Here is a 57671-nt window from a genome sequence, read left to right as displayed (position 1 = left end):
ATGGATTGCGCCTTTTTACCGTTTACCGCGTCTTCGATCTTGATCCCGGGGAAGTAGTTACGCAGGCACTTCTTCACCAAGTCGCGGATAAACGAGGCGTCGTCCACCACCAATACACTGACTTTACTCATCGACCCTTCATCCTATAGAAACTTCGGCACGCAAAACGCCTGACTGATAGCATTTTGCCAAAACTCGCAGGTCACAGAAGGACTTTATTGCTCCTGCTGTGCAAGAAAAATTGTAGCCACAAACAAAAACGCCCGACCAAAGGCCGGGCGTTAATTTCTCGGGCAACCTTATTTATCGTCAGGTTCGCCGGGAACATTAGGGTTTTGGTCAACGGTCCCTTCAACTTCGGCTTTCATGCGCTTGAGGCCCATGTGCCGCACGTCGGTGCCGCGAACCAGGTAAATCACCAGTTCCGAGATATTGCGCGCGTGGTCGCCGATACGCTCCAGGGAGCGTAGCACCCAAATGATGTTCAAGACCCGCGAGATAGAGCGTGGATCTTCCATCATGTAAGTGGCCAGCTCGCGCAGCGCCGTCTTGTACTCGCGGTCGATGACCTTGTCGTACTGGGCCACCGACAACGCCAACTCGGCATCGAAGCGGGCAAACGCGTCGAGCGCATCGCGCACCATGTTGCGCACCTGGTCGCCGATATGGCGCACTTCCACGTAACCGCGCGGCGCTTCGCCTTCTTCACACAATTGAATGGCGCGACGGGCGATCTTGGTGGATTCGTCTCCGATGCGCTCCAGGTCAATCACTGACTTGGAAATGCTGATGATCAAACGCAGGTCGGATGCCGCCGGCTGGCGACGCGCCAGGATCCGCAGGCATTCTTCGTCGATATTGCGTTCCATCTGGTTGATCTGTTCATCGATCTCGCGCACTTGCTGGGCCAGGCCCGAGTCGGCCTCGATCAGCGCGGTGACGGCGTCGTTGACTTGCTTCTCCACCAACCCGCCCATCGCCAGGAGGTGGCTGCGCACTTCCTCAAGCTCGGCGTTGAACTGCGCGGAGATGTGATGGGTAAGACCTTCTTTGCTAATCATGTTGGCGTCCTTGGAACGTCCGGTAAGGTGCGGAGAGCCGCAGCATTCAGTGCAATCGAAACCACCGGATACTAGCCGTAGCGACCGGTGATGTAGTCTTCGGTCTGCTTCTTCGCCGGATTGGTGAACAGCGTATCGGTGTCGCCGAATTCCACCAGCTTGCCCATGTACATGAACGCGGTGTAGTCGGAAACCCGCGCCGCCTGTTGCATGTTGTGAGTCACGATAACGATGGTGAACTTGGACTTGAGCTCGTAGATCAGCTCTTCGACCTTCAAGGTCGAGATCGGGTCGAGCGCCGAGCAAGGTTCGTCGAGCAGCAACACTTCCGGCTCCACGGCGATGGTACGGGCGATCACCAGACGCTGCTGCTGGCCGCCGGACAGGCCGAGTGCCGAGTCGTGCAGGCGGTCTTTGACCTCATCCCACAGCGCAGCGCCTTTCAAGGCCCACTCCACCGCTTCGTCGAGGATGCGTTTTTTGTTGATGCCCTGAATGCGCAGGCCGTAGACCACGTTTTCGTAGATGGTCTTGGGGAACGGGTTCGGCTTCTGGAACACCATGCCCACGCGGCGACGCAACTCGGCCACATCTTCGCCCTTACGATAGATGTTGCTGCCGTAAAGGTTGATGGCGCCGTCCACACGGCAACCGTCCACCAGGTCGTTCATGCGGTTGAACGTACGCAGCAGCGTGGACTTGCCGCAGCCGGACGGGCCGATAAAGGCCGTCACGCGTTGCTTGGGGATGTTCATGCTGACGTCGAACAGCGCCTGTTTCTCGCCGTAGTACAGGCTCAGGCCCGGCACTTCGATGGCCACGGTTTCCTGGGCCAGGCTCAGGCTCTGCTTGTCGCGACCCAGGGCCGACATGTTGATGCCGTGGGTGTGGGTTTCGTGTTGCATGGGATGCTCCCTGTGCTACCAATTCGTTGTGTGGAAGCGGCTTGCTCGCTCCCACATTGAGTCCGCGTCAATTCGGATCAGCTATCCAGTGCTTTGTATTTTTCGCGCAGGTGGTTACGAATCCACACTGCCGACAGGTTGAGCGTGGCGATCACCAGCACCAGCAGCAGGGCCGTGGCGTACACCAGTGGCCGTGCGGCCTCGACGTTGGGGCTCTGGAAGCCGACGTCATAGATATGGAAGCCCAGGTGCATGATCTTCTGGTCCAAGTGCAGGTACGGGTAGTTGCCGTCCAGCGGCAGCGACGGTGCCAGTTTCACCACACCCACCAGCATCAGCGGAGCCACCTCACCAGCGGCACGGGCCACGGCGAGAATCATGCCGGTCATCATCGCCGGGCTGGCCATCGGCAGCACGATCTTCCACAGCGTTTCCGCCTTGGTCGCGCCCAGTGCCAGGGAACCTTCACGCACGGTGCGGGGGATCCGCGCCAAGCCTTCTTCGGTGGCTACGATCACCACCGGCACGGCCAGCAGCGCCAGGGTCAGCGAGGCCCACAGCAGGCCCGGCGTACCGAAGGTCGGGGCCGGCAGGGCTTCGGCGAAGAACAGACGGTCGACCGAGCCACCCAGGACGTACACAAAGAAACCGAGACCGAACACGCCGTAAACGATGGCCGGGACGCCCGCCAGGTTGTTCACGGCGATGCGGATCACGCGAGTCAGGGTGTTCTGCTTGGCGTACTCACGCAGGTAAACCGCGGCCAGTACACCGAACGGCGTCACGATCATCGCCATGATCAGGGTCATCATCACGGTGCCGAAGATCGCCGGGAAAATCCCGCCTTCGGTGTTGGCTTCCCGTGGGTCGTCGCTGAGGAATTCCCAGACCTTGCTGAAGTAGAAACCGATCTTGGTCAGGGTACCCATGGCGTTCGGCTGGTAGGCGTGTACCACTTTACCAATGCCGATTTCCACTTCCTTGCCGTTGGCGTCGCGAGCCGTCAGGCTGTCGCGGTTGAACTGGGTGTGCAGGTCTGCCAGGCGTGCTTCGACCTCTTTATAGCGATTATTCAGCTCGGCACGGCCCGCTTCCATATCGGCCTGGGCCGTGGCGTCGAGCTTGCCTTCCAGCTCCAGCTTGCGACCGTGCAGGCGGATGCGCTCCAACCCGGCGTTGATCGCGCCGATATCGGATTTCTCCAGGGTCTTGAGCTGGGCAGCCAGCTTGTTGACGCGCTCGACACGGGCTTGCAGCTCAGGCCACGCAGCCTCGCCTTCGGCGACAACCTTGCCATCCTGTTTGACGTTGATCAGGGTGCCGTAGAAGTTGCCCCACTCACGACGCTCGATGGCCATCAGCTCGACCGGTTTGGTCTGGTCTTTCAACCACTCGCCGACGATCCAGGTGAAATCGTTGCCGTTCAGGTCACGGTTGCCGACCTTGATCAGCTCGCGGGTCATGAATTCCGGGCCCTGGTCAGGCACCGGCAAGCCGGCGCTTTTCAGGCGCTCGCGGGGCACTTCTTCCTTCTGCACCACTTCGCCGATGACGATGTGGTTTTCCTGGCCGGGCACGCTGTAGTTGGCCTGGATCAGGTCAGCCGGCCAGAAATGACCCAGGCCGCGCACCGCAATCACGGCCAGCAAGCCAATGGTCATGATGACCGCGATGGACACCGCGCCACCGCTGATCCAGACGCCGGGGGCGCCGCTCTTGAACCATCCATTCAGGGAGTTCTGTTTCACAGACTTCTACCTTTCTTAAAGCGACGAGTATTTCTTGCGCAGACGCTGACGGATCAGCTCGGCGAGGGTGTTCATGATGAAGGTGAACAGCAGTAGCACCAGCGCCGAGAGGAACAGCACGCGGTAGTGGCTGCCGCCCACTTCCGATTCCGGCATTTCCACCGCGACGTTGGCTGCCAGGGTGCGCAGGCCTTCGAACAGGTTCATTTCCATCACCGGAGTGTTACCAGTGGCCATCAGTACGATCATGGTCTCGCCGACGGCACGGCCCATGCCGATCATCAGCGCCGAGAAGATACCCGGGCTTGCGGTCAGGATGACCACGCGGGTCATGGTCTGCCACGGTGTGGCGCCCAGGGCCAGTGAGCCCAGGGTCAGGCCGCGCGGCACGCTGAACACGGCGTCTTCGGCGATGGAGTAGATGTTCGGGATCACTGCAAAACCCATGGCCAGGCCGACGACCAGGGCGTTGCGCTGGTCATAGGTGATGCCCAGGTCGTGGGAGATCCACATGCGCATGTCGCCGCCGAAGAACCAGGTTTCCAGGTACGGGCTCATATACAGCGAGAGCCAGCCCACGAACAGGATCACCGGGATCAGGATCGCGCTTTCCCAGCCATCCGGCACCCGCAGGCGCAGCGACTCAGGCAAGCGGCTGAAGATGAAACCGGCAACCAGGATGCCAATCGGCAGCAGCATCAGCAGGCTGAAAATCCCCGGCAGATGCCCTTCGACATACGGTGCCAGGAACAGGCCGGCGAAGAAGCCGAGGATCACCGTCGGCATCGCTTCCATCAATTCGATCACCGGCTTGACCTTGCGGCGCAGGCTCGGGGCCATGAAGTAAGCGGTGTAGATCGCTGCGGCAACCGCCAGGGGTGCGGCCAGCAACATGGCGTAGAACGCGGCTTTCAGCGTGCCGAACGTCAACGGAGCCAGGCTCATCTTGGGTTCGAAGTCGGTGTTGGCGGCGGTCGATTGCCAGACGTATTTAGGCTCGTCGTAGTTTTCGTACCAGACTTTGCTCCACAACGCGCTCCACGACACTTCCGGGTGCGGGTTGTCCAGCAACAGCGGCTGCAGCTTGCCGCCAGCTTCGACGATCACTTGATTGGCGCGCGGCGACAGGCCGAACAGGCCTTGCCCATCCACCACCGGGTCCACCAGCAGGGTGCGGTGCGCGGTGCTGTGGAACACGCCGAACTTGCCGGAGGCGTCGAGGGCGGTGAAGCCTTTGCGACGCTCTTCAGCAGTGATTTCCACGATCGGCGCAGTGCCCATCTGGAAGGTGCGGATCTGTTTCAGGCGCTGTTCGCCATCCGGGTCGCGGGCCATGAACCACTGGGCCAGGCCGCCCTTCGAGTCACCGACGATCAGCGAGATGCCACCGACCAATTGCGTGCTGGCGGTGATTTCGGCGGTGCCGTCTTCGAGCAGCTTATAGCGCCCATTGAGGCTCTTGTCGCGCAGGCTGAACACGTCGGCCAGGGCACGACCGTTGACCACATACAACCATTGCTGGCGCGGGTCGATGAAGATCGCCTTCACCGGCTCAGTCATTTGCGGCAGCTCGATGCGCTTCTGCTCGCTGGTCACTTCGCCGGTCATCATGTTTTCTTCGCGGCTCAGGCCCAGCACGTTCAAATACGAACCGGCGGAACCGGCCACCACCAGCGAAGAGTCGGTAGCGTTGAGAGCGACGTGCTCCAGCGGGCGGCCTTGATCGTCGAGGACAATCGGCGTTTCACCGTAGGGGTATTCCACGGCTGGGTTGATAGTTTTCTTGCCGTCCGGGTAAGACACCTTATAGGTGTGGCGGAAGACCAGGGCCTGGCCATTGGACAAGCCGAGGATCACCAACGGGCTGCCTGGCTGGTCTCGACCGATAGACACCACTTGGCTGCCGGCCGGCAGCGGCAGGTCGATACGCTTGAGCTCGGCGCCGGTCTGTACATCAAAGAACAGCGCCTGGCCCTTGTCGGAAACCCGCATGGCGACTTGGTTCTGTTCTTCGATGGCGATCATCAGCGGCTTGCCGGCGTCCTGCATCCATGCAGGCGTCAACGCATCTTCCTTGGTCAGCGAAGCCCCTTGGAACAGCGGCGCGACAACGTAGGCAAGGAAGAAGAAAATCAGGGTAATGGCGCCGAGGACGGCGAGGCCGCCGACCAGTACGTACCAACGGGTCAGGCGATCCTTGAGCGCGCGAAGGCGGCGCTTGCGTTGCAGTTCAGGCGTATTGAAATCAATGCGCTTGGGGGGAGAAGTCGTCGTCATGGTGGAATTGGCCAGATCATTCATGCGCACACCCTAGCGATCCTGTATGACAGAAAGATGACAATGCAGTGACGCAAGAAATCCGCCGCTAGCAGGGCTTGCAGCGGATCAGAAATTAAGAGGCGAGGTCCAGGTCTTACCGACCCCGCCTGGGCCTTGAACCGTGGAGCGAACCCGGTTCAAGGCGGCTTTACCGAAGGCTTACTTGGCGCCTTCTTTCAGGCCCAGGTCAGCCAGGGCCTTGGCGGCAACTTTGGCTGGCAGTGGGATGTAGCCATCCTTGACGACAACTTCCTGGCCTTGCTTGGACAACACAAGCTTCACGAACTCAGCTTCCAGCGGTGCCAGAGGCTTGTTCGGGGCTTTGTTGACGTAGACGTAGAGGAAGCGCGACAGCGGGTATTTGCCGTTCAGGGCGTTTTCTTCGCTGTCTTCGATGAAGTCGGTGCTGCCTTTCTTGGCCAGGGCAACAGTCTTCACGCTTGCAGTCTTGTAGCCGATGCCCGAGTAACCGATGCCGTTCAGCGAGGAGCTGATCGACTGCACGACCGAAGCCGAGCCTGGTTGTTCGTTCACGTTCGGCTTGTAGTCGCCTTTGCACAGCGCTTCTTCTTTGAAGTAGCCGTAAGTGCCGGATACCGAGTTACGACCGAACAGCTGGACTGGCTTGTTGGCCAGGTCGCCGGTCACGCCCAGGTCACCCCAGGTTTTCACGTCGGCTTTAGCGCCGCACAGACGAGTCGAGGAGAAGATCGCGTCGACTTGTTCCATGGTCAGGTGCTGGATCGGGTTGTCCTTGTGTACGAAGACCGCCAGGGCATCCACGGCAACCGGGATAGCGGTTGGCTTGTAGCCGTACTTCTGCTCGAAGGCAGCCAGTTCGGTGTCCTTCATCTTGCGGCTCATCGGGCCCAGGTTGGAGGTGCCTTCAGTCAGCGCAGGTGGCGCGGTGGCGGAGCCGGCGGCTTGAATCTGGATGTTGACGTTCGGGTATTCCTTTTTGTAACCCTCGGCCCACAGGGTCATCAGGTTGGCCAAGGTATCGGAACCGACGCTGGACAAGTTGCCCGACACACCAGTGGTCTTGACGTACGCCGGAATTGCCGGATCAACACCAGCGGCCACCGCGTTGGCGGTCGCAACGCCAGCAGCGACAAAAGTCATTGCCGCCATCAAACGTTTCAGTTTCATGCCTTGCTCCTAGCAGATAGGGATAGTTGGATCGGGGCCAAGTATCAGTAGGCCGTGTGAACACTCTATGTCTGCAATATGACAATTAGATGAAAGGCCAGCATTCATGAAAAATCTGACAGAAAGGAGAAACTCAACAAATACGGGGTTTGCGAGGCGGCCTGAAGCGTTTGGGGAGTTGTTTCAGAAACACTCTGTAATCGTTGCTCGTACACCGGTGGCGAGCGAGCCTGCCCGCCACCGGCTCAGCGATGGCTCAGCGCCCGCGCTTCCACAGATATCCGCCTACGGCCATTCCCATCACACACAGGACAGCAACGTAATAGGCCGGGCCCATCGGGCTTTCCTTCATCAGCAGCGACACCGCCAACGGTGTCAGGCCACCGAATACGGCATAGGCGACGTTGTAGGAAAATGACAAACCACTAAAGCGCACCACTGGCGGGAAGGCTTTCACCATCACGTAAGGCACCACGCCGATGGTGCCGACAAACAGACCAGTCAAGGCATACAGCGGGAACAACCAGTCGGGATGGGCAAGCAGGCTGTGATACAGCGTCCATGAGGTCGCCAGCAGCAGTGCGCAGCCGCTGACCAACACGCGGCCGGCGCCGAAGCGGTCGGCCAGGGCGCCGGAGGCGATGCAACCCAGGCTCAGGGTGACGATGGCCAGGCTGTTGGCTTGCAGGGCCACGGTCGGGCTGAAGTGATAGAGGGTTTGCAGCACGGTCGGGGTCATCAGGATCACCACGACAACGCCGGCCGACAACAACCAGGTCAACAGCATCGACAGCACGATGGCGCCACGGTGGTCGCGCAATACTGCGCGTAATGGCAACTCGGCGGCCAGGGCCTTGCGCTGCTGCATCTCGGCGAAGATCGGCGTTTCATGCAGCCAACGACGCAGGTATACCGACAGCAGCCCGAACACACCACCGAGCAGGAACGGGATGCGCCAGGCGTAATCGGCGACCTGCTCCGGGCTGTAGATCGTGTTGATGGCCGTGGCCACCAGCGAGCCCAGCAGGATACCGGCGGTGAGGCCGCTGGTCAGGGTGCCGCAGGCGTAGCCGATATGCCGGGACGGAACGTGCTCGGAGACGAACACCCAGGCGCCCGGCACTTCGCCACCGATCGCGGCGCCCTGGATGATCCGCATCAGCAGTAACAGCAGCGGCGCCCACAGGCCGATCTGCGCGTAGGTCGGCAGCAGACCCATGATCAGGGTCGGCACGGCCATCATGAAGATACTCAAGGTGAACATCTTCTTGCGGCCCAGCAAATCGCCGAAGTGCGCCATGATGATGCCGCCCAGCGGGCGTGCCAGGTAGCCCGCGGCGAAGATGCCGAAAGTCTGCAGCATGCGCAGCCATTCAGGCATGTCGACGGGGAAGAACAGTTTTCCAACCACGGAGGCGAAAAACACGAAAATGATGAAGTCGTAGAACTCCAGCGCCCCGCCCAAGGCAGACAGCGACAGCGTTTTATAGTCGTTGCGGGTCAGCGGGCGCGAAGGTTGCGCACTGCTTGCGGGCACGGAGGACATGGCAAGGCTTCTCTTATAGTAATCAGAACGGCAAGCCCGGGACTTGCATCGGGTTTGGCAAGATAGCAAATCGCTTGGAAAAGCACAGCGCCCGCCGAATAACACTTCAATGGACGAAATATTCCGTGTTCATACGCTTTAACCGCAATAAGAAGCACAGTTGCCGGAAAAAGCCGCATTACAGACGTTAATTGCCGACCAAATGAGCGTCGGGAGGTCGTCGCGGCGCAATCGTCCCGATATACTCGGCCCTTGCAAGCGCCAGACCCGCTGTCTTGAGGGGCTGCTGTGCCAAAACGTTGTTGGGTGCCATCCAGCCGATTTGGCAGAGTTTCCCTTTAGTCCGCCTTACGAGAAACGCATTGAGCGGTGTATGTTGGTGCTGAAACGTTTTTTTGAAGACGGCTATCCACTTGAAATACCCATGAAGCGTCACGGGTCAGAGGCACCCTCGGCATGATCGAACTCGAACAAGAAGATCCTATCCCGCAAGGCGATCTCGCTCTGCAAATCACTGCGCTCCCGCGTGAAACCAACGGTTTTGGTGACATTTTCGGCGGCTGGCTAGTCGCGCAGATGGATTTGGCCGGCACCGCCATGGCCAGCAAGGTCGCAGGTGGTCGCGTGGCCACCGTGGCGATTGATCGCATGGCGTTCCTGGTGCCGGTGGCCGTGGGCGCGCAGTTGTCCTTCTATACCCAGGCCCTGGAAATCGGCCGCAGCTCGATCCAGATGATGGTCGAAGTGTGGAGCGACGACCCGCTGTCCAGCGAATGGCGCAAGGTCACCGAGGCGGTGTTTGTCTTCGTCGCCATCGATGGCAGCGGCCGTACACGTTCGGTGCCGTCGCGCGCGCGTTAAACCTCGCCGGTTTTTGACGGTCAATTGCCCCATTGCCTGCCCATTGAGAGTATTGCCATGCCTACGCCCCACGTTGAAGCCGTGAAACAGGACGAGCTGGATTGCTGGCGCATCCGCCACAATGACGCCGAACTGATGGTGGCCCAACAGGGCGCGCACATCTTCAGTTTTCAGCGCCAGGGCGAGCAGCCGCTGATCTGGCAGAACCCTGAGGCGGTGTTCAAGACAGGCAAAGGCATTCGTACCGGCGTGCCGGTGTGCTGGCCGTGGTTTGGCGTATTCGACCGTAACCCGCAGAGCGTAAAGGCGATGCGTCAAAGCGAGCAGCCGGCTGGCGCTCACGGTTTCGTGCGCACCGCACTCTGGACCTTGGCCGCAGCCGAGGCCGAAGGCAATGCACTGCGCGTCGACTTCGTGTTACCGGCGCCGGCAGGAGGTTTCCCTGGCTGGCCTCATCAGGTCGACCTGAAGCTGAGCCTGCTGCTGGACGACCAACTGCATATCCGCCTGACCAGCCATAACCGCGGCACCGACACCGTGACCCTCAGCCAGGCACTGCACACCTACTTCGCTGTCAGCGATGTGCGAAACGTGCAGGTCGAAGGCCTGGATGGCCTGGTGTATATCGATACTGCCGACGGTTGGGCCGAGAAAACCCAATCCGGCCTGCTGCACTTCACTGCAGAGACGGATCGCATCTACCTCGATACCCCGACGCAGCTGAATATTGTCGATAAAGACTGGCAACGCCGCATCCAGCTGACCGCCGAGGGCTCCAGGTCCACGGTGATCTGGAACCCGTGGACCGAGCGCGCCAAAGCGCTGGACGACATGGCCGACGACGGCTGGCCGGGCATGCTGTGCATCGAGACGGCCAACGTGCTGGATGATGTGGTGAAGCTGGCGCCCGGCGAAAGCCACACCTTGGGCGTGAGCCTCAGCGCTATCACCCTGTAAACAAAACATGTGAGAGGGGGCTTGCTCCCTCCCACAGGGATAGGCGTTGTGGCTTAGAGATCCGACTCCTTCACGACCCGCACCTTCGCCGCATCCAGCGCATAGGCGGCATCCGCCAAGTCGTTATTCACCTTCTCCACCTTCAGCATGCCCGTGACCCATAGCGGCGTGTAGATATCCTCCAGCTTCAGCCCCTTGGGATAACGCACCAGCACCAGCTGGTTAGGCGGTGGTGGCGGCACATGGATGCAGGCGCCCGGGTACGGCACCAGGAAGAACAACGTGCTGCGGCCCTTCGCGTCGGTTTCCAACGGGACGGGGTAGCCGCCGATACGGATGTTCTTGCCGTTCATGGCCGCCACGGTCTTGGTCGAATACATCACCGCAGGCAAGCCTTTGCTCTGCTTCAAGCCACCTTTGTCGGTGAAGGTGCCTTGTGCTTCGGGAGAGTTGTGGTCGATTTCAGGCATGGCTTCGAGCGCTTTCTGATCAGAGAGCGGCATCAGGTCGAGCCAGTCGGTTTCCGGCAGTTCGCCAGCGTGCGCCAGGCCGGAGCCCAGCAAGAGAAGCGTTAACAGAAGTCGGCGCATGGGGAAGCTCGGCAAGTACAAAGTGGCGAGCATTCTAACCCTCTGCACCTGCGCAGCGCAGAGGGTTCAACGCGTGGATTATTTCTTTTTCAGCAGGCCGTAGATAACCAGCAGCACGACAGCGCCAACCAACGCACCGAAGAAGCCTGCGCCTTGGCCCGCCTGGTAGATGCCCAGGGCCTGACCACCGTAGGTGGCGACCAGAGAACCTGCAATACCCAGCAGGATCGTCATGATCCAACCCATGCTGTCGTCGCCAGGCTTGAGGAAACGCGCCAGCAGACCGACGATCAGGCCGATAAAGATGGTTCCGATGATACCCATGGCATTTCCCTCTGAATGTAGGTGAACTATGCCAAAGCCTAGCAGGCTTTGGCATCCTGCAATCAGAGGACGGCAACCCCCAAATGGTTCCCGCCGACCCCGGGCTTATTGTTCGGCGATCAGCGCTTCAACCTTGAGGATCTGCGCTTGCAGCGTTGCGCGATCCTTGCAGCGCAGGTTGGCATGACCGACCTTGCGCCCCGCCTTGAAGGCCTTGCCGTAGTGATGCAGATGGCAGTCGTCGATAGCGATGACTCGCTCAACCGCAGGCACCGTGCCGATGAAGTTCAGCATGGCGCTCTCGCCGACCTTGGCCGTAGACCCCAGCGGCAAGCCGGCGACCGCCCGCAGGTGGTTTTCGAACTGACTGCACTCAGCGCCTTCGGTGGTCCAGTGCCCGGAGTTGTGCACACGCGGCGCGATTTCGTTGGCCTTGAGGCCACCGTCGACTTCAAAGAACTCGAACGCCATTACGCCAACGTAGTCCAGCTGCTTGAGCACGCGGCTGGAATAGTCTTCGGCCAGGGCTTGCAGCGGGTGGTCAGTGCTGGCCACTGACAATTTGAGGATGCCGCTGTCGTGAGTGTTGTGCACCAACGGGTAGAAGCGGGTTTCACCATCACGGGCCCGCACGGCGATCAGCGAGACTTCACCGGTGAACGGCACGAAGCCTTCCAGCAGACAGCCAACGCTGCCCAGCTCGGCAAAGGTGCCGACCACATCGGCCTCGGTACGCAGGACTTTCTGGCCCTTGCCGTCGTAACCCAGGGTACGGGTTTTCAGCACAGCCGGCAGGCCGATGCTGGCGACGGCAGCGTCCAGGTCCGCCTGGGACTGGATGTCGGCGAAGGCCGGGGTCGGAATGCCCAGGTCCTTGAACATGCTTTTCTCGAACCAGCGGTCGCGAGCGATACGCAGCGCTTCGGCGCTCGGGTACACCGGTACGAACTGCGACAGGAAGGCCACGGTTTCGGCCGGGACGCTTTCGAACTCGAAGGTCACCAGATCGACTTCGTCAGCCAGTTGGCGCAGGTGGTCCGGGTCGCTGTAGTCTGCGCGCAAGTGCTCACCAAGAGCGGCCGCGCAAGCGTCCGGCGCCGGGTCTAGGAAAGCGAAGTCCATTCCCAGCGGCGTTCCCGCCAGGGCCAGCATGCGGCCCAATTGGCCGCCACCGATTACACCGATCTTCATCGTCAACAACCTCAGGCGATACGTGGGTCTGGATTGTCCAGCACGCTGTCTGTCTGTTCAGCACGGAATTTTTTCAGCACCGCATGGAATTGCGGGTGCTTGGCGCCCAGGATGCTGGCGGACAGCAAGGCTGCGTTGATCGCACCGGCCTTGCCGATCGCCAGGGTCGCCACCGGAACACCGGCCGGCATCTGTACGATGGACAGCAGCGAGTCCACGCCCGAGAGCATCGACGACTGCACCGGTACGCCGAGCACCGGCAGGTGGGTCTTGGCCGCACACATGCCCGGCAAGTGGGCTGCACCACCGGCACCGGCGATGATCACCTCGATGCCACGGGATTCTGCTTCATCGGCATACTGGAACAGCAAATCCGGAGTGCGGTGGGCGGAGACCACTTTCACTTCGTAGGGAATGCCGAGTTTTTCCAGCATATCGGCGGTGTGGCTAAGGGTGGACCAATCGGACTTGGAGCCCATGATCACGCCAACCAATGCACTCATCGTCGTGCCTCTTCTCTCTGGGCGCCCGCAGGCGCGTCAAAAAACAACAAGCCACGCGGGAGACCGGCGTGGCTTGTTGTACGAAATTCAGGCCGATTGGACCGGCCGAAGGCCGCGCAGTATACCGTAATAATGCAGATAAACAGCCCCTGGAATGACCATCTGTCTTACGGCGCAAACCAGCGGTTTTATTGACTTACGAGTCAGTCCAAGACACCGCAAAACCCTGTGGGAGGGGGCTTGCTCCCGATAGCGGCGTATCAGTGACAAATAAGTACCTGACACCCCGCCATGCCAGGCCCCCTCCCACATTTGAACAGTTTTGGTCTCAAGCATTCTGCGCCGCTCCCCCCTCCAGCTTGCGCCACAGCAGCCGCACGTTCGCCTTGCGCACCAACGCGCAGCGATACAGACGGATCTCCAGCGGCACATGCCATTGCGGGCCGCCGCACACGACCAGTTCGCCCCGGGCCAATTCCGCCCTTACGCTCAGTTGCGGTACCCAGGCGATGCCCAAGCCTTCCAGGGCCATGCTCTTGAGGCTATCGGCCATGGCGGTTTCATACACCGTCGTAAAACGCAGCGCACGTTGGCGCAGCAGCAGGTGCACCGAACGGCCCAGGAAAGCACCGGCGCTGTAGGCCAGCAACGGCACGCTGGCTTCGCCCTCCAGGTCGAACAGTGGCTTGCCCTCGGCGTCGGCGGCGCAGACCGGGAGCATTTCGGTGTTGCCCAGATGCAGCGAGGGGAAGATTTCGGCATCCATCTGCATCGCCGCGTCCGGGTCGTAGAACGCCAGCATCAGGTCGCAGCCACCTTCGCGCAGGGCATGCACCGCGTCGCCGACGTTGGTGGCAACCAGCCGAGTGGCAATGTTCAGGCCTTCGTTGCGCAATTGCGCAATCCAGCGCGGGAAGAAGCCCAAGGCCAGGGAATGGGCCGCTGCCACTTGCATGACCTCACCCTGCCCGCCTTCCAGGTGATGCAGATGGCGCAACACTTCCCCGAGTTGTTCGACCACCGTACGCGCGGTGACCAGGAACAACTGCCCCGCCGCTGTCAGTTCCACCGGCGTACGCGAGCGGTTGACCAGGGTCAGGCCCAGCGCGGCCTCCAGACTGCGGATGCGGCGACTGAACGCCGGCTGGGTCACAAAGCGCCGCTCCGCCGCCTGGGAAAAACTGCGAGTTGCCGCCAGGGCACTGAAGTCTTCCAGCCATTTGCTCTCAAGGTTCATCACTTCCTCCCACGGGTATGCACCATTTTGGCACACACGCCCGCCATCATAGCTGGGTCACATCCACATTATGCCGTTTGTGCATGGGTCAGTGCTGAACAGCATTGGCCCAAAAACTTATGGAAGCCTAGCATTCGCAGCGTTCCGGCCAGTTCCGGGTCCATATCGAGATGATTTCCGTCATGTCCTCCGCTGCATCTTTCCGTACCGAAAAAGACCTGCTTGGCGTACTCGAAGTACCCGCCCAAGCGTATTACGGCATCCAGACCCTGCGAGCGGTGAATAACTTCCGTCTCTCGGGCGTTCCGATTTCGCATTACCCGAAATTGGTGGTCGGTCTGGCAATGGTCAAGCAAGCGGCGGCTGACGCCAACCGCGAGCTGGGTCAGCTCAGCGAAGCCAAGCACGCTGCCATCAGCGAAGCCTGTGCCCGTCTGATCCGCGGCGATTTCCACGAAGAGTTCGTGGTGGACATGATTCAAGGCGGCGCCGGCACTTCAACCAACATGAATGCCAACGAAGTCATCGCCAACATCGCGTTGGAGGCCATGGGCCACAACAAGGGCGAGTACCAGTACCTGCACCCTAACAACGACGTGAACATGGCGCAGTCGACCAACGACGCCTACCCGACCGCGATCCGCCTGGGTCTGCTGCTGGGTCATGATGCGCTGCTGGCCAGTCTCGACAGCCTGATCCAGGCGTTCGCCGCCAAGGGTGAAGAATTCAGCCACGTCCTGAAAATGGGCCGTACCCAACTGCAAGACGCCGTGCCGATGACCCTCGGCCAGGAATTCCGCGCCTTCGCCACCACCCTGGGTGAAGACCTGGCCCGCCTGAAAACCCTGGCGCCGGAACTGCTCACCGAAGTCAACCTGGGCGGCACCGCCATCGGCACCGGCATCAACGCCGACCCACGCTATCAGGCACTGGCGGTACAACGCCTGGCCGTGATCAGCGGGCAGCCGGTCGTACCGGCCGCCGACCTGATCGAAGCCACTTCCGACATGGGCGCCTTCGTACTGTTTTCCGGCATGCTCAAGCGTACCGCGGTGAAGCTGTCGAAGATCTGCAACGACCTGCGCCTGTTGTCCAGCGGCCCGCGTACCGGCATCAACGAAATCAACCTGCCGGCACGCCAGCCAGGCAGCTCGATCATGCCCGGCAAGGTCAACCCGGTGATCCCGGAAGCCGTGAACCAGGTAGCGTTCCAAGTGATCGGTAACGACCTGGCACTGACCATGGCAGCCGAAGGCGGTCAACTGCAGCTGAACGTGATGGAGCCGCTGATCGCATTCAAGATCTTCGACTCGATCCGCCTGCTGCAACGCGCCATGGACATGCTGCGCGAACACTGCATCACCGGCATCACCGCCAACGAAGCCCGTTGCCGCGAGCTGGTGGAGCACTCCATCGGCCTGGTCACCGCGCTGAACCCGTATATCGGCTACGAAAACGCCACCCGTATCGCCCGTGTCGCCCTTGAAAGCGGCCGCGGCGTGCTGGAATTGGTGCGCGAGGAAGGCTTGCTCGACGATGCCATGCTCGACGACATCCTGCGCCCCGAGAACATGATCGCTCCACGCTTGGTCCCCTTGAAGGCCTAAGTGTCTGTTGCACCGCTCACCAGGCTGAGGGACTAGACACCTCTCACCTTTTGAGGGCCTGAAGGCTCGTTCTTCAGGCCCTTTTTTTGTCTCAAGGTTGTGAAATGATGCCCATAAAAACTCCAATATCGCCCTGTAAACCCTCCTTGCCAGCCGACACACGGCTGAAACCTTTAATCGTCTCGTGCAGACGGATCCCGCTCGCCTAGGTATAGTGCCGCCCCTCTTCGCGTCTACGGCCATCGATACGAGGCCCGAAGCAACGCGAAAGCGCATGAATAACAACACCCGCAAAAGGATTGGGATCGAACCGTCGCGCACTGCCTGGTGCTATGCGAAGGCCCGGACCGTCCTGCGTTTGCCATTAGAAAAATCAGCGAGGAACACTCCATGCTCGAAGTCATCAACGACTTCCTCTCAGGGAAAGTACTGATCGTGCTCATTGTCGGGCTCGGCGGTTATTTCACGATCCGCTCGCGTTTCGTTCAATTACGTCACTTTTTCCACATGTTTTCGGTGTTTCGCGACAGCCTGAAAAACAGCTCCGACCAACTCAGCTCGTTCCAGGCGCTGATGCTCAGCCTGGCCGGCCGTGTCGGTGCCGGTAACATCGCCGGTGTCGGCATTGCCGTGACCCTGGGTGGCCCGGGCGCCGTGTTCTGGATGTGGGTCACCGCATTGGTGGGCATGTCGTCGAGCTTTATCGAGTGCTCCCTCGGTCAGTTGTACAAGCGCACTGACGCCGAAGGCACCTTCCGTGGCGGCCCGGCTTACTACATCCAGCACGGCCTGCAGAAACGCTGGCTGGGCATGCTGATGGCGTTCCTGCTGCTGGTCACCTTCGGCTTTGCCTTCAACGGCCTGCAAGCCCATGCCGTGACCCACTCGCTGAACAATGCTTTCGGCCTCGACACCACCTACACCGGCCTTGCCCTCGCGGTATTGCTGGGCCTGGTGTTCATCGGCGGGATCAAGCGAATCGCCTCGATTGCCGACCTGCTGGTGCCGGTCAAGACCCTGGTCTACATCGCTGTAACCCTGTACGTGATCGTGCTGCAATTCGACCACGTGCCGGCCATGCTCGCGACCATCGTCAAGAGCGCCTTCGGCCTCGACCAAGCCTTCGGCGGCCTGGTGGGCAGCGCAATCATCATGGGTGTGAAGCGCGGCGTGTTCGCCAACGAAGCCGGTTTGGGCAGCGCGCCTAACGTGGCGGCAGTGGCTTCGGTAGAACACCCGATCGCCCAGGGCGTGGTCCAGGCGTTCAGCGTGTTCCTCGACACGTTCGTGATCTGCACCTGCACCGCGCTGCTGATCCTGCTCTCCGGTTTCTACACCCCAGGCTTTGAAGGCGACGGCATTGCCCTGACCCAGAACTCCCTGGCAGCCGTAGTGGGTGACTGGGGTCGCATGTTCATCTCGGTAGCCCTGGCGTTGTTCGTGTTCACATCGATCATGTACAACTACTACCTCGGCGAAAGTAACCTGCGCTTCCTGGTCGGCAACAACCGCAAGGTGCTGATGGGCTACCGCACACTGGTGCTGGTGCTGATTTTCTGGGGCTCGATCGAGAACCTGAGCACCGTATTCGCCTTCGCCGACATCACCATGACCCTGCTGGCGTTCGTCAACCTGTTCGCCCTGGCGTTCCTGTTCAAGATCGCCATGCGCATCCTGAACGACTACGACAATCAGCGTGCAGCGGGCATCAAGACGCCGGTGTTCGATTCCAGCCAATTCCCTGATCTGGATCTGGACCCCAAGGCCTGGCCGGCCAATCCGGTGAAACCGGACAGTGCCCCAGCGGCTGAACTGAGTGCTCAAGCGCAGCGCCAAGCGTAATAAGAGCCGATAGATGACACGCCGCCCGGCCTTGGGCATGCTCTGGGCCCGGCGGCGTTTTTCGTTCAGGAGATTTCTTGATGCAATCAGCTAACAACGTGATGGTGCTCTACACCGGCGGCACCATCGGCATGCAAGCCAGCGCCAATGGCCTGGCGCCCGCATCCGGTTTCGAAGCGCGCATGCGCGAACAGCTTTGCAACCAGCCATTGCCTGCTTGGCGCTTCCGGGAAATGTCCCCGCTGATCGACAGCGCCAATATGACCCCCGCTTACTGGCAGCGCCTGCGCACCGCCGTGGTCGAGGCAGTGGACGCCGGCTGCGACGCCGTGCTGATCCTGCACGGCACCGACACCCTGGCCTACAGCGCGGCGGCGATGAGCTTCCAACTGCTGGGGCTGCCGGCGCCTGTGGTGTTCACCGGCTCCATGCTGCCGGCCGGCGTGCCGGACAGCGATGCCTGGGAAAACGTCAGCGGTGCGCTGGCAGCCTTGGGCGAAGGCCTGGCGCCCGGTGTTCATCTGTATTTCCACGGCGCGCTGATGGCGCCGACCCGTTGCGCGAAGATCCGCAGCTTTGGTCGCCACCCGTTTGCCGCGTTGCAGCGCAATGGCGGCGTGGCCCGGGCGAGTGAGATTCCGGCGGCCCTGGATTTTCGTCAGCCCAAGGCCCTGGCCAACATTGGAGTGTTGCCGCTGGTGCCGGGCATCGCGGCCGTGCAACTGGATGCGCTGATCGATAGCGGTATCCAGGCACTGATCCTCGAGTGCTTCGGCAGCGGCACCGGGCCCAGTGACAATCCTGCGTTCCTGGCCAGCCTGCAACGGGCACAGGACAAAGCAATCGTGGTCGTGGCCATCACTCAATGCCATGAAGGCGGCGTGGAGCTGGATGTCTACGAAGCCGGCAGCCGCCTGCGTGGCGTCGGCGTGTTGTCCGGCGGCGGCATGACCCGTGAGGCGGCATTCGGCAAGCTCAATGCACTGATCGGTGCCGGGCTCGAGGCGTGCGAAGTCCGTCGCCTGGTGGAACTGGACCTCTGCGGCGAGTTGCGCTGAGGGCTGGCCCCCATCGTATATAAGCACCACCGCTCCTGACGCGATGCTTCCTAGCATGGTGACGCTCCGGTTTTTCCGGAGCGGTTGCCATTATCTCGCCTGTCAGGAAGCGCCATGCCTCTACCTCTCTCCACCGAGCCCGACCCAGATCTGCTTGATGCGCTGATTGCGCAAATGTGTACCGGCCCCGCGTTTCGCGAAGTGGCCGCAACCATGCTGCGCGCCCAGTTGAAAACGCTGTATCCCGATTGGGATATGGACCCGAACACGATCGTGGTTGGCACCCCATCATGGGATGTCGAGGATGGCCAGGTCATCCCCGTTGGCCGTGATTATGCGGTGCTCACCGATATTCTCGTGGTGCAGGCGGTATTTGCCCTGCCGATGCTCTACCTCGAAGGCCAACATTTTTTGGCCCAGTTGCCGATCGTTGAGCCTGCGGTGCACCTGCCGGTGCGTATCCTCGATATTGCCGGTGCGATGAACATCCTGGCCCCGATAATGTTGCGGGCTTATCAACAAGCGCAATTGGACTACTGGAACAGCATCGAGAACAGCGGCGGTTCACGTTGGCACAGCTTGTCGATCATGTTGCGCGACTTCTGGAACATCAACCAAGTGCCTGGCTTGACGGAAGACGATTGCTTCATGGCGCGTCAACTGTTCCAGACGCCGGATGCCGCGACACGCAAGCGCGAGACCTTTGATGCCCCTCGCGCTTATGTGATTGATATCGACGAAGTCGATGCCGACGGCAAGGCCAACCATGTGGATGATTACTTGATCAGCGTCCTGATCGGCAACCAGAATGGGGCCGAAGTCATTCTCACCCAGTCACTGTTCTCGGGGTTCAAGAAATACCTTTCGCTGGAAGCGCTGGGCCAAGACCTGCCAATGCTAACGGTGGCCAATAAAAAGCAGCGGTGGCGCCTCGTCGAACCGGAAGGAGATTTTTTCGATTATCTGGCCTGCGCGTTGATCAGCATCCAGGTCAAGGATATCGGCGCCATCGACGTTTCTGATCTGGGCACGCCGGACACGCCTCGCAACCGCCCTGCGCAGCCGCCGGCACCGCGTTCCAAACGCAGCACACGGCCCTTGCAGGAATACGTACACGCCCTGCCCGACTGGCTGACCAGCGCCTCCATCTCTGACCAGGATGCCTATGCCCGACACCTCAAGGACCTGGCAACCCTGCACAGTGCCAACGAAGGCCGCAGCTATGACGAAGGCATCAGCTCTCTTCACGCGTACACCCTTGAACGGCTGAAAGCCGAAATGCTCAAGGATCACCCCGACGCTGATGCGCGGTGGCTCGATGGCGTCGAAATCGTGGTGCGCAGCCCTGTGGTCTGGGGCCTGTTCACCGTCCCCGGAAAAATAGAGACCACAGCATTCACCCTGCCGGAGCTTGCCCTGCAGAACTTGATCGCCCTGCCATTAGGGAATAAGTCCCTGCGTTATCACATCACGCTGGTGCTGCCGCAATGGTTCACCGTCAACTACCTGGAACGCCTGATCAGCCGGGTGGATGTCGGGAATACCTACCCGGCACTGATCAAGGAAAAACTGCTGGCGCACCCACAGGAGGCGGATCGCCGCCAGCGGCTCTATGCCGAGCACTTGCGCATTCAACTGCCGTTGCTGGCATTGCAATGCAAGATACGCGGCGAAAGCGCCATTGATGAGCAAGGCTACGCCTACGTGAAAGCCGTCATGCGCGCCGAGCCCAGTGACCGGCAAGTGCAGGGCCAACCCATCGTGATCCGCCCACTGGCGTTTGTGCCGACTCGCCGAGCAGATAAAACGCCGGATAAGGTCGCCAATATGTTCGTGATCGGTCCCCAGGACCCGGCCGCCGGTCCATGCCTGTTGTATCGGCCGTTGCTCGACAACCCCCTGTCGCAGTTCCCTTCGCCCAGCAACTTGCTCTATGCCCTGCAGCAATCAGTAAACCTGCGCGAATCCGTACTGGCCTGGCTGCCCGATACGGTGAGCACTGACTATGCCCGCTATGTATTCCCTGGCGACCTGCCCTCGCCCTGGGCCGTGGTCGATTTCATGGTCGACCCCTTCAAGGTTTGGACGATGGGCGGGCCGGTGCTTCTGGGCCAGGCCACGATCACCGATGACCAGTTCAAGACGCTCTACCACGCCAATGCCAATGCCATGGTCACCCTCGCCGACCGGCAATCGGTGTCCAATGCCGAAGCCCGCTGGGCCACGTTCAAACGCACCGGCTGGATGACCTTCAATCTGGCCTTGCCATTCCTCGCGCGTACCGTGGGCATCGCCGCCTGGATCTGGCAGATCATGGATGAGTTACAAGTGGTGGTGGAGACCCGCGCCCATCCTGAGCAGGACTCCACCTGGACCGCACTTACCGACTTGCTGCTGAACATCGGCATGGCCATCACTTTGCACAGTGCCAGCCGCAGCGCCCCTGCGGGTTCAGTGCGCAACGAACCGACGCCCGCACCACGGCCACCAGCCGCCCCGGAACCTGTGACAACCAGCCAGCAGCCGACGATTTCGGCAGAGGCACTCGCCGTACATGACCAGCCCCTGATCGTCAGCGGCGCGATCAATCGCGCACCGCCGCGCCTGGCAACCGTGCTAGACAGTTTCAAGGTGAGCAAACCTGACACGTTGGGCGAGGCGCACCACGAGGCAGGCCCGTGGCAAGACCTGTATCGCGGCGGGCAGCATTGGTATGCGCCAGTAGGCGAACGCTGGTTCCAGGTCACAGTGGATGAAGGCGAAACCGTACTGATTGTCGACGCTCGAAACCCTTCGCGTACCGGCCCTCCGCTGGTTCACAACAGCAAGGGCCAGTGGTTCATCGATACGCGCCTGCGCCTTCGGGGAGGCGGCCCCAAACTCATGAGCACCAAAGCCCGTGCGCTGGCCCGACAAAAATCAGAGGAGCTACGTCGGCAGCTGGAAATATTCGAAAGCCAGAAAAAAGCCAACCAGGAGGCGTTGCAGAACGCGCGCCAGGCGATGGATGCGCAGCCCTCCACATCCACTGAAGCATTGCGCCAGGCTTATCTGCAGACCCTGCAAACCCAACGCATGGAGTACGAGACGGCCTTGCAGATGCTCAAGGAAATGAACGTGCATGAACCCACGGCGCAATACGCGCCAAAAGCCTTGAGTTACATCAAGGCCCAGGCCCGACTGACCCAGGCTACGCTGAGCGAGATCCTTTCGCGCTTCACACCCAAATGGCGCATCGTGCATGAGCAGCTGCAACGCCAGGCTGTGGTGTCCATGGAGCGCCCGATTGAAGACTTCCGTGAGATGCGCGAACTGACCGGCGCATTGCTTGTACAGCTGGAATACATGCACGGCCGATTCCGGGAGCTCAAAAGCCTGGCCAGGGACGGTGCCGTTTTGCTGGATACCCTCAAGAGCTCGATGCCGGTCTACAGCGTTGACGACCTGAAGGCCATTCGCGTGTCGCTCAGCCGCAACCTGTGCTTGCCCAAGGACACCTTGCAGACAGCTCCCGAGGCCTGGTCGGAGATAGACAACATCATCGACACAGCGGATGTTGCGATCCAATGCCTGCGCGATACATTGGAGGAGCGCAGCGATCGACGCCTGGATGAACGCATTGACACCTTGAGCAACCTGGTCGAGCAGTTTCAACTGCTGGACGAACGCCTGCAGGATTTTCCCGTGGAGTACTCCGCGCACGCCATCACCGATCAGTTACAAGAGTTGCGCGGCGAGCTGAGTGGCTTCCAGCGACGCGCCGCGAAGAACCTCGGGGTATTGAGTGCCGAGCGCGGAGTGCTCAGGAGCCGACCGACCCCGCCCTCGACCCCGCCACGCCCGTTGAAACAGTTTATCCACACTCGCTACGGTGGCCTGCTGATCGGTGAACCGCGCTTGAACGAAGTCGGGCTGGAAACCGGCCTGGTGGATATTCGATCACCGCTGACCCATCAGATCCTCGCCACTTACCATGAAAAATCCAAGGGTGTCTGGGTACTTCACGAAAGAGCACCGTCCCCTTCCGCCGAACCGGCTGAGGTGGATCTGCAGTTGACCATCAATCAGGGCCAGGCACTGCTCGATGGGCTGCCCGCCTTTCAAGCGCGTGCCCGTGCCCACAGCAACCTCGCCGATCGTGAGCCCTTTGGGATCGAGTATCTGTACCACAAACACGCACAGCGATTGGAGAAGGCAAGCAATGCCATCGAGCAGGCACTGACTCAACATAACATCACTGAGAGCCACGCCATGGCGCTTCCCGCGAGCGAGGTGACCAAAGCGATTGATAGCGCGTTGGCCCAGCTCTATCAGCAGAGTAATCAACTGGTGCAAAGGGCGCTCAAGTTGTCTCCTCCTACCGTGACAGGGGTGCAGTGGCTTAAACAACACAATACGATCGCCATCAAGAAAACCGTGAACCGCCGTCGAATCAAGTCCCACACGCCTGACTATCTGGATGAGTACACCATCAGCGACCGCGTGACGCGCGAAGTGCTCTGGTATGCCCACTTTCACTACAGTGCCAACTGGACACCGGACAAGTCGATGTTATCTGCACGCCTGAAGACTCCAGCCGAGCACAGCCAGGGCGCCGCCGCCGACTCGCCCAAAGGCTTGAACCATCAACAAGCCGTTGCCTACTACCGCAGCGAGATCAGCCTGCAGCAAGCCCGTGAGCTGTTTTTCGAGCGCCCAAAATCCGAGTCCAGTCGTTAATCGCCACCAGGGGCACGGCATGCAATTTGCTGCGCCAGTGCACTTCTTCGCGCGGGTGTCCCCATGCTGCATTCACACCTCACGACTCTCAACGCCGTATCTCTGGTCCTGGCGACGTTCAAGGACCAGGGCCAGCCGGCCGAGGTATTACTGGCCGGCAGCGGCATTGGCATAGCAGACCTGCGCCGCGCCGACACGCGCATCACCACCTGCCAGGAGATGCGCGTATGCGCCAATGCCGTAGCCCTGCGCCAGGACATTGGCCTGGAACTGGGCCAGCGCATGCACGTGTCGTCCTACGGTCTGCTCGGTTATGCGCTGTTGACGAGTGCCACCTTAGGTGACGCTTTGCGTCTGGCGCTACGCTACCCGGCGCTGTTGGGAACACTTTTTGAACTCAGCCTGGTGGAAGACGGCGAACAGATTTGGCTGACCGCCGGCGACTATCGGGAAAATCCCGCGCTGGCGGCGTTCAATGTGGAGTTTTGCCTGGTGTCGATGAAAGTCATTTGCGATGACTTGCTCGGCGGCCCGCTGCCGTTGCGTGAAGCGCGTTTCGACTACCCGGCACCCGCCTACCACCCGCGATACGCGGAGCGTTTCGACTGCCCTTTGCAGTTTGACGCACGGCACAACGGCTTTGCGTTCGACGCCCAGTGGTTGCAACAACCCTTGCCCCTGGCCGATGCCATCACCCATCGGGCGATGGCCGAACGCTGCCGCAAACAGAACTCCGAATTCACCGGGCGCCAGGCCTGGCTCAACCGCGTGCGCCAGTTGCTGGCCGAGCAACTGCACGCCGCGCCCGGCCTGGACGGCTTGGCGGCGCAGATGAACTGTTCCGCACGAACCCTGCGCCGGCATCTGCATGCGTTAGGTTGCAGCTACCAGCAATTACTCGACGAGCTGCGCTTTGAGCAGGCCAAGCAATGGCTGGCGCAAGGGCAATGGCCCATTTACAAGATCGCCGAACAATTGGGTTTCAGCGAGACCGCAAGTTTTCGCCACGCGTTTATGCGCTGGAGTGGGGTCGCGCCCAGCCTGATGCGCCATTAGCGGGCGAATTACGGTCAAAGTCTTTGGCCACATTTATCCCCTTCTGGCCGCTCCTGCCATTCTCTTGGCCGCCCCCGCACCGCAACACTTGAAGGCACAACAACACGCCTGCGGGAGCCCCCATGCTGACGATCTATTCAGACGATCACCATCTACACCACGGACGCTGCGAATTGATGGATGGGCAATTGATGCCCTGCTTCGAAATGCCGTCGCGCGCCGACCATGTGCTGCAACGGGTCAAGGACCGTGACCTGGGACCGGTGCAGGCACCACAGGACTTCGGCCTGGCCCCGCTGCAACGCATCCACAGCCGCGACTATCTGGATTTTTTCAAAAACGCCTGGGCCCGCTGGACCGAATACGGCCAGGACGGCGACCTGCTGCCCTACACCTGGCCTGCCCGCACCCTGCGCCGGGTGTTGCCCACCAGCTTGCACGGCCAACTGGGCTACTACAGCTTCGACGGCGGTGCGCCGATTACCGCCGGTACCTGGCAAGCCGCCTACAGCGCGGCACAGGTAGCGCTCACCGCGCAGCAGGCGATCCAGCAAGGCGCCCACAGTGCCTTTGCCCTGTGCCGCCCACCCGGGCATCACGCCGCCAGTGATTTGATGGGCGGTTATTGCTACCTGAACAACGCCGCCATCGCAGCCCAGGCGTTCCTCGACCAGGGCCATGCAAAAGTCGCGATCATCGACGTGGATTACCACCACGGCAACGGCACCCAGTCGATTTTCTATGACCGCAGCGATGTGCTCTTCACCTCCATCCACGGCCACCCGGAGGCTGAGTTCCCGTTTTTCCTGGGGTATGCCGATGAGCTGGGAGAAGGGCCTGGCGAGGGCTTCAACTTCAACTACCCGCTGCCGGCCGGCTCCGGCTGGGACACCTGGAGCGCCGCGCTCGAAGCGGCGTGCCAGGAGACCGAGCGCTTTGATGCCGACGTCATTGTGGTGTCCCTGGGAGTGGACACGTTCAAAGACGACCCTATCTCGCAATTCAAACTCGACAGCCCGGATTACCTGGCGATGGGCCGGCGCATCGCGCGTCTTGGCAGGCCCACGCTGTTCGTGATGGAAGGCGGCTACGCCGTCGCAGAAATCGGTATCAACGCCGTCAACGTCCTCGAAGGTTTCGAACAAGCAGGAGCCGCCCAATGAAGATGCTCACCACCCTGGCCCTGTGCGCCGCCGTATTGAGCGGCGCGACGCAGGCCGAAGAAAAACCCCTCAAGGTCTACAACTGGTTCGACTACATCACGCCCAAGGCCCTTGAGGACTTCAAGGCACAAAACCCTCAGATCAAACTGGTGTACGACATCTTCGACACCAACGAAGCCCTGGAAGCCAAGCTGCTCACCGGCAACTCCGGGTATGACGTGGTGGTGCCGTCCAACGTGTTCCTGGCCAAGCAGATCGAAGCGGGCGTCTTCCAGCCCCTGGATCGCAGCCAGCTTCCCAACTGGAACCACCTCGACCCCAAGCTGATGAAGCTGATCGAAGCCAACGACCCCGGCAATAAATTCGCCGTGCCCTACATGTACGGCACCATCCTGATCGGCTTCAACCCAGACAAGGTCAGGGCGGCACTGGGGCCCGATGCACCGGTGGACAGTTGGGACCTGATCTTCAAGGAAGAAAACATCAGCAAGCTCAAGCAATGCGGCGTCGCCTTCCTGGATTCACCGTCGGAAATCCTGCCGCTGGCCCTGCAGCACCTCGGCCTGGACCCCAACAGCAGCAACCCCAAGGATTACGACAAGGCACAAGCCCTGTTGATGAAAATCCGTCCGTACATCACCTACTTCCACTCCTCCAAGTACATGGCCGATATCGCCAACGGCGACCTTTGCGTGGCCGTGGGTTACTCGGGCAGTTTTTCTCAGGCCGCCAACCGCGCCAAGGAAGCCAAGAACGGCGTCACCGTGGACATGCGCCTGCCCAAAGAAGGCGCACCGATCTGGTTCGACATGCTCGCCATTCCCAAAGGCGCGCAGAACCCGCAAGACGCCTACACCTTCATCAACTACTTGCTGCAACCCCAGGTGATTGCGCCGATCAGTGATTTCGTCGGCTACCCCAACCCGAACAAGGACGCGACCGAACACGTCGACCCAGCCATTCGCAACAACCCCAACCTGTACCCGACCGAGGCGGCCATGGCAACGCTCTACACCTTGAAACCCCTGGCGCGTGATGCCGAGCGCGCCAGGACGCGCGCCTGGACCAAGATCAAATCCGGTACTTGATCACGCAGTGGCAAGGCCCACCGGAGCGAGGTCGCTCGCTCCGGTGCGTGTTACATCACATCCAGAAAAATACGCCGCCCGGAGGGCGTGCCGATCGGCCCACGGTAGACCTGCGAGTGGCGCCCGGCGCTGCGTTCGGCCTGTTCAAAGACGCGGCCCATTCTGCGCTGCGCGGCTAATTTCAGGTGCGCCTTGGAGGGCTGGTCTGGCGGTGTGTGCAGCAAGGGGTAATGAAAGTGCGCGTACCACAGGGGCCGATAGCCGCCCATCACGTCCAGTACTTCGTATTCCTGCAGATAGTCCACCGTGCCGTCGATGGTTTCCGGCACCCGGCCATTGATCCGGCGGATACAAATCGCACGTTGCCCCAGCAGGTATTCCACATCGCCAACGGTTGGGGTCTGGCTGGTGCGGGTCATGTCGATGCGCAGGCGATGACCTTTGTTGAGCAACTGAAGGGCAGTGGCCCGCAATTGGCTGATCAAGGCAACGCAGTCCTCATTGCTGCGGCTTTGGGTGAATTGCGCAAGCACGCGGGCAGCGTCGTCCAACCCACGCGCCAGCTGCTCGAACTGCTCCTCTGCGGCAACCGGTGGCGTGCCGGGGCGCAGGGTTTCGGCCCCAGCCTGGTTGGCCCGGGCCAGTGAGGCTTGGCCTGCATCGAATGCTTTACGCCCACGCACACTCAGCCCTCGCACATCACGCTTGAGCCGCGGCACCCGGCGGATGTCCCACTGACCTTGGTCATTACTGATGATGTCGGGCCCCAGGGTTACGGGCTTTTGCGGCCGATCGACCACCTGGTAGACCGGGCTGTTGATATTAAAGACAGGGCTGATGCGAATGTGCGACAGCACGTAGAAGTGGTTCTCGTCCTTGTTGTAGACGAGCCCGTTATCGAAGAGGTGCAGACCTTTATGGACCCCCTCATGAATCATCTCGCCTACCTTTGACGGGTGTGCTATCGCCGCCAATTGATGCTGCTGGACTGCCGAAAGCACCTGCCGTGCCCCCGCCCACGCCGCATCCAGCCGCTTGACGCGCGGGTGTGGCGACGCAGGTTCCTGGCCTTGTGGCCTGGCGGGATAAACCAGTAGCAGGGCCACCTGCCGCATCCAGCGAACGCCGTCGCGCCAGGGTACTTGAGCATTTTGCGTAACCTGCGTCTTGAAGGGGCTTGCGAGCAGCATCTTGCGGGTCAAGAACATTTCAGCGAAAGGCTGGGACAACACCGCGCCAGATGCAGGGGCAGTCATCACTTGTTGGAAGACCTGTGCCAACCACGGCCGAAACACCAACCAGGGGCCGACCTCATCGCTCCCAGCACCGATCAGGTAGCCTGACTCATCCGCCAACCGCCTGAACACCATCGGCTCGCCCTGCACGTGACGATGGGTCGCGTAAGTTCTCACGGCTGCGCGAAGCCGGTAATAACCCTCGAGCGTAACCCCCGCCAGACCTTGAAGACTGTATTCCAACGCCACCTTGCAGAGGTCCATGGCCATTTCCCGAGCGAAGCAGGCTTGGTGCGCGGCGTCGTCCTCCGGCAGGTCGTCGAGCTGGGTGCGGACGCAATATTTCTGATAGGCCCAGGCGGCTCTCACCAACAGCCTGCTGTAAGCCAATCGCCCCGTGCGCGAGGCTTCTTTCAGCCAGGACGGTAACGATTCACGCAGCCCCTGCGGCTCGGGGTCCTGCTCGAAGAAATCACGGAACCGGGTCGCCCAGGCCAGTTGTCGATCCAGAGGCTCAAGGCGCGGGCTTTCACTGAGGTCAATCGCATCGATACGTTGCAACGCCGCTTCCAGCCCACACAGCGCCCAGCCCTCGAAGACGTCATGCTCAAGCCGCTCAGCGTCTACCAACACCTCGGCCTGCTGAGCAGACGTAAAAACCTCAAGGCCATGTCTCACGGAGTAGATCAGCGTTGTACCGGCCCCCACGATCGCCAATGCGAGGTCGTTGTGCCGTTGAACGCCATAGGCCTCAATCGTGGAGGTCCGCTCGCCGCTGTCGGGAAACGCGAGCACAGCCTGGAGCAGCCTGCGGATGACGGGATCTGCCTGCTTGCGCAGAACCTTACGCAGCCGCTGTGCAAGCATCTGCGATAACTCGCGCCAGCGAGTTTCCGACGCCGGGCCGGGCGCGCAGAAGAACTCGATCAACTGCTCGGCGTAATACTCAAGCACCGCCTCCGGGTCGGCATCGAGCTGGGCCTGAGTAATGCCTAAAGTGCCAAGGGTGGGGCGTAAAGCGAACAACTGGCTGGTGCGCAACTGCAGCGCATCGACAACGGGGGGTGGGGAAAGTGGGTCGGGCATGATCGTCTACCTAGAGCAAAGACACAGGAAGCCCTCACGGTATTGGCCTCTTCACCCGGCCAGACGGTAGTTAATTATCCGGACTGCCATGCGGCGCGCAGACGCTTGAGCGCGAGTGCAATTTCTACCTCCGGCACGGCGGCAAACCCCATCACCAGGCCAGCGCGCTGGTCAACCGGCGTGCTTGATTGGGGCAGCCAGTAACTGCTCAGGCCGTTGACTTCCACCCCCACCTCACGGGCCTGGGCGAGCAGTTGCTGTTCGCGCGCCAATGTCTCCACCCGCACGGTCAGGTGCAGCCCAGCGGCCACGCTGGGCAGTTCGCCGATACCCCCCCAACCCGTCCGGCCAACCCGCGAGCAACGCGTTGCGCCGGCTCAAGGCAGCCCGGCGCATACGGCGGATATGCCGCTGGAAGTGCCCGGCCGCCATGAATTCGGCCATCACCGCCTGGGTGCTGACTTCCGAGTGGCGCATGTCGACGACGGCGCCGGGAGAAGGCGTCCACCAGCCCCGGCGGTAATACCAGATAACCCAGGCGCAGGGCCGGGAACGCTACTTTGCCGAACGTGCCGACATACAGCACCCGCCCACTGCGAGCCAGGGCCGCCAATGGCGACAAGGGCGCGCCGCTGTAGCGGTACTCGCCATCGTAGTCGTCCTCGATGATCCAGCCGCCCGTACGCTCGGCCCAGGCCAGCAGTTCCAGGCGTCGGGCCAGGCTCATCACCACACCCAGCGGGTATTGATGGGAGGGCGTGACATAAGCCACGCGGCAATCGGCAAGGGTATTGAGTACCTGGCAGTCGATACCCTCGTTGTCCACCGGTACTCCGTGCAGTCGCCCACCGGCCAGGGCGAACGCATGGCCGGCAGCACGATAACCGGGGTTTTCCACTGCCACTGCATCGCCAGGCTCTACCAGCAACTGTGCACAAAGGCTGATTGCCTGCTGCGCGCCGCTGGTGATCACTATTTGTTCAGCCGTGCATTGCAAGCCACGTGAGCTGCGCAGGTAAGCGGCAATCAACCCGCGCAAGCGAGCATCGCCAGCCGGGTCCCCGTAACAGAGTTGCTCCAGATCCGGCTTGCGCCAGAACGCCCCATTCAGCTTGGCCCACACCTCGAACGGGAACAGATCGAACGCCGGTACGCCCACGCGAAATGCCCGTGGCGGACCCGACGGAGGCTGAGACAGGTGGTTGGTTTTTATCCGCTCGACACCGGCACTGTGGATAACTTCGTCATCCAGATTTTCCGGCAAATTCGCCGCGTTTGTGGATAAGGTTGGGGATAAGCCTGTTGAAAACCCTGTGGACAGTTTTGTGGATAGTTTTTTTGCGGTGGGCAGTTGGGCTACATAGGTGCCATCACCGACCCGGCTCTCGATAAAGCCCTCGGCGTAGAGCTGGTCGTAAGCGCGCACCACGCTGTTGCGCGAAATCGACAACGCCGCCGCCAAATCACGGCTAGCCGGCAAGCGCGTGCCGCTGACCAGCCGCCCGTCCAGCACCCGCTGGCGCAAGGCGTCATACAGCTGGCGAGTCAGACCTTGGCAGCGATCCAGCTCGATTCCGGCGGGGTTGAATGACATCGGCGGCAAAACAGGCGGCATATTGGACCTATGAAATTGACCCTAGATGGCTCTTACAACGAACCAATAGCCTGCCTAGGATGCAGGCATTCGCCAAGGAAAATCTCCATGTACACACCGCGTGCCTTTGCCCTCGATGACCTGCCCGAAATCCAGCAACTGATCCAGCACACCCGCTTGGCGCAGTTGGTAACCTTTGGCGAACAGGGCCTGCAAGCCAGCCACCTGCCGCTGTTGCTCAACCCCGATGAAGGCCCCAACGGCACGCTTTATGGGCACCTGGCCAAGGCCAACCCACAGTGGCAAGCGCTGCAAAATGGCAGCGACGCCCTGGTGATCTTTGCCGGCGCCGAAGCCTACATCAGCCCGGCCTTTTATCCGGCCAAGGCCGAGCACGGCAAAGTGGTGCCCACCTGGAACTACATCGCCGTGCACGCTTACGGCAAGGCCGAGGTGTTCACCGACGCCGCACGCTTGCTCAAGCTGGTCAGTGCGCTCACCGACCGTCATGAAGGCAATCGCAGCCAACCGTGGAAAGTCAGCGACGCCCCGGCCGACTACATTGACGGCATGCTCAGGGCCATCGTCGGCTTTGCCCTGCCGATCGACCGCCTGATCGGCAAGCGCAAACTCAGCCAGAACCGCAGCGCGGCCGACGTTGCCGGCGTTCGCGAAGGCCTGGCCGCAAGCCCTGACGTGCGTGACCAGACCCTCGCGCGCTTTATTCCCCAAGGAGTTTCAGAATGAACCCGACCGACATCCGCCAGGTGACTGCTGCCGACCACGCCGCCTGGCTGCCGTTGTGGCAAGCGTATTTGCAGTTCTACAACACTGAACTGCCGGACGCGGTGAGCCAAAGCACCTGGCAGCGTTTGCTCGACGCCAATGAGCCGACCCATTCGGCGCTGGCCTGGCAGGACGGCAAGGCGGTGGGTATGGTCAACTTCATCTACCATCGCTCCAACTGGAGCATTGAAAACTCCTGCTACCTGCAGGACTTGCTGGTGGACCCCGCTCAACGCGGCACCGGCGTCGGTCGTCAGTTGATCGAATTCGTCTACACCACCGCCAAGGCCGATGGTTGCTGCAAGGTCCATTGGCTGACCCACGAAACCAACGCCACGGCGATCCAGCTGTATGAACGCATCGCCGAACGCCCGGGTTTCATTCAATTTCGCAAAGGCCTTTAAGGAGCGCAGCATGTGCATTTCCCCCGCCGACTGGAAAGACGTCCCGGCGCCTACCGTGCAACGGCTTGAAGGACGCTTTATACGCCTGGAAAAACTCGACCCGGCGCGCCATGCCGACGATCTGTTCCAAGCGCTTCAAGGCCCCGGTGCCGACCCGAAACTGTGGGACTACCTGCCTTACGGCCCTTTCCCTGAGCGCAGCGCCTTCAATGACTGGTTGAATAATCACGCAGCTCACAGCGACCCGTATTTTTTCAGCGTGATCGACCGCGCCAGCGGTCAGGTCCAAGGCATCCTCAGCCTGATGTCCATTGTCCCGGCCCAAGGCCGTATCGAGATCGGCCACGTCACCTTCGGGGCGCCGATGCAGCGCTCACCGAAAAGCACCGAAGCGGTATACCTGCTGGCCAGGTATGCCTTCGAACAGGGCTACCGCCGCCTGGAATGGAAGTGCAACAACGCCAACGCCCGCTCCAAATACGCGGCCGAGCGTCTGGGGTTCAGCTTTGAAGGCGTGTTCCGCCAGCACATGGTGGTCAAGGGGCAGAACCGGGACACCGCGTGGTATTCCATCATCGACGCGGAGTGGGCGGCAATTGGCGCAGGCTTTGAGGCATGGTTATCAGAAGCCAATCAGACAGGATCAGGCCAGTTGAAAACCCTGGCGCAGTGCCGGGCCTGACCTTCCTGGACGACGCATGATGCCTGTGGCAGGGAGTTTGTTCCCTGCCACATTGCAATTGCATCGGCCAACTACCCCAGCTTCTGGGCCAGCACCGCAATATGCTCAGGCCCGATCCCGCAGCAACCGCCCAGATGGCTGGCACCGCGCGCCTGCCAATCAGCGGCCCAGTGCAGGTAGCCAGGTGGGTCGAGGTCGTCGCGCAACGGGTCGAGGCCATCGTTGGCCGTGGCTTCCTTGGGCTGCGGAGGGAAGGCATTGGCGTAGGCACCGATCTGGATCGCTACGCCCAGTCGCTCGAAGGTCTGGCGCGCAGCATCAATCGCCGCGCCGATCACTTCCGGCTGGCTGCAGTTGAACAACAGCACCTGCACGCCCAACTGCGCAGCCGCCTCGGCCGCGTCCGCCACCGGCTCGCCGGAGCGCAGCCGTGGTACTTCGTCGGTGTCTTCGTCCTTCAAGGTAAACGACAGCCAGAACGGCTTGCCATCCTGAGGCAGACCGGCCTTGATCGCCCGCGCTTCGACAATCGAGCTTTGGGTTTCCGCCAGCCACAGGTCAACGTGAGGCGCCAGGCCTTGCACCAGCGGTGTGAGTAGCTCGGATACACGCTGCGCTTCAAATAAATCCGGACGATATGAGCCAAACAACGGCGGCAACGAACCGGCCACCCGTACATGTTTACCCGAGGCCGTTACCGCCCGCCGCGCCAACTCACCCGCCAGGGCCGCCAGTGCCTGGCCTTGCGCCGCAAACTGCTGCTCACCAATATGAAACGGCACCACCGCATAGCTATTGCTGGTGATCACGTTCGCGCCACTGTCGATATAAGCCGCATGCACCGCCTCCACCGCCTGCGGCGCCTCGCTCAACGCCAAAGCCGACCACTCCGGCTGACGGAACGGCGCGCCACGGCGTTGCAGTTCACGGCCCATGCCACCATCGAGAATCACTGTTTCTGCGCCCATATGCTTTTTACTCATAAGCTTATGAAAATAACTCACTATGAGAGTCGTTTTTATAACTATTTAATACGCTGAATTCGCTGCATCACAACTCTTTTTTCTAAAGGTGTCATTCGTGAAACTTAAACCCCTGTTGGCCTTGGGCCTGCTGACACTGGCGACTTGCACCCAAGCCTTCGGTGGCGCCACGCTGGATCGCATCGAGCAGAAAAAAGAGCTGGTGGGCGTGCTGATGGAAAGTTACCCGCCATTTTCGTTCCTCAACGACCAGAACCAGCTGAGTGGCTTCGACGTTGACGTGGCAAAGGCTGTGGCACAGAAACTGGGCGTGAAGCTGCGCCTGGAAACGCCCTCATGGGACGTGATCGCCGCCGGCCGCTGGAGCGGGCGCTACGACATTTGCATCTGCTCGATGACCCCGAGCAAAGCCCGCGCCGAAGTGTTTGATTTCCCGGTGGAGTACTACGCCTCGCCGGCAGTGATCGTGGTCAATGCCAAGGACGAGCGCATCCACACGGCCAAGGATCTGAGCGGCAAGAAAGTCGGCCTTACCAGCGCCTCCAGTTACGAAAGCTACCTGAACAAGAACCTGGTGATCGAAGGCGCCGAAGACACGCCATTGCAGTACCCGTTCGAGAACGTGCAGATCGCCCCGTACGACACCGACAACGTCGCCTTCCAGGACCTCGGCCTGGGCGCCGGCGTGCGCCTGGACGCCATCCTCACCAACCTGGTTACCGCCCAGCCGCGCCTGACCGAAGACAAGCGCTTCAAGCTGGCCGGCGAGCCGCTGTACTCGGAGCCCAACTCGGTCGCCATCGAGAAAGGCGACGCGGCGTGGGACAGCAAGGTGCGTGAGGTCTTTGCCCAGCTCAAACAGGACGGCACCTTGAGCGCGCTGTCGCAAAAATGGATTGGCGCCGATATCAGCCGATGACACCGTCCAGACCACCCTTGCTGCAGCGCCTGCTGGGCTTTCGCACACGGCTGTACCTTACTTGGGCGGCGCTGTTCGCCCTGTTTGCCAGCTTCTTCCTGAGCTTTGACCTGAAGTTCTCGATCATCCTCGACAAGTTGCCCAACCTGGTCGGCCTGCACTTGGCGCCCAACGGCTTCCTGCAAGGCGCCGCATTGACGCTCTTCCTGTGCCTGTGCTCAATGCTGGCGTCATCGGTGTTGGGCTTTATCACCGCTCTGGGGCGCCTGTCGAAAAGTGCCGTGGCGTTTGGCATTGCCAGTTTTTACGCCTCGTTCTTTCGCGGTACGCCACTGCTTATCCAGATCCTGCTGATCTACCTGGGCCTGCCACAACTGGGCCTGGTGCCGGGCGCGATCGTCGCCGGCATCATCGCGCTGTCGCTGAATTATGGCGCCTACCTGAGCGAGATTTTCCGCGCCGGGATCCTGGGCGTACCTCATGGCCAACGCGAAGCCGCCCTGGCCCTGGGTATGCGCGACAGTGCGATCTTCTGGCACGTCACCCTGCCCCAGGCCATGCGCACCATTGTTCCGCCCGCCACCAACCAGTTCATCTCAATGCTCAAGGACTCGTCCCTGATCTCGGTGATGGGCGTGTGGGAAGTGATGTTCCTGGCGCAGTCCTACGGTCGTTCAAGCTATCGCTATATCGAGATGCTCACCACGGCGGCGATCATCTACTGGGTGATGTCGCTGGCGCTGGAACTGATCCAGGCCCGTATGGAGCGGCACTACGGTAAGGGTTATGCCAAGCGATGAAAGCCAAAAGGGACACCGCGGCCTGCCGCCTGGGCGCAATTTTAATCGCAGCAGACTAGAGACATCTCCCGCAAACGAGGGGTAGCCGGCCTGACAGTTATCCCTTCTGCCCCCCGCTAAATTCCACCGCCTCATACATGAAGAGGTGGGTTTAGATGACGTTTATACACAAGCAATTCGCACTCGCTATCACCCTGCTGCTGGGAGCCACCAGCGCTCACTGCGCTCAGGCACGTGGCGATATGGAGCCAGACAGCGAGTGGTTTGCGCCAGCCGCGCAGAGCAGCGAAAAAGCGCATGTCGGCCCGGTGGAGCCTGCGCCTGAAGAGTTTTATTTTGCCGACCATGCCGGCAGCCGTAACGGCCTGAGCGTCGCCCGCGTGCTGGACTCCGCAGTCGACGCACTGCTGGCATCGGACGCATTGAGCGAATGGGAAAAGCACCAACTCGAGGAGTACGGCCATTACCTGGGCAGCCTGGCGCCGGGCCGGTTAGCCGCCACACTTGAACAATTGGCCGGCAGCCAGAACGCCAATCTGGGCACCGCGACTCAAAACAGCCTGCAGCCCCTGACCGCCAACCTGTTGTCGGCAATACGGCAGTTGGATAATGACACCCGCGAGACGGGGCGCTTTTGGCTCCAGGGCCTGGGAAGCGGCGGCCGGCTCAATGCCCAACACGGTAGCGCCGGCTTGAGTCAAAGCACCCAAGGCGTGCTGCTGGGTGCCGACTGGTCACTCGACCACGCATGGCGGATCGGTGTAGTGGGTGGCAAGTCGGGCAGCGACCTGAGCACCAAGGGTTTCCAGGGTGAGTTGGACAGTTGGCACCTGGGTGGATATGCCGTGCGCCGAGACGGCCCGTTCGCCTTACGCCTGGGCGCGCTCTACAGCCGGCATACCGGGCAAAACAAACGCGCGGTGGATTTTGACTTCGTCGGCTACCGCGAGTCCCTCACCGGCAAGTACACCGCTCAGAGCCAAAACGCTTTCGCAGAGCTTGGCTATCAACTGGACACTGGCGGCCTACGTGCCGAGCCCTTCGCCGGCATCGGCTTGCAGCGCTACCAACGTGAGCGCTTCCAGGAAAAAGGCGGCTATAGCGCGCTGAACGTCGGCACACAGACCCAGCAAAACCTCAGCAGCACCGTCGGCCTGCGCTTGAGTCATGACTTTGCACTGGGTAACCGAATCGCCCTCAAACCGCACCTGAGCACCCACTGGAAACATCTGTATGGCAACGTCGACAGCCGCGTGCGCCAGTCCTTCGCCCAGGAAAAACGCGACGATTTCAACAGTGAATTCACCATCGTCGGCACCTCCCTGGACCGTGACAGCCTGGCATTGCGTACCGGTGTGGACATGACGCTGTCGGCCGAACATAGCGTAGGCCTGGCCTATACCGCCGAGGTTGGCAGCCGCAGTCGCAACCACGGCTTGATGGGGCAGTGGGCGATGACGTTCTAAGGCCGGACCGCCCGAGCGCCAGGCAAAAAAAGGGGGCACATGCCCCCCGAGGTTTAAGCGGTAGTGTCGAAGGCTGTGGATCAGCCTTCGACTTCGATCAGGATTTCACCCGGGTTGACCCGGTCGCCCTTAGCCACATGCACCGCAGTGACCTTGCCGGCAATGGCGGCCTGCACTTCGGTTTCCATCTTCATGGCTTCGGTGATCAGCACGGCCTGGCCGGCCTTGACCACGTCGCCTTCCTTGACCAGCACATCAACAATATTGCCCGGCATTGCCGTGCTCACATGGCCCGGCGCGCTGGCGTGCTTGCGCTTGCTGCCGCCGCTGCTGACAAACTCGTTGAGCGGTTCGAACACCACTTCTTCCGGCATGCCATCAATGGACAGGTAGAAATGCCGTTTGCCTTCGGCCTTCACACCAACACCGGTGATATCCACGCGGTAGCTTTCGCCGTGCACGTCGATGACGAACTCGGTCGGTACACCTTCGCCACCGGCGCGGGCCACGCCGCCGGCTTCTGGGATCGGCAACAAGACTTCCGGCGCCAGGGTGCCGGCCTCGCGTTCTTCGAGGAACTTGCGGCCGATGTCCGGGAACATGGCGTAGGTCAGCACGTCTTCTTCGGACTTGGCCAATGCGCCGATCTCGCCGCGCAGCTTGGTCATTTCCGGCTTGAGCAGGTCGGCCGGGCGCACGTCTATCACGTCTTCACTACCGATGGCCTGGCGACGCAACTTCTCGTTCACCGTGCCTGGCGCCTTGCCGTAGCCACCCTGCAGGTACAGCTTCACTTCGTTAGTGATGGTCTTGTAGCGTTCACCGGCCAACACGTTGAAAAACGCCTGGGTACCGACGATCTGCGAGGTCGGCGTGACCAGCGGCGGGAAACCCAGGTCTTCGCGCACACGCGGGATTTCAGCCAGTACTTCGCCCATGCGGTTGAGGGCGCCCTGCTCCTTCAACTGGTTGGCCAGGTTGGAAATCATCCCGCCCGGTACCTGGTTGACTTGCACGCGGGTGTCGACCGCAGTGAATTCGCTTTCGAACTGGTGGTACTTCTTGCGCACGGCGTAGAAGTACAGACCGATTTCCTGCAGCAGCTCCAGGTCGAGGCCGGTGTCGAACTCGCTGCCTTTAAGGGCCGCGACCATCGATTCGGTGCCCGGATGGCTGGTGCCCCAGGCGAAGCTGGAAATCGCGGTATCGATATGATCGGCGCCGTTTTCAATGGCCTTGAGTTGGCACATCGCGGCCAGGCCGGCGGTGTCGTGAGAGTGAATGAACACCGGCAGGCTTTGCTCGGCTTTCAAGGCCTTGACCAGTTCGCCGGTGGCATACGGGGTCAGCAGGCCAGCCATGTCTTTGATCGCGACCGAGTCGCAGCCCATGGATTCCATCTGCTTGGCCTGGGCCACAAACGCGTCGATGGTGTGCACGGGGCTGGTGGTGTAGGCGATCGTGCCCTGGGCATGTTTGCCGGCGGCTTTCACCGCTTCGATGGCCACGCGCAGGTTACGCACATCGTTCATCGCGTCGAAGATGCGGAACACGTCGATGCCATTCACGGCGGCCTTGGCGACAAACGCTTTGACCACGTCGTCGCTGTAGTGGCGGTAGCCCAGCAGGTTCTGGCCACGCAGCAGCATTTGCAGGCGGGTGTTAGGCAACGCGGCGCGCAGTTTGCGCAGGCGCTCCCAGGGGTCTTCTTTCAGGAAACGCACGCAAGCGTCAAAGGTCGCGCCGCCCCAGACTTCCAGGGACCAGTAGCCGACTTTGTCGAGCTTGTCGCAGATCGGCAGCATGTCATCGGTACGCATGCGGGTCGCGAGCAGCGATTGGTGAGCGTCGCGCAGGATGGTGTCGGTTACGAAAATCTTCTTGGTCATTGTTGTATTCCTCACAGGCCTGCGTGGGCGGCGATGGCGGCGGCGATGGCCAGGGCCAGCTCTTCGGGTTTGCGCTTGATCGAGTAGTTGGTCAGCTCAGGGTGGCTTTCCACAAAGCTTGTATTGAACTGGCCGCTGCGGAATTCCGGGTTGCGCAGGATTTCCTGGTAGTAGGCGGCGGTGGTCTTCACACCTTGCAAGCGCATGTCGTCCAGGGCACGCAGGCCACGGTCCATGGCTTCTTCCCAGGTCAATGCCCACACCACCAGTTTCAGGCACATGGAGTCGTAGAACGGCGGAATGGTGTAGCCGGTGTAGATCGCCGTGTCGGTGCGCACGCCGGGGCCGCCGGGCGCGTAGTAACGGGTGATCTTGCCGAAGCTGGGCAGGAAGTTGTTCTTCGGGTCTTCGGCGTTGATACGGAACTGCAACGCGAAACCACGGTGATGGATGTCTTCCTGTTTCACCGACAGCGGCAGGCCCGAGGCGATGCGGATCTGCTCACGGACAATATCGATCCCGGTGATTTCTTCGGTGATGGTGTGTTCCACCTGCACCCGGGTATTCATCTCCATGAAGTACACCTCGCCCTCGGCGAGCAGGAACTCCACGGTACCGGCGTTCTCGTAGCCCACCGCCTTGGCCGCACGTACCGACAGGTCGCCGATGTAGGCGCGCTGTTCCGGTGTCAACTGCGGGCTTGGGGCGATTTCGATGAGCTTCTGGTTACGGCGCTGGATCGAGCAATCGCGCTCGAACAGATGCACCACGTTGCCGAAGCTGTCACCGAGGATCTGCGCCTCGATGTGCTTGGGGTTGACGATGCATTTTTCCAGGAACACTTCCGCCGAACCGAATGCCTTGGTGGCTTCGGAGATGACACGCGGGAAGGCTTGTTCGAGTTCTTCGCGGCTGTTGCAGCGACGGATGCCGCGACCGCCACCACCGGAAGTGGCCTTGAGCATCACCGGGTAACCAATGCGATCGCCTTCGGTAAGGGCTTCATGGATATCGGCGACGTTGCCTTCGGTGCCGGGAGTGACCGGCACACCCGCCTTGATCATGCTGCGGCGCGCTTCGGTCTTATCGCCCATGCGGCGGATGACTTCGGCCGACGGGCCAATGAACTTGATCCCACGTTCGGCGCAGATGTCTGCCAGTTCGGCGTTTTCCGAAAGGAAACCATAGCCCGGGTGCAATGCATCACAGCCGGTTTCCACCGCCAGGTTCACCAGCTTGCGCGGGTTCAGGTAACCGGCCAGGGGCTCGGCACCAATGCTGTGGGCTTCGTCGGCACGCTTGACGTGCAGCGCATGACGGTCGGCATCGGAAAACACCGCAACCGAGCGAATCCCCATCTCGGCGCAGGCTCGCACAATGCGTACGGCGATTTCACCACGGTTGGCGATCAGGATCTTTTTTATCACTTGGAAATTCCCTTGAGCCGATTGCTGCGTTCTTCGACCCGCTAGACCCGGGTCGACGCGTGACCAAATGTTTCAAGCCAGTCGCGTGACACACACTAAGCCGCTCAAGGAATTAACAAAAATCAATAATTATTGGGTCATGCATAAGTAAAGACTTATAGTTGGCCAGACAAGCCGCGCCAACAGGAATTAAAAATGCGTAAGTCATTGATGCGTATGACATTGCGTCAACTGCAGATTTTCAATGAAGTGTGTGATTTGCGCTCTTACAGCCGCGCTGCCGAGGAAATGTCCCTCACGCAACCGGCGGTCAGCCTGCAAATTCGCCAGCTCGAAGAGCTGATCGGCCAGCCGCTGTTCGATTACGTCGGCAAAAAACTCTACATGACCGAAGCCGCCGAAGCCCTGCAACGGGCCAGTCGCGATATTTTCGGGCGCCTGGAAAACCTCGACATGCAACTGTCGGACATGCAGGGCTCGCTGCAGGGCCAGTTGAAGCTGGCGGTGGAGTCCAGCGCCAAGTATTTCGTGCCGCACCTGTTCGCGGCCTTCAAGCGCCAACACCCCGAAGTGCAATTGCAGCTGACGGTGGTCAACCGCGCCCAGGTGATTCGCAGGCTGTCGGACAATCGCGATGACCTGGTCATCATGTCTATGGTGCCCCAGGACATGGGCCTGGAATTCCTGCCGTTTCTCAACAACCCGATCGTCGCCGTGGCACCGCTCGACCACCCCTTGAGCCTGCAAGGCCCGCTGCGCCTGCAAGACCTGGAACCCTACACGCTGCTACTGCGCGAGCCCGGTTCCGGCACGCGACTGGCCTGCGAGGAATACTTCAAGGAGAAACGCGTGCACTTCACCCAAACGGTGGAAGTCGCGTCGGCCGAAGCCCAGCGCGAATGCGTAAGCGCAGGGTTGGGCGTGGCCTTGCTCACGCGCCACGCCGTCAATATGGAGCTGGCCACCGGCGGGCTCAAGGAGTTGCCGGTGGAGGAGCTGCCGCTGTACCGCAGTTGGTGCCTGGTGCAGGCCAAGGCCAAACGCCTGTCACCGGTGGCGCATGCGTTCCTGGGTTTTATCCGCAGCGAGCGGGTGCAGATCAGCGTGCTGGCTGAGCGCTTCGCTGGGCAGCCACGGGTGCCTGCCAGTGGAGCTCCGGGTAGTCACTGAAGCTCTGGAGCAGTTGACGCTCTTCGCAGCGGTCTTCGATTGCGCGACGGAACGCCATGCGGCGTTGGTCTTCCTGTTGGCGACGGGTCTTGACGGTGCTGTTGCTGTCTTCGTAGTGCCGGGTCATTTGGAGTCTCCCAATGCGAGTACGGGGAGTTCAGGATGGGCACAGAGGATGACGGTTTAGCGAAGTGAGGATGACAGGACGATGAATATTCCGGTCAACATGTGGGAGGGCTTGCCCTTTCCCACATTTGAATCTGTGTACAGCTTTCAGTCGTCCAAGGCTTTGACGGATTTGGGCGACAGACGCAGGCTGCGCAAACTGCGCTTCACGCTCTTGAGATGGTTGACCAGGCTCGGACCACGCGCCATCGCCACACCCATCGCCAGCACGTCAATCACCACCAGGTGAGCAATACGCGAGGTCAGCGGGGTGTAAATCTCGGTGTCTTCGTGCACATCGATCGCCAGGTTGACCGTGGACAACTCCGCCAATGGTGTCTGGCTCGGGCACAGGGTGATCAGCGAGGCGCCGCTTTCGCGCACCAGGTTGGCGGTAATCAGCAGGTCTTTGGAACGGCCCGACTGGGAGATGCAGATCGCCACGTCGGTAGGCTTCAAGGTCACCGCCGACATTGCCTGCATGTGCGGGTCGCTGTAGGCCGCGGCAGTCAGCAGCAGACGAAAGAATTTGTGCTGGGCGTCAGCCGCGACGGCGCCGGATGCACCGAAACCATAGAACTCGACACGCTGGGCCTGGGACATGGCGGTCACCGCCTTTTGCAGCTCTACCGGGTCGAGCTTCTCGCGCACTTCCATCAACGTGTGCAAGGTGGTGTCGAAAATTTTCAGGCTGTAGTCGGCGACGGAGTCATCTTCATGGATCGCAAACTGTCCGAAGCTCGCACCGGCCGCCAGGCTTTGGGCCAGCTTGAGTTTCAAGTCCTGGAACCCCGAGCAACCGATAGCGCGGCAGAAGCGCACGATGGTCGGTTCACTGATGCCCACGCTGTGGGCCAGGTCGGCCATGGAACTGTGCATCACGGCCGCAGGATCAAGCAGCACATGATCGGCAACCTTGAGTTCCGATTTGCGTAACAGGTGGCGCGACTGGGCGATATGTTGCAACAGGTTCAAAGGGCAGGACTCTTGTTATTGGCAGACGCCAGGGATGTAGCAAGCTTGTAGTTATACTACAAGAATTGTCGTTTTGCCCGTCCGATGCATCACTAAATCGCCCTGCTGCCCTTTGAATCAAAGGGCAGGTACTTTGGTAGCCACAAAGGCGCTCTCGCGGTCGCTAAGGAAAATCTGCATTTTTCCTTAACAATTGCGCCAGCCCCTGCGCCTGCATCGGCCGACTGATCAGGTAGCCCTGCACTTCATCGCAACGCTCCCTGCGCAGGAAATCAAGCTGCTGCTGGTCTTCCACACCCTCCGCCACCACTTTGAGCGACAGCCCGTGCGCCATGGCGATGATTGCACGGGTAATCGCGGCGTCTTCACGACCTTGGCCAAGGCCACGGATGAATGCCTGGTCGATCTTCACGTAGTCCACCGGGATACGCTTGAGGTAGCTGAGGGACGAATAACCGGTGCCGAAGTCATCGATCGCCAGTTTCACCCCCAAGTCACGCAGTTGCTGGAAGGTCGCGATGATGTGCTCGACGCTGTCGAGCAGCTGGCTTTCGGTCAGTTCCAGTTCGAGGTATTGCGGGTCCAGGCCGGTTTCTTCCAGCACTTGGCGCACCAGGCTGACCAGCTTGCCATGGCGCAACTGGTGCACCGACAGGTTCACTGACACCCGGATCGGCGCCAGGCCCTGGCGCTGCCACTCACACGCTTGCCAGCACGCCTGGCGCAGCACGAATTCGCCCAGTGGTGCGATCAAACCCGTCTCTTCAGCCAAACCGATAAAGTCCCCCGGCGGTACCATGCCCCACTGCGGATGCTCCCAGCGCACCAGTGCTTCGGCGGCGTTCAGGGTGCCAGTAGCCAGGCACAGTTTCGGTTGGTAGAACACCGTGAGTTGACGCTCGTCGATGGCTTTGCGCAGCTGGTTTTCCAGCTGCAATCGCTCCAGGGTGCTGGCTTGCAGGCTGTCGGTATAGAACTGGAAGTTATTGCCGCCCAAGTGTTTGGCATGCTGCATGGCCATGTTCGATTGACTGACCAATGCGGAAATTTCCCGCGCGTTATCCGGCAACAGGCTGACGCCCATCGAGGCACTGACCACCAGCTCGTGCCCCTCCACCGTCACCGGCACCCGCAGCTTGGCCAGCAGACGCGTGGCCACCCGCGCCAGGCTCGACAGGTTGCCGTAGGCATCGAACAGCACTGCAAACTCGTCGCCGGACAGCCGCGCAATGGTATCTGCCTCGGGCAACGCGTTGATCAAGCGGCGTGCCATTTTTTGCAGCAATTGGTCGGCGACTTCATGGCCCAGGCTGTCGTTAAGCAGCTTGAAGCGATCCAGATTGATATGCAGCAGCGCCAGGCTGCGCCCGCCCTGGCGCACCCGCGCATGGGCCTCACGCAGGCGTTCGCGGAACAGCGAGCGGTTGGCCAGGCCGGTCAATTCATCGTAATGGGTGAGGTAGCGCATGCGCTCCTCGGATTCGCGCCGCGCCGACAAATCGGCGAAAAAGCCCACGATATGACTGACTTTTCCACGCACATCACGTACGACATTCAGCTGTAGCCACTGCGGATACAGCTCGCCGTTCTTGCGCGTTTCCACCAGTTCACCTTGCCAGGTGCCGTGGCTGAGCAGGGCCTGGCGGATCACCGGGAAGTGACGGCGCGCATCGCGGCTGCTGGGTAATTCCACAACGTTACGGCCGATCATGTCGTCGATTTCGAAGCCGGTGACACGGCTGAACGCCTGGTTCACGGCGATCAATACATAATCCGGGTCGAGAATCACAATGCCTTCGCTGGCGGCCTCGAATACCGTTGAAGCCAGACGCTGCTGCTCTTCAAGCGCCTTGCCGGCACTGATATCACGACGAGTGCCGAGCATGCGCGTTACCCGTCCGCTGGGCGCCCACTCCACCGCGCGCCCCCGGTCTTCGATCCACACCCAATGGCCGTCGCCGTGACGCACGCGATATTCCACCTGATAGTCCTCGCTGCGGCCTTTCAGGTGTTCGACCAAGGCACGCTTGAGCAGCGGCAGATCCTCGGGGTGCAGGCGCGGCTTCAGGTGGCTGAGCATCGCCGTGACGTACTCCGGCTCCAGCCCGAACAGCTCTTTGAGCTGGGTGTGATGGACTTCGTCGGTTTGCAGGTTCCAGTCCCAGAGGCCCAGCTCGCTGGCCTGCAAGGCCATGGCCAGGCGCGCTTCGCTCTTGTCCAGGGCAAGGCTGGCGGCGTCCAGCTCCTGGCTGCGTTGTGCCACACGATCTTGCAGGCCGGTCTGGGCGTCGCGCAGTTCCTGTTCAGCCTGACGGCGCTGTTCGACTTCGCGTACCAGTTCCTGATTCAACTGTTCACTGCGTTGCTGTGCCTGCTGCAGATGCTCGATCAGGGCCTGGTTCTGGAAGCGTCGCAGCAACCCGCGCTGGATCAGGCGGTTGACCTGCCAGGCGACCAGGCTCAAGGACGCCAGCAGGATCAGGCCCAGCACACCCCAGCCTTGCTGCTGCGGGCCACCGCTCCAGAACAGATAAAGGATGGTCGGCACCAGGCACGGCATGGCAAACGACAGAAACGCCGGCAGGCTCACGGCATAGGCCACGCTGGCCGACAACGCTGCGGCCCCCAGCAGCCCGAACACCCAGGCCTGTTGTATAAAGCTGTCGGCCGGCACCAGCGCAATGGCGGCGATGGCCAGGGTCAAGCCGCTGACTGTCGAGCCGAGCATGAACATGCGCTGCCAGATCGGCTGGGCCTGGCGACTGGGCATGGCTGACTCGAAGGCCGCCACCTGAATGACGCGCATCGCCACCAGGGCCAGCAACCAGACCAGCCAGATGCTGTCCAGCACGTACAGCTTGGGGCTCCACAACAGCCAGGCGCAGACCAGGCCGTTGACCAGCATTAATAAGGTGGGCAGCAGCGAGCCCTGATACAGCAGACGCGTGCGCTCTACCGCCATCTCGGTTGCATAGTCTTTACGGATGACCTGTGCGGGCGCCGCCGAGGTGCCAGGCAGGTCGGTGCTGAGGGTCATAGGCAGTGTTCTTGTAATGGTGAGCCCGAAACGTCGACGGAGCATACACAAGCAAACGCGTGGGCCAAACTGCTCCATGTCATAAAAGCCGCTCGATGTTTGTGTGCAAAGATCGAGGCTGCACCGCTTGAGCGAGACGCTGCGCGGGTTGCGGCCCATGACCAACCGGTCATCACCAGCGGCGCAATGACAGCCGGTCGTCGCCGCGCCTGACACATTGCATCGACCACCCGGCATTGGGATTTGCCCGTCTCCCCCCAGCACCCTAGAATGCGCCGATGCGCGATGATCTCTCTCTTTTGCTGAACTCCCTCAACGATGCCCAACGCCAGGCCGTAGCGGCCCCCGTTGGCCGTCAGTTGGTCCTGGCCGGTGCTGGCTCCGGTAAAACCCGAGTGCTGGTGCACCGTATCGCCTGGTTGATCCAGGTCGAGAACGCGTCCCCGCATTCCATCCTGTCGGTGACGTTCACCAACAAGGCCGCTGCCGAAATGCGCCATCGCATCGAGCAGTTGATGGGCATCAGCCCGGCCGGCATGTGGGTGGGCACGTTCCACGGCCTGGCGCACCGCCTGTTGCGGGCACATTGGCAGGAAGCGGGCCTGAGCCAGACCTTCCAGATCCTCGACAGTGACGACCAGCAACGCCTGGTCAAGCGGGTGATCCGTGAACTGGGCCTCGATGAACAGCGTTGGCCGGCGCGACAGGCGCAATGGTTCATCAACGGGCAGAAAGACGAGGGCTTGCGCCCGCAACATATCCAGGCCAGCGGCGATTTGTTCCTGGCCACCATGCGCAGTATCTATGAAGCCTACGAGGCGGCCTGCGTGCGCGCCGGTGTCATCGACTTCTCCGAACTGCTGCTGCGCGCCCTTGACCTGTGGCGTGACAACCCAGGCTTGCTGGCCCATTACCAGAAACGCTTCCGCCACATCCTGGTGGACGAGTTCCAGGACACCAACGCCGTGCAGTACGCCTGGTTGCGCCTGCTGGCCAAAGGTGGCGACAGCCTGATGGTGGTCGGTGACGACGACCAGTCGATCTACGGCTGGCGTGGCGCGAAAATCGAGAATATCTACCAGTATTCCGAAGACTTCCCGGACGCGGTCACCATCCGCCTGGAGCAGAACTACCGCTCCACCGCCGGTATCCTCAAGGCCGCCAACGCCTTGATCGCCAACAACACCGGGCGCCTGGGCAAAGAGCTGTGGACCGATGGCGGCGAAGGCGAGGCGATCAACCTGTACGCCGCGTTCAACGAGCACGATGAGGCCCGCTACGTGGTGGAAACCATCGAAAGCGCGCTGAAAACCGGCCTGGCACGCAGTGATATCGCGATTCTGTATCGCTCCAACGCCCAATCGCGGGTACTCGAAGAAGCCTTGCTGCGCGAGCGTATCCCGTACCGCATCTATGGTGGCCAGCGCTTCTTCGAGCGCGCGGAAATCAAGAATGCCATGGCCTACCTGCGCCTGCTGGAAGGTCGTGGCAACGATGCGGCGCTGGAGCGGGTGATCAATATCCCGGCCCGTGGCATCGGCGAAAAAACCGTCGAAGCAATTCGCGACCATGCGCGCCATGCCGATGTGTCGATGTGGGAATCCATGCGCCTGCTGATCGCCAATAAAGGCCTCACCGGCCGCGCCGCCAGCGCGTTGGGCGTGTTTGTCGAGCTGATCGAGAACCTGGCCGCCAAGTGTGCCGACATGCCGCTGCACTTGATGACCCAGACCGTGATCGAACAATCCGGGCTGATCGCCTATCACGAAGCGGAGAAAGGCGAGAAAGGCCAGGCTCGGGTAGAAAACCTTGAGGAACTGGTCAGCGCCGCCCGCGCCTTCGAAAACACCGAGGAAGACGAAGAGCTGACTCCGCTCGCCGCTTTCCTTGGGCATGCTTCGCTGGAGGCCGGCGATACCCAGGCCGATGAGCATGAAGACAGTATCCAGTTGATGACCTTGCACAGCGCCAAGGGCCTGGAGTTTCCCTATGTGTTCCTGGTGGGCATGGAAGAAGGCCTGTTCCCGCACAAAATGAGCCTGGAAGAGCCCGGTCGCCTTGAGGAAGAACGCCGGCTGGCCTACGTGGGCATCACTCGCGCGATGCAGAACCTGGTGATGACCTACGCCGAGACTCGACGCCTCTACGGTAGCGAGACCTACAACAAGGTGTCGCGCTTCGTACGTGAAGTGCCCAAAGGCCTGGTTCAGGAAGTGCGCCTGTCCAACAGCGTCAGCCGCCCGTTCGGCGGCGGCCAGCAGCAGAACTCCAGCAGCATGTTTGCCGGTTCGGACATTCCGGAAACCCCATTCAGCCTTGGCCAGCAGGTCAGGCACGCGATCTTTGGTGAAGGCGTGATCCTCAACTTCGAAGGCGCCGGCGCCCAGGCACGGGTACAGGTGAATTTCGCCGAAGGCAGCAAGTGGCTGATGATGGGTTACGCGAAGCTCGAAGCCGTCTGATCGTTCCCACGCTCTGTGTGGGAATGCAGCCCTGGACGCTCTGCGTCCACCGTTCAGGTCATGACGCGGAGCGTCACATGAGGCATTCCCACGCGGAGCGTGGGAACGATCGGTGTGAAGAGTCCTGGCCTTCTCTTGTTTTTCGGCGTTGCGGGCCAATATCTGTAACTAGTCCTACAGACCCTTCGGAATCGGTCTTACGCAAAAGCCCGAAACATTATGTCGCTAGCCACTGTCACGACACCTGTGCAACATGGCGCGCGTGCAATCCACAAATGGGAATTCCCTTTATGAAACGTTTTCTTAGCATCGCCATGGCGTTGTGCATCGGCCTGACGATGAGCCTCGACGCCAACGCCAAACGCTTCGGTGGCGGCAAAAGCATGGGCTCGGCACCGACTCACCAGACCAGCCAGATGGCTCCGTCCGCCGGCGGCATGGGCGGCGCTGCCGCAACCGCTGGTGCAGCCGGTGCCGCGGGCGCTGCTGCCAAGGCCGGCGGTGCTTCGCGCTGGTTGGGCCCTCTGGCCGGTATCGCCGCCGGCGGCCTGCTCGCCTCCATGTTCATGGGTGGCGGCTTCCAGGGCATGCAGATTTTCGACATCCTGATCCTGGCGGTCATCGCCTTTGTGATCTTCCGCTTTATCGCCGCTCGTCGACGCAAGCAACAGGAGCACCTGGCTCCAGCCGGCGCGCCGATGCAGCGTGAGGTGTTCGAACAAAAACCTGCCATGGGTTCGATCTTCGGTGGTTCGGCTGCTCCTGCGTCCGCACGCCCGGTCATCAATGCCCCCGCCTGGTTCAACGAAGAACGCTTCGTCGAAGCTGCCCGCAACCACTTCCAGTCCCTGCAGCAACACTGGGACGCCAACGAAATGGACAAGATCGCCGAGTTCGTGACCCCGCAGTTGCTGGAGTTCCTCAAGCGCGAACGCGCCGATCTGGGCGACGGCTTCCAGTCGACCTACATCGACGACCTGCGCGTCCAGTTGGACGGTGTGGATGATCGCGCCGACAAGACCATCGCCACCCTGACCTTCAGTGGCGTGTCGAAGACCTCGCGTTTCGACCAGGGCGAAGTGTTCAGCGAAAGCTGGAACATGGAACGCGTCCAAGGCGACAACCAGCCTTGGCTGGTCGCAGGTATCCGCCAGAACGGCTGATAACTGCGCGCTTGAGCACTTGGTAATAAAACCCCGGACCTGTTCCGGGGTTTTCTATTTCACGGTTGCACTTATAGCGAGCTACTGTATAAAACGCCTCTATAAACCGCGCCAACTAGCAAGAGGATCCCGGCCGTGGAAGAAATCATCGAACAATTGCGTGAAGCCAATGAACCGGTCCCGGTTCCTCTGGAACTGCCTGACGAAGACCTGTTGGTGGAAATCGAGGAACAGCTGTTCATCGATATCCCGTTTGTCTTCCGCGAATTCCTGCTGACCGTCAGCGACGTGGTGTACGGCAGCCTCGAGCCCGTGACCGTGACTGACCCGCAATCTCATACCTACCTGCCCGACGTGGCCGCAAATGCCTGGGATGCCGGGGTTGACCGCAGCCTGATTCCGATCTGCCAGGACGGCGACGACTACTACTGCGTCGAAGAAGACGGCACCGTGGTGCTGTGGTCCGGCGAAGAAGAACTCGTCACCGAAGAAACCTGGGAGTCGGTGTGGCACTGGGCACGGGACGTGTGGCTGGAAAGCTGAGCCCCGTTGCCTGACCTCTAGTGCTCCGGCGTATCCTTGTGGTTATCCAGCGTCTCCAGCAAGGCGACCTGCATCCGCGTATGCACGCGGATGAACCACCGCCAGAGCACCGCCGCCACCGCCGCGGTGACCACGGCGATCAATACCAGTAGCTTGTTGGTCGGCAGGATACTGGCCGACAAGGCTGCCAACAGCAGGAAGATCACCAGCAGCGACAGGATCGGGATCAGTTCGGCGATCACCCGTCGTACACGCTGGGTATGCCGCCCGGCCATCTCCGGTTTCACGCTCATCTCCGCCAGTAACATCGACAGCGCCTTGAGCTTGCGATACGCCGCAATCAAAAACGGCAACGACAGCAGCAGTGCTCCCCCCCAGATCAATGCCTTCTGCCAGCTCGGATCACTGATCCAACCCTGCAGATACCCACCGATACGTACCGCAAAAAAGCTGCCGGCGAAGAAGATCGCCACCACCAGCGCCAGGTTCACTCCCACCTGCAGGATGATCTTGCGGATCATCGACGCCAGCATCGCGCCTTCCCCTTGAGGCTGAATGCTGCGCAACCATTCGCCATACATCCCGAACACCCGGCCCAGGCGCTTGGGCATCACCGCAGCAAGCTTCAACGAAAGTGGATCGGCCCCGCGAATCAAGTACGGCGTGAGCAGCGTGGTGATCGCCGACACCGCCACTGCGACCGGATACAGGAAATCGCTGGTCACCTGAAGCGTCATCCCCAGCGCCGCGATGATGAAAGAAAACTCGCCAATTTGTGACAGCCCCATGCCCACCCGCAAGGAAGTGCGCCCATCATTGCCGGCGATAAAGGCGCCCAGGCCGCAGGAAAGCATCTTGCCCAGCACCACGGCTACGGTGATCACCGCAATCGGCCAGGCGTACTGCAGCAGGATCTGGGGGTCGATCATCAGGCCGATGGCTACAAAGAAAATCGCGCTGAACATGTCGCGAACAGGCTCGATCAGGCGTTCGATCTTAAGCAACTGCCTGGATTCGGCCATGATCGCACCGATCAGGAACGCCCCCAGCACCATGCTGTATTCGAGCTTGACCACCAGCAGGCAAAAGCCGAAACACAGGCCCAGCACGGTGATCAGCAGCATTTCATTGCTGTCGAACTGGGCCACGTAGGCCAGCAGGCGTGGCACCAGCAAAATGCCGATGACCAGCGCCACAATCATGAACAGTGAAAGCTTGCCCACGGTGGAGAACACCTCACCGGAACTGACCGTGCCACTGACGGCAATGCTCGACAGCAAGGCGATAATGCCGATGCCAAGAATGTCTTCGACGATCAGCACACCGAAGATCAACTGGGCGAAACGCTGGTTTTTCATCTTCAGGTCATTGAGCGCCTTGACGATGATGGTGGTCGAGGAGATCGCCAGGATCGCGCCGAGGAACAGCGAGTCCATGGTGTTCCAGTCAAACCAGCGGCCGATTTCGTAGCCGATCCAGACCATCAGGATGATCTCCAGGAAGGCTGCGATAAACGCCGTGGCACCCACCTTGAACAGCTTGCGCAGGCTGAACTCCAGGCCCAGGCAGAACATCAGGAAGATCACCCCCAGCTCGGCAAGGGTCTTGATGGTGTCTTCGTCGTGGATCAGGCCGAACGGCGGGGTATGCGGGCCAATGATGAAGCCGGCGACGATGTAACCCAGCACCACCGGCTGCTTGAGGCGATGAAACAGGATGGTAACGACCCCTGCCACCAGCATGATCACGGCCAGATCCTGGATAAAGCTGATGGCGTGCATGGCGAGGGGCTCCTTGAGGGTACCGGCGCTTTTCCCACTTCCACCCGCGCCTTTGAACTGTCGCAAAGTGCGGAGGGAAAAGTCTGCCTTGATCGTAAGAAATGCCCTGAGATGGGCTTTTGAAGGTTAACACCGCGACTTCCGACAGAAAGCCGGTGCAATATATGGAAACAGATCGGTCCCGGCGTGACGGCAAGCCGCTCACCGGCGTCCCGTTAGGGAGAACGCTGCAAAGATTTCAGCACCCACAGAGGTGCCCCCCAACCGATGCCTACAACCCGTGAGTGTGCTATGGAACCCGGAAACGCCCAGCTGTCGATGACGGTATTGATGACCCCTGACATGGCCAACTTCTCAGGCAATGTCCACGGCGGCACCCTGCTCAAATACCTCGACGAAGTGGCTTACGCCTGCGCGAGCCGTTATGCCGGGCGCTATGTCGTCACGCTGTCGGTCGACCAGGTGATTTTTCGCGAACCGATCCATGTCGGCGAGCTGGTGACCTTCCTCGCCTCGGTCAACTACACCGGCAACACCTCAATGGAGGTGGGCATCAAAGTGGTGACCGAGAACATCCGTGAGCGCTCGGTGCGTCACACCAACAGCTGCTTCTTCACCATGGTGGCCGTGGACGACCAGCGCAAACCTGCCGCCGTACCGCCGCTGCAGCCACAGAACAGCGAAGACAAACGCCGGTTCGTGCAGGCCCAGCAGCGCCGGCAGATCCGCCAGGAGCTGGAAAAGCGCTACCAGGAAATCAAGGCTGACGCTTGATCACAGCCCGATCGGTGTAGCCTCGAAGCGCACCCGTGGATGAGCGATACGATCCTGGGCTCGCACCAGTTCTAACTCGTAACTGGCGCAGGCCTGGGTTTCCAGCAGGACTTCATGCACCGCTGCCGCCGTGAACTCGAAGGCCGCCAACAGGCTGTCGCCCAACAACACCCGCGCCAGGAACAGCCCGGACGTCAGATCGCCCACCCCCACCGGCTGGCGCGGGAAAGCCAATAACGGCCGGCGCAAATGCCAGCTACCTTCCGCCGTCACCAGCAGCATCTCGAAGCCATCCGGGAGTTTGCCCGGATAATCCAGGTGCTTGACCAGCACCGCTTTCGGCCCCCGCGCCAGCAACGCCTTGGCCATGCCCAGGCAGTCGAACAGCGATTGCGGCTTGCGCCCGGCAAAGCTGTCCAGCTCCAGTTGGTTGGGGCACAGGAAATCTGCCATGGCAGCGGCTTCATCGAGCAGGAAATCGCTGACTTCCTGAGGCACGATGCAGCCTTTTTCCGGATGCCCCATCACCGGGTCGCACAGGTACAGGGCCCTGGGGTTGATGGCCTTGATGCGCGCCACCCCCGTTAGAATCGCACGCCCCTGAGCGGCGCTGCCCAGGTAACCCGACAGCACCGCGTCGCAGTTACCCAGCTCACCAATCGCGGCAATACCTTCCACCAGCGCTGGAATTTGCTGTGGCGCCAACACTTCTCCTGCCCACTGGCCATACTGAGTGTGGTTGGAGAACTGCACCGTGTTGAGCGGCCAGACATTCACCCCGACCCGATGCATGGGGAACACGGCGGCGCTGTTTCCGGCGTGGCCAAAGACCACATGAGACTGGATCGCAAGCAGATGAGGTGTGCGTTTCATGCGGGAGATTTCCGTAAAGCCATTGAAATTCTGGCCGGGCAGTATGCGACTAAACGCAGCCTGTACGACAGACCAGCGACACAGTTAAGCTGCTCTCACTTTGTTGGAGTTCATCGCATGCTGACCCTAGGAAACATCTTTGTGTTGATGCTGCTGGCGACCGGTGCCGCCTGGGTATGGCACAACCACGGCCTGCGCGAGCGGGCGCTGGAACGGGTCAAACAGCATTGTGCCAAGCTCGACATCGAACTGCTTGATGGCGCGGTGGCGTTGAAACGCATCGGTTTTGTGAAGGATGCCAACGGTCGGCGGCGTCTGGCACGCATCTATAACTTCGAGTTCACCGTGACCGGTGAAACCCGTCATCCCGGGACCATCACCCAGTTTGGCGCCCACAGCGCCCAGATCGAACTGGCGCCCTACCCGTTCGAGATCAAGACTCCCCTGCCCAGCGCCGAGGTGATTGAGCTGAGCCAGTGGCGTCAGGACCATGCCACCAAACACCGTCACTGACGGCAGGCGGCCAGCGCATGCTGCAACGCGGCCACGTCCTGTGGTTCGCTGAAAATCAGTTCCAGGCGTGAATCGCGCCGCCATTCGCTGGGTTGCCAGCTGAGCGGGCTGTTATCCACAGCGTTAGCCGAAACCCAGCCTTCGCCGCTGTGGATAACCAGCTTGGCACGACGCCATTCGAGGCTTGCCAGCCATTGATGCAGGCGCCGCGTATCGAATTGCTGGCCAGGGTGCCAGCGCCATCCGATGCTCCAGCCGCCCTCTTGAGATTGGCTCAGGCAAATAGGCTGCGCGGGGTCGTGCCAGACGGTCGGCATCTGCGCAAGACGGTTGGGCATTGGGATGTTATCCACAGCCGTCGTCGCATTTGAATTCAAGCCTGGCAATTGCGCCAACGGCAGTTGCGCCTGCCGGGTCCAGTAAAGCGGGTAGCCGGGCAGTTGTCGTTCAATAGCCGTGCGCTGAGCGGCATCCAGCGACTCATCCTTGTTCAGGACCAGCAGGCCGGCATGGGCCAGTGTTTCTCGTTGCGCTTCGGGCAAGACTTTGCCCGCCGCCAACGCCTGGGCGTCCAGCACCAGCACACAGGGTTGCACCGCCAACACCTGCTGCCAGGGCGCTTCCCGCAGTTGCTTGAGTAATTGCGCCGGATGGCCCAGGCCCGAGGGCTCTATAAACAAGCGATCCGGCTTGGCCTTACGCAGCAAACGGCCCAGGCCCACTTGGAAGGGTGCACCGTTCACACAACACAGGCAGCCTCCGGCCACTTCGCCCAGGGCAATGCCATCGTCCTCCTGGGTGAGCAAAGCGGCGTCCAGGCCGATCTGTCCGAACTCGTTGATCAACACGGCCCAACGTTCGTTGGCCGGGCGCTGGGCAAGCAGATGCTTGATCAAGCTGGTCTTGCCGGCCCCTAATGGCCCGGCAATCACATGGGTGGGAATGTTCTGCAGCATGAGGGGCATCATTCAGGGCATGTAGAAAGCTTGATCCTACGCGGTTATGCAAGCCAATCCAGCGTCAGGATCAACCGTCGCTCATCTGCGTTGAGCGCTGGTGAGCGGTGAATCAAACCACGCCCTTCATTGCCATGCCATTTAGTGCCCTTGAGCAGGGCGACTTCGCCGCAGCGAATCTGTTCGATGCGCTCGACGGGTTCGGCCTGCGGCTGCCCCAGTTTACGGCGGTCCATCTCGCCTTCGCGCAACCATTGGCTACCGACCCCGGCATAGGTGGTGATCAATCGCACCGGCACATGGTCGACGTGAAAACGTGGGCACATGGCCTTGTCCAACAGCCGCAGGCGCACCCCCACCCGCTTGGCGCCCAGCAGACACGCGAAGGCGCTGACCAGCCACGACACATCGGCGATAAAACCTTCGTAGCCTTCCAGATCTCGGCAACCGGACGCCAAGCCCTGCAAGTCCGGTACGGCATTCTCATGGTTAAGCTCGATCACCAGGGACTCGGCCAACGGCTCGTTGAGCGCCACCAGCAAGGCACCAAACTCAGCGATATGCAGCGGTAATGGGCGCTGCCAGAGTGCCAGGTTGACGCCGTCTTCAAGAATGTCGGCCAGCGTCAGTGGGGTTTCGCCGCATGTCTGGCGGATCACCGGCAACGGTGTGATAACCGGGGCGAGCATCAGGCTGCAACCTCTTCATACCAAGGGCCGAAGGGATCGACCAACTGACGCCATCCTTCGACGCCCAGGGCCATTTCTTCATCGGTGAGCAGGCACGCGTCCAGTTCGGCGCGCATCCGGGCGAAGTCGATGTTCTGGCCGATGAAGACCAGCTCCTGGCGACAGTCGCCGGTGCTCAATTGCCAGTTGCCCATGATCGCCGCGATGCTTTCTTCATCTTGAGGCCATTGGCTTTTCGGCACAAAACGCCACCAGCGACCGGCGAAGCCATGGCGCATCAACCCTCCCGCCTGAGACCAACTGCCTGCATCCTGATGTTTGCTGGCCAGCCAGAAAAAACCCTTGGAACGCAGCAGCTTGCCGTTGACCCACGGACGGTCGATAAAGTCGAAAAAACGCTGCGGATGAAACGGACGACGCGCGCGGTATGCCGTGGACGCGATGCCGTACTCCTGCGTCTCCGGCACATGCTCACCGCGCATTTCCTGCAACCAGCCCGGCGCCTGGGAGGCGCGCTCGAAGTCGAAGCGGCCGGTGTTGAGGATCTTGGCTAACGGCACTTCGCCCATGACCATCGGGATGATTTCCGCGTGGGCGTTCAGGCGTTCAAGAATGGCCATCAGCTCTTCGCGCTCGCGACTGCTGATCAAGTCGATCTTGCTGATCAGGATCACGTCAGCGAACTCGATCTGCTCGATCAACAGGTCGGTGATGGAGCGCTCATCCTCTTCACCCAGGGTTTCGCCCCGCGAGGCCAGGCTGTCGGCGGCCTGGTAGTCGAGCAGGAAGTTCATGCCGTCGACCACCGTGACCATGGTATCCAGGCGGGCAATGTCGGCCAGGCTCTGCTCGTTTTCATCGCGAAAGGTGAAGGTTTCAGCCACGGGCAACGGTTCGGAAATGCCGGTGGATTCGATCAGCAGGTAATCGAAACGACCCTCCTTGGCGAGCTTTCCGACTTCTTCCAGCAAGTCTTCACGCAAGGTACAGCAGATGCAGCCGTTGCTCATTTCCACCAGTTTTTCTTCGGCACGATTGAGCGTGACGTCACGCTGAACTTCGCTGCCATCAATGTTGATTTCGCTCATGTCGTTGACGATCACGGCTACCCGCAGGTTTTCGCGGTTGCGCAGGACGTAGTTGAGCAGCGTGCTTTTACCGGCGCCGAGAAAGCCGGACAACACAGTAACGGGGAGACGGTGGGTCATCAGGTAGTCCTCATCAGGGGGGCCGGTCAAATCGCCCGTTTATGGCGTTCGCGCAGCTCTTCACGTTCTTTGGCTTCGATACACAGGGTGGCCGTGGGACGCAGCAGCAAACGTTGCAGGCCGATGGGCTCGCCGGTCTCACGGCACCAGCCGTATTCACCGCGGGCCAGCCGCTCCAAGGCGTCGTCGATCTTGTCCAACAGCTTCTTTTCGCGCTCCAGCAGGCGCAGTTGCCATTGGCGCTGTTCTTCGGCGCTGCCGACATCCGCCGGGTCGCTGTTGGTTTCCTGCTCGCGTAACGCCAGGAACTCGGCGTCGATACGCGCTTGCAGCTCGTTGCGCTGGGCCAGCAACAGCTCGCGGAAGAAGCCTTGCTGGGCCTCATTCATGTAATCGGCGGGCGGTTGGGCCAGGAGGTCTTGCTCAGTCATGGGAAACGGTTCATGGGTCAGGCGGTTTTTAATGTTATAGTATAACAACGCAAATAAGCCAATCCCCCTTGCTCGTTACGACGAAGGGCGCAATGCTGGAACACTCTCTTGTTGCGAGAACCCCGATGAAATACCTGTTGTGCGCGCTCTTGTTGGCTGCGGCAGGCCAAGCCCACGCTCAAACGCCGAGCCTGCTGGCCAACTGCACGCGCAGCGCCAACTTGCTGGCCTGTGTGGACCCATTGGGGAACGCCTATAGCGTGGCGACTGTCGGCAGCACCACGTATTTGCGCGGGTTCGAGGTGATCGGCAAACGCTACTGGGCGCAGACCAACAGCCGTTACGGCCAGCTGACGTTCTTTACCGGTTTGGCGTCCGATGGTGAGGCGTGGGTCGGCTACACCCGGCGCGTGGGCTGGACCACCCTCAACCGGTTCTCCAGTTCAGGTGGCGCCAGCGCCAAGTTCACGTGCAGCCGTATCACCGGTTGTTAGACCTGGCCGTTCTTTTGTTCCTGAACCCAGGCCATATAGCTGTTCATCGGCGGGTTCTTCTGGAAGTATTTTTTCAAGCCTTCGAACAGGCCATCTGCTACCGCTTGTTGATGACGCGCCGTCACCAGCCGCTGAGCGTCCTGAGTGTTGGAGATAAACCCGGTTTCCACCAGGATCGACGGTACATCCGGTGACTTGAGCACTGCAAAGCCTGCCTGCTCGACGCGTTTCTGGTGCAGCGT

At 60.9% G+C, this 57671-nt stretch carries 48 protein-coding genes and 1 pseudogene (2 of these 49 running past the window's edge); 22 read left to right on the top strand and 27 right to left on the bottom strand.

What is annotated here, in order from left to right; translation table 11 throughout:
• The 7 genes from MJP36_RS02690 to MJP36_RS02660 all read right to left on the bottom strand — a co-directional run.
• A protein-coding gene (locus tag MJP36_RS02690) for a response regulator (RefSeq protein WP_205344305.1) crosses the window boundary here: on the bottom strand, window positions 1-131 show its start. 778 nt of this gene lie to the left of the window's left edge; the window shows 131 of its 909 coding nt (coding positions 1-131); it begins with the start codon at window positions 129-131; its stop codon lies beyond the left edge, outside the window.
• A 168-nt stretch (window positions 132-299) separates the two neighbouring features.
• Window positions 300-1061: a phosphate signaling complex protein PhoU gene (gene phoU, locus MJP36_RS02685; RefSeq protein WP_060756648.1), complete on the bottom strand. Its 762-nt coding sequence runs from the start codon at window positions 1059-1061 to the stop codon at window positions 300-302.
• A 71-nt stretch (window positions 1062-1132) separates the two neighbouring features.
• Window positions 1133-1966 carry a phosphate ABC transporter ATP-binding protein PstB gene (pstB, locus tag MJP36_RS02680; RefSeq protein ID WP_060756647.1) on the bottom strand — a complete coding sequence of 278 codons (834 nt, stop codon included), beginning with the start codon at window positions 1964-1966 and terminating at the stop codon, window positions 1133-1135.
• 77 nt (window positions 1967-2043) lie between these two features.
• On the bottom strand, window positions 2044-3714 hold the full coding sequence (gene pstA / locus MJP36_RS02675; protein WP_060756646.1) for a phosphate ABC transporter permease PstA: 1671 nt from the start codon (window positions 3712-3714) through the stop codon (window positions 2044-2046).
• 15 nt (window positions 3715-3729) lie between these two features.
• The gene (locus MJP36_RS02670) at window positions 3730-5763 is read right to left on the bottom strand and encodes an ABC transporter permease subunit (protein WP_198761146.1); all 2034 of its coding nucleotides are present in this window, start codon (window positions 5761-5763) and stop codon (window positions 3730-3732) included.
• Between the two features lie 429 nt (window positions 5764-6192).
• Complete coding sequence (locus MJP36_RS02665; protein ID WP_060756644.1) at window positions 6193-7182, bottom strand: phosphate ABC transporter substrate-binding protein PstS; 990 nt, start codon at window positions 7180-7182, stop codon at window positions 6193-6195.
• Between the two features lie 256 nt (window positions 7183-7438).
• Window positions 7439-8728 carry an MFS transporter gene (locus tag MJP36_RS02660; RefSeq protein ID WP_244384847.1) on the bottom strand — a complete coding sequence of 430 codons (1290 nt, stop codon included), beginning with the start codon at window positions 8726-8728 and terminating at the stop codon, window positions 7439-7441.
• A gap of 456 nt (window positions 8729-9184) precedes the next feature.
• Here MJP36_RS02660 and MJP36_RS02655 point away from each other — a divergent pair, with 456 nt between their 5' ends.
• Window positions 9185-9589: an acyl-CoA thioesterase gene (locus MJP36_RS02655; protein ID WP_003176975.1), complete on the top strand. Its 405-nt coding sequence runs from the start codon at window positions 9185-9187 to the stop codon at window positions 9587-9589.
• Between the two features lie 57 nt (window positions 9590-9646).
• The gene (locus MJP36_RS02650) at window positions 9647-10546 is read left to right on the top strand and encodes a D-hexose-6-phosphate mutarotase (protein WP_244384844.1); all 900 of its coding nucleotides are present in this window, start codon (window positions 9647-9649) and stop codon (window positions 10544-10546) included.
• A 53-nt stretch (window positions 10547-10599) separates the two neighbouring features.
• Here the strand turns inward: MJP36_RS02650 and MJP36_RS02645 are convergent, their stop codons facing one another.
• The 5 genes from MJP36_RS02645 to MJP36_RS02625 all read right to left on the bottom strand — a co-directional run bounded on the left by MJP36_RS02645 (window position 10600) and on the right by MJP36_RS02625 (window position 14391).
• A complete protein-coding gene (locus MJP36_RS02645; RefSeq protein ID WP_060756686.1) occupies window positions 10600-11136 on the bottom strand; it encodes a DUF3299 domain-containing protein in 537 nt (178 codons plus the stop codon).
• A gap of 78 nt (window positions 11137-11214) precedes the next feature.
• Window positions 11215-11460 carry a GlsB/YeaQ/YmgE family stress response membrane protein gene (locus tag MJP36_RS02640; RefSeq protein ID WP_060756641.1) on the bottom strand — a complete coding sequence of 82 codons (246 nt, stop codon included), beginning with the start codon at window positions 11458-11460 and terminating at the stop codon, window positions 11215-11217.
• A gap of 105 nt (window positions 11461-11565) precedes the next feature.
• On the bottom strand, window positions 11566-12651 hold the full coding sequence (locus MJP36_RS02635; RefSeq protein ID WP_060756640.1) for a 5-(carboxyamino)imidazole ribonucleotide synthase: 1086 nt from the start codon (window positions 12649-12651) through the stop codon (window positions 11566-11568).
• A gap of 11 nt (window positions 12652-12662) precedes the next feature.
• Window positions 12663-13154, bottom strand: a complete 492-nt coding sequence (purE, locus tag MJP36_RS02630) for a 5-(carboxyamino)imidazole ribonucleotide mutase (RefSeq protein ID WP_060756639.1) — start codon at window positions 13152-13154, stop codon at window positions 12663-12665.
• A gap of 328 nt (window positions 13155-13482) precedes the next feature.
• A complete protein-coding gene (locus MJP36_RS02625; RefSeq protein WP_060756638.1) occupies window positions 13483-14391 on the bottom strand; it encodes a LysR substrate-binding domain-containing protein in 909 nt (302 codons plus the stop codon).
• Window positions 14392-14573: 182 nt separating this feature from the next.
• Here MJP36_RS02625 and aspA point away from each other — a divergent pair, with 182 nt between their 5' ends.
• The 7 genes from aspA (at window position 14574) to MJP36_RS02590 (ending at window position 26924) form a co-directional block, all read left to right on the top strand.
• Window positions 14574-15998, top strand: coding sequence for an aspartate ammonia-lyase (aspA, locus tag MJP36_RS02620; protein ID WP_060756637.1), 1425 nt, complete (start codon window positions 14574-14576; stop codon window positions 15996-15998).
• A 390-nt stretch (window positions 15999-16388) separates the two neighbouring features.
• On the top strand, window positions 16389-17840 hold the full coding sequence (locus tag MJP36_RS02615) for an alanine/glycine:cation symporter family protein (protein ID WP_244384841.1): 1452 nt from the start codon (window positions 16389-16391) through the stop codon (window positions 17838-17840).
• An 80-nt stretch (window positions 17841-17920) separates the two neighbouring features.
• Window positions 17921-18898: an asparaginase gene (locus tag MJP36_RS02610; protein ID WP_244384838.1), complete on the top strand. Its 978-nt coding sequence runs from the start codon at window positions 17921-17923 to the stop codon at window positions 18896-18898.
• Between the two features lie 114 nt (window positions 18899-19012).
• Complete coding sequence (locus MJP36_RS02605) at window positions 19013-23617, top strand: coiled-coil domain-containing protein (RefSeq protein WP_244384835.1); 4605 nt, start codon at window positions 19013-19015, stop codon at window positions 23615-23617.
• 63 nt (window positions 23618-23680) lie between these two features.
• Complete coding sequence (locus MJP36_RS02600) at window positions 23681-24673, top strand: AraC family transcriptional regulator (RefSeq protein ID WP_244384831.1); 993 nt, start codon at window positions 23681-23683, stop codon at window positions 24671-24673.
• A gap of 122 nt (window positions 24674-24795) precedes the next feature.
• The gene (locus tag MJP36_RS02595) at window positions 24796-25836 is read left to right on the top strand and encodes a histone deacetylase family protein (protein ID WP_244384829.1); all 1041 of its coding nucleotides are present in this window, start codon (window positions 24796-24798) and stop codon (window positions 25834-25836) included.
• A complete protein-coding gene (locus MJP36_RS02590) occupies window positions 25833-26924 on the top strand; it encodes a polyamine ABC transporter substrate-binding protein (RefSeq protein ID WP_244384821.1) in 1092 nt (363 codons plus the stop codon). Before MJP36_RS02595 ends, MJP36_RS02590 begins: the two co-directional genes overlap by 4 nt.
• 50 nt (window positions 26925-26974) lie before the next feature.
• Here MJP36_RS02590 and MJP36_RS02585 read toward each other — a convergent pair whose 3' ends face one another.
• The gene (locus tag MJP36_RS02585; RefSeq protein WP_244384819.1) at window positions 26975-29245 is read right to left on the bottom strand and encodes a hypothetical protein; all 2271 of its coding nucleotides are present in this window, start codon (window positions 29243-29245) and stop codon (window positions 26975-26977) included.
• Window positions 29246-29319: 74 nt separating this feature from the next.
• Window positions 29320-30860 (bottom strand): annotated as a pseudogene (pdxR, locus tag MJP36_RS02580) (MocR-like pyridoxine biosynthesis transcription factor PdxR).
• 87 nt (window positions 30861-30947) lie between these two features.
• Here pdxR and MJP36_RS02575 point away from each other — a divergent pair.
• From MJP36_RS02575 to MJP36_RS02565, 3 genes are read left to right on the top strand one after another with little or no spacing between them, the layout of a single operon-like run.
• The gene (locus MJP36_RS02575) at window positions 30948-31586 is read left to right on the top strand and encodes an FMN-binding negative transcriptional regulator (protein ID WP_126870611.1); all 639 of its coding nucleotides are present in this window, start codon (window positions 30948-30950) and stop codon (window positions 31584-31586) included.
• Complete coding sequence (locus MJP36_RS02570) at window positions 31583-32029, top strand: GNAT family N-acetyltransferase (protein WP_060756627.1); 447 nt, start codon at window positions 31583-31585, stop codon at window positions 32027-32029. Before MJP36_RS02575 ends, MJP36_RS02570 begins: the two co-directional genes overlap by 4 nt.
• A gap of 10 nt (window positions 32030-32039) precedes the next feature.
• Complete coding sequence (locus MJP36_RS02565; protein WP_244384817.1) at window positions 32040-32711, top strand: GNAT family N-acetyltransferase; 672 nt, start codon at window positions 32040-32042, stop codon at window positions 32709-32711.
• 71 nt (window positions 32712-32782) lie between these two features.
• Here the strand turns inward: MJP36_RS02565 and MJP36_RS02560 are convergent, their stop codons facing one another.
• A complete protein-coding gene (locus MJP36_RS02560; protein WP_244384813.1) occupies window positions 32783-33679 on the bottom strand; it encodes a homocysteine S-methyltransferase family protein in 897 nt (298 codons plus the stop codon).
• A gap of 112 nt (window positions 33680-33791) precedes the next feature.
• Here MJP36_RS02560 and MJP36_RS02555 point away from each other — a divergent pair, with 112 nt between their 5' ends.
• From MJP36_RS02555 to MJP36_RS02545, 3 genes are all read left to right on the top strand, one after another.
• Window positions 33792-34613 (top strand): ABC transporter substrate-binding protein, encoded by an 822-nt coding sequence (locus MJP36_RS02555; protein ID WP_198761043.1) that lies wholly within the window; start codon window positions 33792-33794, stop codon window positions 34611-34613.
• Between the two features lie 32 nt (window positions 34614-34645).
• The gene (locus MJP36_RS02550; protein ID WP_161548620.1) at window positions 34646-35413 is read left to right on the top strand and encodes an amino acid ABC transporter permease; all 768 of its coding nucleotides are present in this window, start codon (window positions 34646-34648) and stop codon (window positions 35411-35413) included.
• Window positions 35414-35568: 155 nt separating this feature from the next.
• Window positions 35569-36879, top strand: a complete 1311-nt coding sequence (locus MJP36_RS02545) for an autotransporter outer membrane beta-barrel domain-containing protein (RefSeq protein ID WP_244384810.1) — start codon at window positions 35569-35571, stop codon at window positions 36877-36879.
• Between the two features lie 80 nt (window positions 36880-36959).
• Here MJP36_RS02545 and oadA read toward each other — a convergent pair whose 3' ends face one another.
• Window positions 36960-38768 (bottom strand): sodium-extruding oxaloacetate decarboxylase subunit alpha, encoded by a 1809-nt coding sequence (gene oadA / locus MJP36_RS02540; protein WP_244384809.1) that lies wholly within the window; start codon window positions 38766-38768, stop codon window positions 36960-36962.
• Window positions 38769-38779: 11 nt separating this feature from the next.
• Window positions 38780-40195, bottom strand: a complete 1416-nt coding sequence (locus MJP36_RS02535; protein ID WP_060756621.1) for an acetyl-CoA carboxylase biotin carboxylase subunit — start codon at window positions 40193-40195, stop codon at window positions 38780-38782.
• Between the two features lie 195 nt (window positions 40196-40390).
• Between MJP36_RS02535 and MJP36_RS02530 the strand changes: the two genes are divergently transcribed.
• Window positions 40391-41365, top strand: a complete 975-nt coding sequence (locus tag MJP36_RS02530; RefSeq protein ID WP_060756620.1) for a LysR family transcriptional regulator — start codon at window positions 40391-40393, stop codon at window positions 41363-41365.
• Here the strand turns inward: MJP36_RS02530 and MJP36_RS02525 are convergent.
• From MJP36_RS02525 to MJP36_RS02515, 3 genes are all read right to left on the bottom strand, one after another.
• On the bottom strand, window positions 41295-41492 hold the full coding sequence (locus tag MJP36_RS02525; RefSeq protein ID WP_081087085.1) for a PA3496 family putative envelope integrity protein: 198 nt from the start codon (window positions 41490-41492) through the stop codon (window positions 41295-41297). The genes MJP36_RS02530 and MJP36_RS02525 overlap by 71 nt on opposite strands.
• A 146-nt stretch (window positions 41493-41638) precedes the next feature.
• Window positions 41639-42505: a transcriptional regulator HexR gene (hexR, locus tag MJP36_RS02520; RefSeq protein ID WP_003177007.1), complete on the bottom strand. Its 867-nt coding sequence runs from the start codon at window positions 42503-42505 to the stop codon at window positions 41639-41641.
• A gap of 163 nt (window positions 42506-42668) precedes the next feature.
• Window positions 42669-45542: an EAL domain-containing protein gene (locus MJP36_RS02515; RefSeq protein ID WP_060756619.1), complete on the bottom strand. Its 2874-nt coding sequence runs from the start codon at window positions 45540-45542 to the stop codon at window positions 42669-42671.
• Window positions 45543-45820: 278 nt separating this feature from the next.
• Between MJP36_RS02515 and uvrD the strand changes: the two genes are divergently transcribed.
• The 3 genes from uvrD to MJP36_RS02500 all read left to right on the top strand — a co-directional run bounded on the left by uvrD (window position 45821) and on the right by MJP36_RS02500 (window position 49710).
• Window positions 45821-48004 (top strand): DNA helicase II, encoded by a 2184-nt coding sequence (uvrD, locus tag MJP36_RS02510; protein WP_060756618.1) that lies wholly within the window; start codon window positions 45821-45823, stop codon window positions 48002-48004.
• Window positions 48005-48294: 290 nt separating this feature from the next.
• Window positions 48295-49167, top strand: coding sequence for a Tim44 domain-containing protein (locus tag MJP36_RS02505; RefSeq protein WP_104995054.1), 873 nt, complete (start codon window positions 48295-48297; stop codon window positions 49165-49167).
• A 135-nt stretch (window positions 49168-49302) separates the two neighbouring features.
• Entirely contained in the window at window positions 49303-49710 is a 408-nt protein-coding gene (locus tag MJP36_RS02500) for an SMI1/KNR4 family protein (RefSeq protein ID WP_034129154.1), read from the top strand.
• Between the two features lie 17 nt (window positions 49711-49727).
• On the opposite strand, the gene MJP36_RS02495 is transcribed toward MJP36_RS02500, so the two are convergent.
• On the bottom strand, window positions 49728-51491 hold the full coding sequence (locus MJP36_RS02495) for a cation:proton antiporter (protein WP_060756615.1): 1764 nt from the start codon (window positions 51489-51491) through the stop codon (window positions 49728-49730).
• Between the two features lie 291 nt (window positions 51492-51782).
• Here MJP36_RS02495 and MJP36_RS02490 point away from each other — a divergent pair, with 291 nt between their 5' ends.
• A complete protein-coding gene (locus tag MJP36_RS02490; protein WP_016978672.1) occupies window positions 51783-52265 on the top strand; it encodes an acyl-CoA thioesterase in 483 nt (160 codons plus the stop codon).
• On the opposite strand, the gene pdxY is transcribed toward MJP36_RS02490, so the two are convergent.
• Window positions 52266-53138, bottom strand: a complete 873-nt coding sequence (gene pdxY / locus MJP36_RS02485; protein ID WP_244384808.1) for a pyridoxal kinase PdxY — start codon at window positions 53136-53138, stop codon at window positions 52266-52268.
• A 117-nt stretch (window positions 53139-53255) separates the two neighbouring features.
• Between pdxY and MJP36_RS02480 the strand changes: the two genes are divergently transcribed.
• Window positions 53256-53651 carry a DUF3301 domain-containing protein gene (locus tag MJP36_RS02480; RefSeq protein ID WP_060756613.1) on the top strand — a complete coding sequence of 132 codons (396 nt, stop codon included), beginning with the start codon at window positions 53256-53258 and terminating at the stop codon, window positions 53649-53651.
• Here MJP36_RS02480 and MJP36_RS02475 read toward each other — a convergent pair.
• From MJP36_RS02475 to dksA, 4 genes are read right to left on the bottom strand one after another with little or no spacing between them, the layout of a single operon-like run.
• Window positions 53645-54607 carry a CobW family GTP-binding protein gene (locus MJP36_RS02475; RefSeq protein ID WP_244384807.1) on the bottom strand — a complete coding sequence of 321 codons (963 nt, stop codon included), beginning with the start codon at window positions 54605-54607 and terminating at the stop codon, window positions 53645-53647. The genes MJP36_RS02480 and MJP36_RS02475 overlap by 7 nt on opposite strands.
• Before the next feature lie 44 nt (window positions 54608-54651).
• Window positions 54652-55296, bottom strand: coding sequence for a DUF1826 domain-containing protein (locus MJP36_RS02470; protein WP_244384805.1), 645 nt, complete (start codon window positions 55294-55296; stop codon window positions 54652-54654).
• Complete coding sequence (gene zigA, locus MJP36_RS02465) at window positions 55296-56504, bottom strand: zinc metallochaperone GTPase ZigA (RefSeq protein WP_090367872.1); 1209 nt, start codon at window positions 56502-56504, stop codon at window positions 55296-55298. The genes MJP36_RS02470 and zigA overlap by 1 nt, the downstream gene beginning before the upstream one ends.
• 26 nt (window positions 56505-56530) lie before the next feature.
• Window positions 56531-56935 (bottom strand): RNA polymerase-binding protein DksA, encoded by a 405-nt coding sequence (gene dksA, locus MJP36_RS02460; RefSeq protein ID WP_060756609.1) that lies wholly within the window; start codon window positions 56933-56935, stop codon window positions 56531-56533.
• A 125-nt stretch (window positions 56936-57060) separates the two neighbouring features.
• Between dksA and MJP36_RS02455 the strand changes: the two genes are divergently transcribed.
• Window positions 57061-57429, top strand: coding sequence for a glutamine synthetase (locus MJP36_RS02455; RefSeq protein WP_244384804.1), 369 nt, complete (start codon window positions 57061-57063; stop codon window positions 57427-57429).
• Here the strand turns inward: MJP36_RS02455 and MJP36_RS02450 are convergent.
• Window positions 57426-57671: the 3' portion of an N-acetylmuramoyl-L-alanine amidase gene (locus MJP36_RS02450; protein WP_104995058.1), read on the bottom strand. Its footprint extends 978 nt past the window's final position; only the last 246 of its 1224 coding nucleotides appear in the window; its start codon lies beyond the right edge, outside the window; its stop codon occupies window positions 57426-57428. The two genes, MJP36_RS02455 and MJP36_RS02450, sit on opposite strands and share 4 nt — an antisense overlap.

The sequence above is a fragment of the Pseudomonas palleroniana genome (assembly GCF_022836895.1).
Taxonomy (GTDB): Bacteria; Pseudomonadota; Gammaproteobacteria; order Pseudomonadales; family Pseudomonadaceae; genus Aquipseudomonas; species Aquipseudomonas palleroniana.
This window is presented reverse-complemented; position numbering and strand designations above follow the sequence as displayed.

Coding starts and splice junctions, on each gene's coding strand:
- pdxY (WP_244384808.1), bottom strand. CDS start 53,138: ATGAAACGCACACCTCATCTGCTTGCGATCCAGTCTCATGTGGTCTTT.
- dksA (WP_060756609.1), bottom strand. CDS start 56,935: ATGACTGAGCAAGACCTCCTGGCCCAACCGCCCGCCGATTACATGAAT.
- MJP36_RS02585 (WP_244384819.1), bottom strand. CDS start 29,245: ATGCCCGACCCACTTTCCCCACCCCCCGTTGTCGATGCGCTGCAGTTG.
- MJP36_RS02615 (WP_244384841.1), top strand. CDS start 16,389: ATGCTCGAAGTCATCAACGACTTCCTCTCAGGGAAAGTACTGATCGTG.
- pstB (WP_060756647.1), bottom strand. CDS start 1,966: ATGCAACACGAAACCCACACCCACGGCATCAACATGTCGGCCCTGGGT.
- MJP36_RS02595 (WP_244384829.1), top strand. CDS start 24,796: ATGCTGACGATCTATTCAGACGATCACCATCTACACCACGGACGCTGC.
- MJP36_RS02525 (WP_081087085.1), bottom strand. CDS start 41,492: ATGACCCGGCACTACGAAGACAGCAACAGCACCGTCAAGACCCGTCGC.
- aspA (WP_060756637.1), top strand. CDS start 14,574: ATGTCCTCCGCTGCATCTTTCCGTACCGAAAAAGACCTGCTTGGCGTA.
- MJP36_RS02605 (WP_244384835.1), top strand. CDS start 19,013: ATGCCTCTACCTCTCTCCACCGAGCCCGACCCAGATCTGCTTGATGCG.
- MJP36_RS02545 (WP_244384810.1), top strand. CDS start 35,569: ATGACGTTTATACACAAGCAATTCGCACTCGCTATCACCCTGCTGCTG.
- MJP36_RS02480 (WP_060756613.1), top strand. CDS start 53,256: ATGCTGACCCTAGGAAACATCTTTGTGTTGATGCTGCTGGCGACCGGT.
- MJP36_RS02590 (WP_244384821.1), top strand. CDS start 25,833: ATGAAGATGCTCACCACCCTGGCCCTGTGCGCCGCCGTATTGAGCGGC.
- MJP36_RS02475 (WP_244384807.1), bottom strand. CDS start 54,607: ATGCTGCAGAACATTCCCACCCATGTGATTGCCGGGCCATTAGGGGCC.
- MJP36_RS02560 (WP_244384813.1), bottom strand. CDS start 33,679: ATGGGCGCAGAAACAGTGATTCTCGATGGTGGCATGGGCCGTGAACTG.
- MJP36_RS02575 (WP_126870611.1), top strand. CDS start 30,948: ATGTACACACCGCGTGCCTTTGCCCTCGATGACCTGCCCGAAATCCAG.
- MJP36_RS02625 (WP_060756638.1), bottom strand. CDS start 14,391: ATGAACCTTGAGAGCAAATGGCTGGAAGACTTCAGTGCCCTGGCGGCA.
- MJP36_RS02635 (WP_060756640.1), bottom strand. CDS start 12,651: ATGAAGATCGGTGTAATCGGTGGCGGCCAATTGGGCCGCATGCTGGCC.
- MJP36_RS02490 (WP_016978672.1), top strand. CDS start 51,783: ATGGAACCCGGAAACGCCCAGCTGTCGATGACGGTATTGATGACCCCT.
- MJP36_RS02470 (WP_244384805.1), bottom strand. CDS start 55,296: ATGCTCGCCCCGGTTATCACACCGTTGCCGGTGATCCGCCAGACATGC.
- MJP36_RS02655 (WP_003176975.1), top strand. CDS start 9,185: ATGATCGAACTCGAACAAGAAGATCCTATCCCGCAAGGCGATCTCGCT.
- MJP36_RS02660 (WP_244384847.1), bottom strand. CDS start 8,728: ATGTCCTCCGTGCCCGCAAGCAGTGCGCAACCTTCGCGCCCGCTGACC.
- purE (WP_060756639.1), bottom strand. CDS start 13,154: ATGAGTGCATTGGTTGGCGTGATCATGGGCTCCAAGTCCGATTGGTCC.
- phoU (WP_060756648.1), bottom strand. CDS start 1,061: ATGATTAGCAAAGAAGGTCTTACCCATCACATCTCCGCGCAGTTCAAC.
- MJP36_RS02455 (WP_244384804.1), top strand. CDS start 57,061: ATGAAATACCTGTTGTGCGCGCTCTTGTTGGCTGCGGCAGGCCAAGCC.
- MJP36_RS02565 (WP_244384817.1), top strand. CDS start 32,040: ATGTGCATTTCCCCCGCCGACTGGAAAGACGTCCCGGCGCCTACCGTG.
- MJP36_RS02495 (WP_060756615.1), bottom strand. CDS start 51,491: ATGCACGCCATCAGCTTTATCCAGGATCTGGCCGTGATCATGCTGGTG.
- uvrD (WP_060756618.1), top strand. CDS start 45,821: ATGCGCGATGATCTCTCTCTTTTGCTGAACTCCCTCAACGATGCCCAA.
- MJP36_RS02530 (WP_060756620.1), top strand. CDS start 40,391: ATGCGTAAGTCATTGATGCGTATGACATTGCGTCAACTGCAGATTTTC.
- MJP36_RS02570 (WP_060756627.1), top strand. CDS start 31,583: ATGAACCCGACCGACATCCGCCAGGTGACTGCTGCCGACCACGCCGCC.
- MJP36_RS02645 (WP_060756686.1), bottom strand. CDS start 11,136: ATGCGCCGACTTCTGTTAACGCTTCTCTTGCTGGGCTCCGGCCTGGCG.
- MJP36_RS02600 (WP_244384831.1), top strand. CDS start 23,681: ATGCTGCATTCACACCTCACGACTCTCAACGCCGTATCTCTGGTCCTG.
- MJP36_RS02670 (WP_198761146.1), bottom strand. CDS start 5,763: ATGCAGGACGCCGGCAAGCCGCTGATGATCGCCATCGAAGAACAGAAC.
- oadA (WP_244384809.1), bottom strand. CDS start 38,768: ATGACCAAGAAGATTTTCGTAACCGACACCATCCTGCGCGACGCTCAC.
- zigA (WP_090367872.1), bottom strand. CDS start 56,504: ATGACCCACCGTCTCCCCGTTACTGTGTTGTCCGGCTTTCTCGGCGCC.
- MJP36_RS02640 (WP_060756641.1), bottom strand. CDS start 11,460: ATGGGTATCATCGGAACCATCTTTATCGGCCTGATCGTCGGTCTGCTG.
- MJP36_RS02515 (WP_060756619.1), bottom strand. CDS start 45,542: ATGACCCTCAGCACCGACCTGCCTGGCACCTCGGCGGCGCCCGCACAG.
- MJP36_RS02610 (WP_244384838.1), top strand. CDS start 17,921: ATGCAATCAGCTAACAACGTGATGGTGCTCTACACCGGCGGCACCATC.
- MJP36_RS02665 (WP_060756644.1), bottom strand. CDS start 7,182: ATGAAACTGAAACGTTTGATGGCGGCAATGACTTTTGTCGCTGCTGGC.
- MJP36_RS02505 (WP_104995054.1), top strand. CDS start 48,295: ATGAAACGTTTTCTTAGCATCGCCATGGCGTTGTGCATCGGCCTGACG.
- MJP36_RS02650 (WP_244384844.1), top strand. CDS start 9,647: ATGCCTACGCCCCACGTTGAAGCCGTGAAACAGGACGAGCTGGATTGC.